The sequence below is a fragment of the Halodesulfovibrio aestuarii DSM 17919 = ATCC 29578 genome (assembly GCF_000384815.1).
In the GTDB taxonomy this organism is placed as follows: Bacteria; Desulfobacterota; Desulfovibrionia; order Desulfovibrionales; family Desulfovibrionaceae; genus Halodesulfovibrio; species Halodesulfovibrio aestuarii.
Window position 1 is genome coordinate 1 of sequence record NZ_ARQF01000017.1, and the last position, 57,671, is coordinate 57,671.

Consider the following 57,671-nt stretch of genomic DNA (forward strand, 5'->3'; position numbering starts at 1 on the left):
ATAGTCCGTGAGCCTTATTTTTCTACACTAAATCATTCTTTTCCTCCCTATTAGATTAATATTTCAGGGTTCGTCCTTTGACGTGGCAGCAAGGTAAATATTGCTCGCCTTTCCAAAGAACAGACTAACCCGCCATATTTTTCTTGGTGGCCATGGAGGTTGGGGTACACCCGATCCCATTCCGAACTCGGAAGTTAAGCCGACCATCGCCGATGATACTGCAGGGGAGCCTGTGGGAAAGTAGGTCGCTGCCAAGATTTATTTCTAGACCGCGTTTCGTTTGAAACGCGGTCTTTTTTTTGTCTGATAGAGCGCTAAGAAGGGCTCTTCTTTCAGATTTGGGAATAAGCATACAAGAAAGCCGGTTGTCATACGACAACCGGCTTTCTTTATATATTCAAACCTGTCTGTGATTATATTTTTGTGAATCCGTATGTTGCTGCATTGCTGGTGTGAATTTATGTAGCAGTGTAGGAGAGCCATTTTTCTGTGATCTAGTTATAAGAAGTATTGTATTAAGTATAAGGTTCCCATTCCGCTAAGAATTGTAAAGAAAATATTTCGTGTTTTATACGCGATAAGCAGAGCGATTATTCCAGCCAAGATGCGCTCCTTACCATGTAGCGCACTGACCATGCCTTCATGGTAAACAATGGCAGGTGCGACAAGAGCTGCAAGAACTGACGCTGGAATGAATTTGAGAATACCCGCGAATTTGGTATTCAACTTAAAGCGATCTGCAGTGAGTATGAACGATCCGCGCATAATGATGGTGGCAATGCCAATAACAGAGATTACAATCCAGAAGGTACTATTACTCATGGTAAAGTTCCTTTCTTTTGCTGGCAAAATACCCCGCAAAGATGCCAGCGAACGCTCCGATCATAAGCCCCATATTGTAAGGGAGTGAAACGGTAAGAATAGCAGTGAGTGCTGCGACTGTTGCGGCAAGCGCAGTCGGACGGTCTGTAATATTGGGGACAAGCAGGGCAAGAAAGGTCAGCGGTACTGCGAAGTCAAAAGACCATTGTGGAGGAATAAGCGAACCGAAGAATATACCACTGATTGTCGATGCCATCCATGTGACATAGAGAGAGGTGCATGCGCCGAAAAAGAAGGGCAGTTTTTGATATGGGCTGTCTTTCCGGGTAAATTCGACAATGGATACCGCGTAGGCTTGATCCGATAAGGTGTAAGACAGGTATAAGCGTTGCCATAGGTTTAATGAGCCGAGATATGGAGTAATGGAGGCGCTATACATAACAAAACGCAGGTTGATCATGATAGCTGTTGCAATGATGATTATCGCTGAACTGTTCTCTGTCATGAGCTGGGCAACAGAAACCTGTGCTGCTCCTGCGAACATGAAAAGTGTCATGAAAATGGCTTTAAGTGGAGATATACCGGCAGCGATAGTTACAACACCGGTAAGCATACCAAAGGGTACAATACCCGGCATTACTGGAATGATCGTGCTTGCACCCGTAAAAAATGATTCTTTAGTAGAACGGGAAGTTAACATTCTAAGAGGATACTATTGTAGCTTCTCACTGTCGAATTCTTTTCGTGACGTATTACCCAATGGTACTTGAAGTTACCCAGCTTGAGAAAGCGGATTTTGCGAATGTTGCATAGTGCTGACAAGATCCGGGAGTATCTGTGGAGAAACAGGACGAGAGAATAAGTACCCTTGAGAAAAATCACATCCGGCTTCAAGCAGCATTATATGTTGTTCCTCTTCCTCTACTCCCTCAGCAACAACGGTTAACCCCAAAGCATGCGCAAGCGCGACCACTGCTTTAACTATCTCATAGTTGGCGGGATTTTTTTCCATGTCTGCAACAAAACTTCTGTCAATTTTTAAGTTACCGATAGGGAACTGTTGCAAATACATAAGTGAAGAATAGCCTGTGCCGAAATCATCAATACATATCCCAACACCAAGTGCTTTTAATCTACGGAGAGTAATATCTGCGTAATCCGGATTTTCCATAAGCATGGTTTCGGTTACTTCCAGACGCAGGCATTCTGGCGGTAAATTGGTTTCTTCTAAAATGCGGGATACGGTGTCTGTTAATTCCAGATCGGAAAGCTGGCGTGCTGAGAGGTTGACGTTAACTTTTAGCCCGTTGAATAATGAATTGCTCTTGCGCCACTCTGCAAGGGTGGAGCACGCTTCAAATAGTACCCATTCTCCCAGTTGTAAAATAAGCCCCGTTTCTTCTGCTAATGGAATAAATTTAGTTGGTGAAATAATGTTTCCCTGACTGTTTTTCCATCTGATAAGCGCTTCAAATCCAGTGATTGAACGTGTTTTTGTATCAACTACTGGTTGGTATACAAGAAAAAATTCATTGTTGATAAGAGCATTGTGGAGATCCAGCTCCATGCTGATGAGTTTGAGAGCCTTGGAGAATATTTGCGAATCATATACGGCAACACCGTCTGTTCCATTGGAACGGCCGTGATTAAGTGCCACATGTGCGTTTTGCAGATAACGGTCGGCTGTATCCACTTCGGGATCTCCATGCATGACACCGAAGCTGGCAGACATATGGATTTGCTTGCCATTCCATAAGATGGGACGCTTGATATGTTGAATAAGGGTATCGATAGAGCGGTGAACTGATTGGTGATTGGATGTATCTTCGTATATCAGCACAAATTCATCGCCGCCTACTCGGAATACTGTTTCAAAACCATATATAGAAGAGCGGAGGCGGTCTGCCAGCTTACAAAGAATAGTATCTCCAGCTGCATGTCCGAGCGAATCGTTGATATTTTTGAAACGGTCAATGTCAATGAAGACTACTGAAAAGTTCCAACGACCTGCTTTCTGTGCACAGTGGATGACGTTTTTAATTTTTTCAATACATTTTGATCTATTGGGGAGTTTAGTGAGACTGTCGTGCCATGTGAAATGGGTAAGCTGCTGTACAACATTTCGGTGAGATGTAATGTCATGACAAAAAGCCCGTATCCCGCAATAGCAACCATGGCAGTCCATTGCACGGCTTGCTTCAAATTTCATCCAGCGTTTTTTGCTATCCGGCAAGCGGATTTGAAATTCTGCAGATGCATAAACCTCCCCTTCATTCAGCTTACGCCACAGGCCGTGCCACAGCGGAAGGTGCTCTTCAATGAGAATGGCTTCCATGAATCGTGAGTTACGGTAAAAGTGCTTTGCTTCATATCCACAGCAAAGTTCACAGACGTTGGAAACGACTTCAAGTGTTCCATCAGCGGAATACCAAAATTCCCATAGTGGTGAGTGGAGTACCATGTCGCGGGCGGAGGCGTTAGCAGAGAAAATTGGGCGGCTGTGCTGCCCGTCCTTTACTGCTGTGTTTGTTGGAACCGTAGCTCCTGCCATATCTAACTCCCTGTTGTATTTAGATTGCGCAGGACGAATCCCGTCGAAAAGCTTAAGAAAACATACACTTGTTTTCTTAAATGACGCTATTAGACAGATGATAAAAGTACAAGTATGGCGCGAAGTATTCTTTAAACTAGTTACATAAAAAAGTATAATTAGAAAACTGATTAAAAAATAAGGCACCCTGTACTGAATATTATTTCAGTACAGGGTGCCTTACAACTTTGTGGGAGGGATATTAAGCAGCTATGTGCGTTAATACTTCTTTGGTGGCCTTGTGGTCTGGGTCAAGGCGTAAAATTTTATTGAATTCTGCAATGGACTCTTCTTTGCGGTTTGTAGAGAAGAGGCAAGTTGCATAGGAGAAGCGCACGGCTGTATCGTTTTCGTCTTCTTCTAATGCGCGTGCAAAAGCAGGAAGAATTTCTTCTACGCGCTCGGTGCTGTACCCCTGTTGAAGCAGGCAGTTAAGAGCAACTTTATCCACTGGATCAATGGAAAGTGCTTTGAGGAAATGGGTAAAGCTTTCATCGTGCTTACCTTGCTCCGCCAGAACAAGACCGATACCGGCATGGGCACGGGAACTTTTTTCCATGGTTGCAGCTTTCATGTATAGTTTTAACGCGGAGTCGTAATCTCCTTCAAAGATACTCACTGCTGCAAGGCCGAGAAACGGCTCAGAAGATTCGTTGTTAAGCTCGATTGCACCCTCAAAACATTCAATTGCTTTCTGGGTATCGCCTAACGCGAGATGGTATTCGCCAAGTACTTTTAATGTCTGGTAGTCGCTCATACGGGTATCCTTATTGAGTTTAGCTACATCCCCACAAATTCATACGATTAGGCGTGTAGGAAAAATAGTTCTGCTTTTATGCTTCTGCTGAATGTCAAGCAACTATCATGCCAAGAATCGTCATCTTGATTCTTTCGTTCAGAGTGACAAATCTCCGTCACCTTCTCTTTTTTTTCTATGAATAAAAATGACATCTCTATAAAACATATAATAAAAATAATATGTTGCAACTGTGGAACGCCTTTTGCTTTATATTCAGTGCCGTTGGCTCCCTTCGTACAGGAGTCGGCCGGAAGGCTAACAAAAAGGAGGATACCTGCATGAAAGGTTTATTTGAAACCCATATGTTGCTTAGTGCAAAGGTTATGGACATGCAGTTGCAGCGTCAGAATGTTGTCATGAGCAACATGGCAAACCTCAAAACCCCGGGGTATCTCGCTCGTAGGGTTAAGTTTGAGGAAGATTTGCAAAAAGCGCTGAACATTGATGGTCGAGGTAAGATGACACGTACCTCCGGTAAACATGTTCCTGCTTCTTTTGATCCGAATAATTTCGGACCGGAATGGGAAAAGAAAATGCCGTTGCGTGTTGTTCACGGTGAAGATCGTGTTGATATGGATAAAGAAATGGCTGTGATGGCTAAAAATACTATGCGTTACAATACACTGGCAACAGTGGTTAAAAGTAATTTTGAAGGTATGAAAAGCATCATCGCAAGTGGAGCTAAATAATGGATTTCATGACAGCACTCGATATCGGAGCTTCTGCGCTCAGTACTGAGCGTACAAGCATGAACATTATTTCAATGAACCTCGCAAACGCCAAAACAACCCGTACTCCGGAAGGCGGGCCTTATCGTCGTAAGACCGTTGTTTTGCAAGCTACTGAAGTCGATCATCCCTTTAGCAAACAGATGCAGACTGCGATGGACAGAGACTTGCGCGGCGTCCGCGTAAAAGAAGTAGCGCAGGATAAACGTCCGCTGAAACAGGTTTACGAGCCTGGGCATCCAGATGCAAACGAAGAAGGATATGTTTTTTATCCGGATATTAACGTTGTTGAAGAAATGGCAAACCTCATGACTGTACAACGCAGTTACGAGGCAAACATTTCCTCAATGGATGCTGTAAAAACTATGTACAATAAAGCATTGGAGCTTGGCCGCGGTTAGGCGGGCAATGTTAGGGAGTAGATTATGGCTATTCAGAGTGTAGGTATGAAGGCGTATTCGGAGGCTTTAAACAGCTTCGCGTCCGGAAACAAAAAGGTGCAGCAGTCCACTGCATCTGAAGAGAAATCAACAACGTCCTTTTTGGATACTGTTGAAGCATCTGTGAAGAAAGTAAACGACATGCAGCAGGAAAAGGCTGTTATGGTTGAATCTTTTGCCTCAGGTGAACAGCAAAACGTGCACGAACTTATGATTACGTTGCAAAAAGCAAGTGTAGCTATGGATCTTACGTCTGCCGTACGTAATAAGGTTCTTAATGCTTACAACGAAATCAGCAAAATGCAGTTCTAGTCCATACTGTTTTATCGCCATTTATTAACTGTATTTTTCGGAGTAAATAATGTCCCCCATGTTAAACGATGCTGTCGATCGCACAAAAAATTTCTGGACGAGTATTACTCTTTCACAAAGAGTATTTATCGGCGGTCTTGCACTTACTGTACTCGGCGTGTTTTTCGCGTTGTTGTTCTGGCTGAATAAGCCGGACATGCAGTTGTTGTATTCTAATCTTGCTCTTGAGGATGCAAATAGAATCGTAAAAGTTCTTCAGGCTGAAAAGGTTCCTTACAGTCTGGAAAACAACGGTTCCACCATCCTTGTTTCCGCAGATAAAGTATACGATATGCGTATCAAGATTGCTGGTGAAGGTGGTTTAACTGGGCAGGGCATTGGCTTCGAGGTATTCGATGACGTAAAAGTCGGCCAGACAGAATTTGTACAAAAAATAAACTACCAGCGCGCTCTTCAGGGCGAATTGAGCCGTACCATTACGGAATTCCCTGCGGTTGATTCCGCCCGTGTGCATCTGGTACTTCCTCAGAAAAGCCTGTTTATTGAGGACGAAATGCCGCCTTCTGCTTCTGTTGTTTTGACCCTCGGTGAAGGTAAAAAAATGACAGACAAAGATGTGATGGCAATCGTCAACCTCATCACTATGTCTGTTGAAGGGCTGGAAAAAGGTCGTGTGTCCATTGCGGATACAAAAGGCACTGTGTTGTATCATCCTGAAGACGAAGATTCCATCGAAGGCATGACTGCAACTCAGTTTGATCACAAACAGACTATCCAGAGAAATCTGGAAATGCGTATCCAAGAGCTCTTGTATCCTATCATCGGTGCAGGCAAGGTCATTGCAAAAGTTAACGCTGACCTTGATTTCAACCAGCGTACTATCCGTAAAGAACTGTATGACCCTGCAAGTGCTGTTGTTCGTTCAGAACAGAAAAGCGAGGAAACAACCCGCGGTAGCGCAAACCTTGAAGCAGGCACCCCTGATGCAAACTTTAGAGGTGACGGCATCGGCGGTAGCGTAAGTCAGCAGAATGCCACACGCGAAACCTCTACTATCAACTACGAGATCAACAAAGAAGAACAGAATATCGTGACCCCAGTGGGGCAGGTTGATCGTCTCAGTATTGCGGTTGTAGTTGATGGTATGTATGCGGCAAATCCGGATACCGGCGAGATGGTCTTCACTCCGCGCTCCGAAGAAGAAATGGCTCGCATTAAGGAGTTGGTTTCCAATGCGGTAGGTTTTGAAACAGCCCGCGGCGATGCCATTGAAGTTTCCTGTATCGCTTTTGGTGAACTGAATGTAGAACGCGAACGCAGTCTTGCTGAAGTTATCGGGGACTATGCAATGCGCATGGGTAAACCGATTCTGAATGCAGTACTTGTGTTCCTCTTCCTCCTCTTGATCGTGCGTCCGGTTATCCTCGCGCTTATCCGGCCTAAAGTTGAGTCGGGCGAGGTTATGGAAGGGCTTGAAGGTCTTCCAATGGGCGAAGAGCGCATAGCGCTTATTGAAGGTGAAGAAGAGCTTGATGCATTGGATGCACTGAAGAAAATTGAAGACATTAAGGCGCATGCATTACAGATTTCCGAACAGAACATGGAACAGGCTGTAGGCATCTTGAAGTCTTGGCTTAAAGATACCGGAGGGCATAAAGTTGGCCACTCAGCTTAAGGGCGCGGAAAAAACCGCTGTATTACTTCTGGCGATGGGGGACAAGTTCACCGCCGAGACCTTCAAACGTCTCGACCGTGCAGACATTGCCCAAATTTCAAAAGCCATGATGGAACTGGATACAGTTCCTAAAGAAGATGTTGAAGATATTTTACGCGAGTTTCATCATTCAATGATCGCGGGCAAAGAGATGATTTCCGGTGGTGAGGATGCCACCCGTCGTATGCTCTTGAAAAACCTTGATAGTGAAACCGCTAAGTACATTATGGATGCGCTGGAACTGGATAACGGCCCGGCACCGTTCCGTGAACTTGAAAACGTCAGTCCTCGTATTCTCTCGCAGATTTTGCGTAATGAACATCCGCAGACACTGGCACTTATTCTTGGTCACCTGCATTCAGATCAGGCCGCAGAGCTTATTCAGATGCTTCCTGCTGGTATCAGACCGGAAGTGCTTATGCGTCTCGCCCGTCTTGAAGCAGTACCGGAAGACATGCTTATGGCAGTAGATAAAGTGTTGCAGAGCCAGCTTATCGCCATGGGCGGCAAGGAAGGCAAGAAAGTGGGCGGCGTTGCTGCTGTTGCGGAAATTCTCAACGCAGTGGACCGTGCTACCGAAGAAGAAGTACTCGCAGAGATCGAAGAAGAATCTGTACAGATGGCAGAAGACATTCGAAACCTCATGTTCGTATTCGAAGACGTGGCAACACTGGACGGCCGCGGCATCCGCGAACTCCTGAAAGAAGTATCCAACGAGGATATGACCATGGCGCTCAAAGGTGCTTCCGAAGATATGCAGGACGTATTCTTCAGCAACATGTCCGAGCGTGCGGCAACAATGATACGGGAAGATCTGGAGATCATGGGGCCTACAAAGCTTTCCGATGTAGAGGGCGCACAGCAGACAATTGTAAAGATTGTACGCCGTCTCGAAATGGAAGGACGAATAGCCATTGGCCGCGGAGGCAACGATGTCTTCATCTAATATTCTTTCAGGCGATATTTTATCCGACACAGCTGCACCGAAGGGTGTGGCTGCGTGGGGTACCATCTTCACAGGCCCGGGTGCTGCAAACGAGCACACTCTGGAGGGCGTGGAAGGGGCTCGTTCCTTACAGTGGGATGATGCCACAGAAGCCGCCTACATGGAACGGGTGCGTGAGCGTGCAGCAGAACGGGCATCTAAGATTCTCGCAAAAGCACGGGAAGAAGCAGAGTGGGTTAAAGAAAAAGCACGTCAGGAAGGCTACGAGCAGGGCTGTCAGCAGGCTCAGCAGGAGCTTGAAGCAATCCAACAGCAGCACGCGGATTCAGTATCCGGTGTCCTCGGCGCTATTCAGGGACAGTGTTCCAATATCTTTAATAACTGGCGCAGTGATCTTGTAACCGTTGTGCGTTCTGCAGTTGAGAAAGTTTGCGCAGTGGAGCTGTCAGAAAACCGTCAGGCTTCCATGGAAAAACTTTTTGCAGAAGCTGTGCAGGTTCTGGACGAGCGCAGACAGCTTGTTATTACCGTGCATCCGGATGATGAATCAATGGTTTCGGCTATTATTCAGAATGCCCAGCACCACTACAACGGCCTAGAAGCGTGGACAGTGAAATCTGATCCGGCAATCACTGCTGGTGGTATCATTGTTGAAAGTCGCGACGGCATGGTGGATAACACGATCACCAGCCGTAAGCAGGCTGTGGACGAAATTTTAGACCAGCTTGTCATTCCTGAGGATCAGATATGATCGACCCGCGTGGTGCCCTCGAGATGCTGAACAATCTGGAGCCGAACCAGTCTTTTGGTAAGGTGAACAAGGTTGTCGGTCTGATCGTCGAAGGGTGTGGAATTAAAGCGCCTCTCGGGTCTGTGTGTCAGCTTATCCCCGAGGAAGGTGCAGAGCAGATTCCGGCTGAAGTTGTAGGCTTTCGGGACGGCAATATCCTGTTTATGCCGTATGGCGATATGCGCGGTATTAAGCCGGGATCACTTATCCGAAACTCCAGTCTGCCGCCGACCTTTCCCGTGGGCAATGACATGCTCGGCAAAGCATTTGATGCATTTGGCAATGAACTTGGTTCAGCATCACCGATGCTTACAGCCGAAGGCTATAAACCGTTGTACGCAACGCCGCCTAACCCGCTTTCCCGAGCGCGTATTGTGGAGCCTCTGGATGTTGGAGTACGCTCTATCAACAGTTTGATTACCTTGGGTAAAGGGCAGCGCGTTGGTATTATGGCAGGTTCCGGTGTGGGGAAATCTACCCTGATGGGGATGATGGCTCGATACACTGAGGCGGATATCAACGTTATTGCGCTTATCGGCGAACGTGGTCGAGAGGTTCTGGAATTCATGGAAAAGGATCTGGGCCCTGAAGGAATGAAGCGTTCCGTGTTGCTTGTGGCGACATCTGACCAGTCTCCGCTTGTCCGTATGCGTGCTGCATATGCTGCAACTGCAGTGGCGGAATTTTACCGTGATCAGGGCAAAAACGTTCTGCTTATGATGGACTCAGTAACCCGGTTCGCAATGGCAGCCCGTGAGGTTGGCCTTGCAACAGGCGAACCGCCAACAACCAAAGGGTACACCCCTACTGTATTCACTCAGCTTCCAAAACTTCTGGAACGTGCAGGTAACAGCGAGACGGGCAGTATTACCGGAATTTACACTGTTCTTGTTGACGGTGACGATTTTAACGAACCGATTGCAGATGCTGTACGTTCAATTCTCGACGGACACATTGTTTTAACGCGTGATCTTGCAGATAACGGACATTATCCTGCAATCGACGTTTTACGGTCTGTATCCCGCCTACGTAGCGATATTTGTACACGTGAAGTTATCGAGGAAGGTCAGTCTGTAACCAAGTTGCTGGCTGCGTATAAGAAAGTGGAAGATATGGTAAACATTGGCGCCTATTCCCATGGGTCAAACCCTGTGGTTGATAAAGCGATCTCGATGGTTCCGAAAGTAAACGAATTTTTGCAGCAGAGGGTAGAAGATCCTTGTACAATTGAGGAAGCCTATTCCCAGCTGCATACTTTGGTACAACAATAAATCAGGGTAGCCGAAAGCAACGGGAAGGGACGCCCGTACTCCAGCGCACTGTAACGGCGATATGACAGTACGCATCGCTGAAAGGTTGCTTTGTTTAATGCAGTACACATGAAAAAGGGTCGTGACATTATGTCACGACCCTTTTTTATTTAATTAGAAGTGGTAACGCTCTTTGCAGCAGACAGTTTGTTGCTTTTGAGCATGAACCATATGAAGCAGAATGCTGCGAAGGCTGCGCCAACGATAACAGATGTTTCGTACGGCATGTTGAAGCCGATTTTTGCATTACACAGATAGGTTGCGGATACGGCAGTCATAAAGGTTGCCGGAACAGTCGCAATCCAGTGTGCTTTTGCGTGGCGGGCAAGGTATACACCGGCAGTCCAGAGAACGATAGTTGCGAGAGCCTGGTTGGTGAGACCGAAGTAGCGCCAGATTACGGAGAATTCGGTTTTGGTGATTGCAAAGCCAATAAGGAAGAGCGGAACAGCAATCATCAGACGTTTGGAGTTCTCTTTCTGAGAGAATTTGAAGAAGTCTGCGATGATGAGGCGTGCAGAACGGAATGCGGTGTCACCGGAGGTGATTGGAAGTGCAATAACACCGATAACGGCAAGGAAACCACCAATAGGGCCCATGAGGGTTGTAGAAATCTGGTCAACAACAGCAGCAGGGCCACCATTTGCCAGAGCTGCCTGAAGTGCTTCAGGAGTCTGGTAGAAGCTCATACCAAGAGTTACCCACACGAGTGCGATAAGTCCTTCGCCGATCATTGCACCGTAGAATACCGGACGGCCATTGCTTTCTTTAGTAATGCAGCGAGCCATGAGTGGAGACTGGGTTGCGTGGAAGCCGGATACTGCACCACATGCGATGGTGATGAAGATGAGCGGCCACATTGGCAGGTCTTTTGGATGAGTGTTATGTAAATCGAGGCCGTTCGGGTAGAAGTCGTAACCTTTTACCATAAGCATGGTGATAAGGCCGAACGCCATGATGAGCAGTGCAACACCGAAGAGCGGGTAAATACGTCCGATGATTTTATCAACAGGAAGGATGGTAGCAATGAAGTAGTAAACGAAGATGAAAGAGGTCCAGACGTATTTTGCAATAACAGGGTCGAGGCCAAAGTTGATTTTTTTAGCAAGAAGTGCAGCAGGGCCGAGAACAAATACCACACCTACGAGCAGCAGCAGGACGATGGAAATAATGTTCATAAGCTGTTTAGCCGTTAGGCCGAGGTTTGCACCTACGATTTCCGGAATAGATTTGCCGTTTTCACGAACGGAAAGCATGCCGGAGAAATAGTCGTGAACGCCACCTGCAAAGATACAGCCGATAACAACCCATACAAGGGCGACTGGACCGTACAGGGCACCGAGGATTGGGCCAAAGATTGGACCAAGGCCAGCAATGTTGAGCAGTTGAATGAGGTTAATGTTCCACATTTTGATGGGAACAAAGTCGACACCGTCTTCAAGACGGATAGCAGGAGTCGGGATACTGTCATCAACACCAAAGATATTTTCTACAAGCTTACCGTAGGTAAAATACCCGAGGATAAGGATTGCAGCAGCAATAAAAAAGTAAACCATGCTTGTTCCTTTTGCGCTAAGGCGCATGAATATGAGATTTTTTGCTTTCAAAAAAGCAGGTTATTGCAGGAGACAGGTAACTGCATATCGTGAAAGCTGTTGTTACATACAAAAATCATCATTCAGAGCCAAAGAGAAGATTGTAAAAAAAAGTAAAAATACTGTTTTTTCAAAAGGTTCAGCGTTTTAACTTCCTAAAATAATGGCAGATACAGTTTTTTTTAGCTGCGATACGCTTAAGTTGTTAATGAACACTTGTTTTCTACTGTTAGAGTCTAGAAAAGGTAGATATATTCTTGACATTCAATGTTTTTTTGAGCTGTACGATTTTTGTATAACCAGTATCGGATGAGTGATGTGACGTCGCTATAAACCTGTAACAAATGTTACAGGTAGCGGGCAGGTCAAAAGCTAAGTTTGAAAAAAAGTGTTACCGGTCCTTGATAGCAAACTCTCGCCGATAAATTACGATTCCCCTTGATGCTGTTTGCCACAAGTATGGGGTATACCTTCCTAGATGTTTACTTGCAGTCTCCTGAAGTACCTTTTTAAGGAACCTCAAAGAATGTAGTAAAGAGCATATCATCTGTGTATGTCACGTTGACGGTGAATCCTGCACAAACATTTCAGTTTTCAGCATCTTATAAAACCGAACAAACAAAAAAAGGAACCCCATGTTATACAAGGGGTTCCTTTACAATATCTTTCAATAAGATTGTTCAGCGTGGTGGGCTATACAGGAGTCGAACCTGTGGCCTCTGCCTCCGGAGGGCAGCGCTCTATCCAGCTGAGCTAATAGCCCGTGCGCGATTAAGTAGACTTGAGCGTCAATGATGTCAAGTTATATAACGCGTTGGCATGCCCTGTCAGCATAAAATGGTGTAAAGTTGCAAAACGGGAAGCAGGTAAAATATAACGGGGCTGAACATTGGTGGCATGCTTGAAGGTATGCTATGATGTCTCGAGGTGTCTCGAGAAATACTATGATTCGGCATTTAATCACATATTTGTTATTTTGACTAACATGAGCTACATATATTTTAAGCTTGGCACAACAAATTTAAAAAAAATAAGCAAAAAATAGCAAAATTGTATAAAAAAGCAGAAAAAATCCACTTAATAAGTTATTTCGCTAGCACTCGTATCATTAGTTTGTTAAAGCCGCTTGCATGGCAAGAACGCAAAGAGAAATGTCTTTGCTGTTAGTTTGCCTTTCCCGCGTTTATTAATGTTACAACGGAACAGCAATGTTCCGATAGTAAGTGAGAGTCATGAAAAAGATTGTTGTAGCAGTGACAGGTGCTAGCGGTATGCCGCTGACTGTTTTGTTGCTCAAAGAACTCGCCGCCACTTCTCAGGCTGAGATACACCTGATTGTATCTGATGCAGCCAAGACAGTCCTTGAGCTTGAGTCAGGGCTGGGTCTCGATCACCTCACCTCCTACGCAAACTTTGTTTATACGCAACATGAAGTCGGGGCAGCACCGGCAAGTGGCTCCTGGTTGCACGATGGCATGATTATTTGTCCGTGTTCTATGGCTTCTCTTGGTGCAATTGCTAACGGCATAGGTTCTAACCTTATACATAGAGCTGCTGACGTGACTTTGAAAGAACGCAGGAAACTCATTCTTGTTCCTCGCGAAACGCCGCTGAATCGTATACACTTGCAGAATATGCTCGCTGCTGATGAAGCCGGTGCGCTTATTATGCCGCCTACTCCGGGCTTTTATTCAAAGCCTGAGACAATAGAAGATATTTGTACTCATCTGGTAGGTAGAATGCTCGATCATTTAGGCATTGAGCATGCTTTAGTTAAACGCTGGAACGGCATGTAGCCGTTGCAACTTTAGCCGGAGGACACCCCATGCAGGAATTGCAATGGAATGGACACGCTAATTTTCAACTGAAAACTCCTTCTGCGACAATATTAATTGATCCATTTTTTGAAGGAAATCCCTCTGCCGCCAGTACATGGCAAAGGGCATCAAAGCCGGATGCTGTGTTTGTTACCCACGATCATGGTGATCATACCGGTTCAGCAGTAGAAATTTGTAAAGCCACAGGCGCAATGCTTGGTGCTATAGTAGGTACAGCTCAAAAATTTGTTGAGGCTGGTGTTCCGCAGGAACAGGTTATTAATGGATCCGGTTTTAATATTGGTGGTACCATTGTTGTGGAAGGTGTGAGTGTGACTATGACGCAAGCATACCACTCCACAGAGTCCGGTGCTCCCGTCGGATATATTTTCCGATTGGACGACGGATACACGGTGTACCATGCCGGTGACACAGGAATTTTTTCTGGAATGGAATTATGGGGGCGGTTATATGACATTGATCTCGCCCTGCTGCCGATAGGCGGCGTGTATACCATGGATGCAAAACAGGCAGCGCTTGCATGCCGCCTGCTAAAGTGCAAAAGCGTTGTGCCGATGCATTGGGGCACCTTCCCCGTCCTTGAACAGAATACAAAAGATTTTGCTTACCAGTTACAGAACTATGCTCCGAATTGCCGTCTGTATGACTTGAAACCGGGCGATAGTTTGAAGCTTGAAAATACAACCGCTGCAACTTGCAAATGTTAGCAACGGTTAGATATGGTTGCATTGACTGGTATCGTGCAAGATAAAACGATGTCGATGAAAAATAGTTGGGTAGTCTATCTTGTGCAATGTGCAGACGGTTCGCTCTACTGCGGCATAACAACCGATATGGACAGACGCCTTGGTGAACATAACTCGGGAAAAGGAGCAAAGTATACTCGCTCCAGACGCCCGGTGTCCCTGATCGCCAGCGCCTTTGTTCCGGATCGGAGCACAGCTTCTAAGATAGAATGTAACATAAAAAGACAGCCCTCCGGCAAGAAAGTCGATACTCTGAACAGGTGCGTCAGGGAACTCGCTTCTTCTGCAGCGCAGTCATAAGATGCCAGTTAGTGCATAAGGAATTTTATTATGGAACGATGTATTTTTTCTGAACTCCCTCTCTCTCCGGAGTTATTAAAGTCTATTGAAGACATGGGATTTGAAGAAGCATCTCCAATTCAGGCTATGGCCATTCCTCCTCTTCTCGAAGGCAAGGACGTAATTGGTCAGGCTCAAACCGGTACGGGTAAAACCGCAGCGTTCGGTATTCCAGTTTTGGAAAAGGTCGACGTGCGTTTAAAATCTCCACAGGCAATCATTCTTTGCCCTACTCGTGAGCTCGCTATTCAGGTTGCAACAGAAATCAGCCAACTTGCAAAACGTAAGCGCGGCGTTTTTGTTCTGCCAATCTACGGTGGCCAGCCAATCGAGCGTCAGATTAAAGCTCTGCGCCGCGGCGTTCAGGTTATTGTAGGTACCCCGGGCCGTATGATGGACCACATGAAACGTGGTACTATTTCTCTTCAGGAAATTAGCATGGCTGTTCTTGATGAAGCGGACGAAATGCTCGATATGGGCTTCCGCGATGACATTGAGTTCATCCTTGAGCAAGTACCTGAGAAAAGCCAGACTGTATTCTTCTCCGCTACTATGCGTGATGAGATTTTGCAGCTTGCAAAACGCTTCCTCAACGCTCCAGAATTCCTCAAAGTTACTCAGAAAGTACTTACTGTTCCTAATATCGAACAGATTTACTATGAAGTTCGTCCGTTCCAGAAAATGGATGCGCTTTGTCGTGTACTCGATGTATATAATCCAAAGCTTACCATCGTATTCTGCTCCACCAAACGCGGTGTTGACGAACTTACAGCGAATCTTCAGGGTCGTGGTTATCAGGCAGACGGGCTGCATGGTAACTTGAACCAGACCCAGCGTGATCGCGTTATGAACCGTTTCCGTAAAGGTACTATTGAAGTGCTCGTTGCAACAGACGTAGCAGCTCGTGGTATTGACGTAGATGACGTTGAAGCTGTTGTTAACTACGATATTCCAAACGATGTTGAGTACTACGTTCACCGTATTGGCCGTACCGGTCGTGCAGGACGTATGGGGCGTGCATTCACCTTTGTTTCCGGTAAAGAATTCTGGAAACTTCGCGATATCAAACGCTTCACCAAAGCTCGCATCGTTCAGCATCAGGTTCCAACCATTGCGGACGTTGAAAATGCGAAATCAAGCAAACTGCTCGACGAAATTCGCGACAACATCCACAAGCATGAACTTGACCGTTACCTTACAATCGTTGACGATTTCATTCAGAACGAATTTGATGGTGACCTCACTACTGCTGAGATGGCAGCTGCTCTGCTTAAAATTCTTATGCACCGTGACCTCGGTGACGCAATGCCTGAGCAGAAGAAATCATTCGGTGACACCGGCGCACAGGCAGGCATGGTTCGTCTGTTTATCAACATTGGTCGTAAGAACCGCATCGGCGCTCGCGATATCGTAGGCGCTATTGCTGGCGAATCCGGACTTCCTGGTAAAATGATCGGTGCAATTGATATTTATGACCGTTTCACCTTCGTTGAAGTTCCGGAAGACTACGCACAGGAAGTTCTTAATGTAATGAACGGCAACCAGATTCGTGGCAACAAATTGTTTGTTGAACCTGCTTCCCGTCGATAAGACTTCTGAAGTATAGAAATGAGAAAGGCTGCCTGATGGGCAGCCTTTTTTTATGGCTCGGGGAAGATGTTGCATACTGTTGTGATGCAAATCGAGTTAACTGCCTGACAGTGGTATAAAAGACAGCGTAAGACTTGTTTTAATGGCCCCCTGTTGCGTAACAGTTTGCGCGAGCAGTATTGCTATTAATTTTGTTGTTGCAATGGGGCAATATTCATATCTTCAAGGTAGTTTTTTGCATCGTTAGAACTGGAGAAATGAACAAGCGGTGCGATAATTTTATTTTTATCGGGCATGCGGAACAGACCATAAATTGAGTCATTGGTAAGCATACCCATAGTGCCACCCGTATCCTCGCCTAGTTCGATAAGGTAGGATTGGAGACATGTTCCTTTAAAGTCCGGCGCCAGTGACTGGCATATCTCTGAGGGAATTTCCGCAAGCAATGTATATTCTTCACGTAGTGTGTATATGTCCTTTTCTTGTTCAAAGCGAACCGTCTTTTCTTTCGTTTTAACGTGGTTGAACGCAGGAGTAGGTGTTGCCGGATTTATAAGGGAGGGCGTGAGGTCTTCTCTGCGTGCAGAAATTTTCGCGAGGGGGAGGCTGCTAAGGTATTTCCCTGTGTTTCGCAGGAAATCTTCTTTAGGGGTAATGGAGAATTGTTTAGCGATGTACTCATAGTATTCATTAGATATGCCCGGACGGCTGAGTCTGTCTGGGGTCAGCATTTTTCCATCGATAACCCATCCTGTCGGAAGATCGGCTGCATAGAATTTTTCCGGTACATATTTCCAAACGCTTCGAATAGTAAATTCATTTGAAGACAAGGGTGTTATCCAGATTTCCCCCCTCCCCATTGCAACTCCGCGCCAGCTGTGCACGTAGCAGGTCGGGCCATATTCCAGAATGGTGTCGCGGAAATCGTCAGTAAAGACTTCAGAAAAAGTTTTTCCGTCCATGTATCGATTACGAAGCCCTCTGGACAGCTCACTTTTAATGTGTGTGCGGAAGGCTGCTAAATCCTTATTCTCAACAGCATCAACAATGCCTTGGGTAAACCGGTAGAGGGCTTCTGAGTCAACCTTCCAGAATAAACCATTCCTTAGCGCGGTATCAGAACAATTTCTGCTAATGGCTTTATGACATGCCGCAAGAATAGCCTTCATGGAGTCAAAAAGCTCTTTTGGCTCATTTTTAGGATACTGTTCGACCATGAGCTCTCCAAGTTCCAAGCACTTTTCATACTTCTCTGCATGAAAGCGTGAGAGCATCAGATGGTGCATGAACCAGTTGTGAATGTTCTGCTCTTTCTGTTGCTCGGTCGTTCTGTTCGCGCCTTTGTATTCAAAGGTTTTTGCAAGAATAGGACATTGAGCATATTTCTCTTCAAGAATCAGATTGGCAATTCCGTATTGTCCTATTTCATCTTTTTCCGAAAATTGCTTTTGAGCTTTGACAAGAGCTTCAGGGGAACATGGACCTATCTGCTGTCCTCCATATGTTGTTTGGAAAGAGAACAGGATAAGGATGAGTGGCAATAATTTTCGCATAAGAGCATCCTGAAAACGTAGAAAAATTAGCGGAATGATTTTGGTAAAGAATATAAAACATTCTTTACCTCGTCGATATGATTGTAATATTTTTTAGTCTGTCATCTGAACGGGATGCTCAGGGATAGCATCGAATGAACTGGAAGAAGAAAATACGGGCACGCGCTAGTTTTTGCGCGTGCCCGTACTGTGGATGGCGGGTTTTATACCTGTAAAAAATGCTTACTTATCGGGTTATGAATGCCGCGACGGTACTAATGTGGCTTTATGCAGTAACTTTTTTTATCTTTTTTTTAGATGGCGACGTTTGCGTAAGAATAACGCCGCCAAGCACTAAGCCGGATGCTACAAACTGCATGGGAGAGAGTCTGTCGCCAAGAAAAAGGAAACCCATGAACATGGTGAATACCGGTATAAGGTTGGTGAAGCCTGATGCTTGTCCTGCGGATAATTTACTTAATCCGTAGTTGTACATGCCATATGCACCCATGGTTATAACACTCGCGAGATACAGTACTGCGATGGTGGCGTCATACGGGAGTTCTGTCGGGAAGGCTCCGGGAGTGAGCGCAATAAGCGGCAGGAAAAAGATTGCGCCGACCCATGCCTGCAATGCTGTAATAAACAACGGAGAGTAGCGGTTAGAAAGCGTTTTTGCGGTGACCATGTACCCTGATGCGGATATCATTGCTAGTATTTCCAATGTGTTGCCAAAAAGCGGGTTCGGGGCATTGTCTGTTGTTTCTGCTCCCCATGAGAGCATTACAACCCCGAAGGCTGCAAGAAAGAATCCCGCCCATACCCTAAGCGCAAGTTTTTCTTTAAGAACAAAGAACGCTACAATGGCAACAAACACCGGCAGGGTCGCAACAATCATTCCAGCCTGTGTAGCAGAGGTATATTTGAGTGCATATGCCTCAAAAAGGAAGTAGAGGCATGGTTCGCAGAGTGCCATAAAAATAAGATGCTTCCAGTCTTCTCGCCGAACCTTAAGACCGCGAAAATTCTTCCAGAGAGCAATGAATAGTAAGGATGCGATAAGCATGCGCCCGAACACAACGGTAACAGGCGAAAAGCCTGTTACAGCAATTTTCATGGCAATAAATGAACTTGCCCACAGAACCATTGCACCGAAAAGTGACATGGTAGGAAGAAGGTAGTCTTTAGTTAACATTGTTTTGAAATCCTGAAAGTAGAATCTGAAAGGAGTGGCTGCTGAGCAAGGAGTGATAAACGTATAGTCAGTAGGTGACGAGAGTTTGGGGATGATAGAACTGTAACCCTTGTGGAATTCCGTCACAGTCCTCTGCCTGAAACAGCTTCTGAAAAGAAAAAATAGTAGCAGCTTAAAGGACTACTACAATATGAACTCCTTGTGAGTAGCCACTTTCGTCTGCGTTGTAAATCAGATAGTGACAGATTTTTATTGCTCTTTCGGCACAGGGACTAGCGGGGATTCGGCAGAGATATTTTCCGTCGTATTTGGCTTGGTTCTGCGTTGGCTCATCCATACTCCGGAAAGAACGAGAATACAGGCTGCGTACTGAAGAACGGTGAGTGACTCTGAAAGAATTACGTGGCTGAGGCCAAGGGCAATAACAGGGATAAGGTTGCCGTACGCAGAAGCCTGCGCGGCAGGAACATGGCGCAGACCATAGTTATAAAAAAGGTAGGCTCCAAAACTTACTGCGGTTCCAAGGTACAGGATTGCCATAACAGCTTCGGGCTGTACATTTACCGGAATTGTCTCACCGGAGAGCAATAGAATCGGAAAGAAAAAGATGGTTCCAATCCATGCCTGTAGAGCCGTCAACGTGAAGGCTGAATAAGATGCGCAAAGGCGTTTTGCTGTCAAAATATAGCCGGTGGCTGAAAGCATAGCCATCATTTCAAAGAAATTACCTAATAGGGGATTGGGAGCGGCATCTGTCACGATGCTCTTTATAGAGAGAAGTGTCACGCCCCCGATGGCTGTAATAAAACCTGCCCAGACTATTCTGGGCTGTTTTTCTTTGTAGAGCAGAAAGGAGCCGACAGCGACGAATATTGGTACAATAGAGCAGATCATTCCCGCCTGTGATGCGGATGTGTACTTAAGTGCATGCGCTTCAAACATAAACAAAAGACATGGCTCGCAGACCACCAGAAATGCAAATATTTTCCAGTGTTCTCGAGGGATTTTTTTAAGTTCTATCCGACGCCATTGGGTAAGCAGAACAAGTGAGGCAATAGCCATACGACAAAACACAACGAGCATTGGTGAAAATGCCACAATGGCAAATTTCATAGCGACAAAGGAACTTGCCCACAGGGTCATGGCGACACAAAGTGAGATTTGCGGAAGAATTAAAGCTTTTTTAATAATCATGATTGTATCGTATTGGAGGCTGAAGGCGGGACGTATTTTTTAATACAGTCCTGCCCGTTTATAAAAGCGGCGTACGGAAAGTTCCACAAGAACAAACAATACGATCGGAACAATAAGGAATATGAGTGTAAGCGCGCTTGCCATAGCTCTATCTGGTCCTGTGATTAATGGAAACAGATATCCGGTGAAGGATGGCACAACACCGCCTCCAATCAAAAAGACAAGATAATAATCCGAAAATGCTACAAGAAAGACTACTGAACTACCCGCAATAATACTCGGAAGCAGCAGCGGAAAGGTTACATAGCGTAGGCGCATCCACAATGACGCACCAAGGTTTTTAGCACAAAGCTCGTATTCTTCACTGTACGCCTCAAATCCTGAAATCAGGGCGCGCAGCATGTACGGGTAGCTGAAAATAGTCAAGATGAGCACCACCCCGGGAAAAGTGTCAGCTAGTGACAATCTAATAAATACGTGATGAATTCCCATGGAGAACGTCATTGCCGGAACCAGTGCAGGTGCCAGCAAAATGCTTTGGAGAATATTTTTTCCGGTAAAGTTTACCCGCGCAAAGTGATAGGCTGGCAATAAACAAAGCGCAAGAGCGCAGAGTGTTGTTGTCAGCGAGTATAGTACGGAAACTCCAAGATTCAGCATAATAGAGTTGCTATGCTGCCATACGGATTGCAATGCTTTGGTGGAATAATGGGCAGGAACAATATCCGGCCATGTCCAGCCGGGGGCGAACAGGGAGACAACAAGCACTGCGGTAGGGCCGGCAAAAAAGAGTACAAAAAATAAAAACAGCAAGGGATGGCGCAGCTTGTTGTTAGCCATGTGCTTCCTCTGGATTGGCTTTGGCCACTGATCGCAGGTAAATTGTAAGAAATACAATAGAGAACAGGAAAATACAGATCAGGATAGCCATAGCTTGAGGTCGATGGTGCAGCTCTTTTCTAAAATACATATTGTATGCTTCAATGCTGAGCATGGCAGGTTGAGATCCGCCGAGCAGGAACGGGATTTCAAATGCGCCGAATCCGAACAGGAAAAGGATGCAGAATGTTGAGTGCAGAGCGCCGCTAATATGTGGATATGTGACGGTACGAAACGTGCGAAAGCGGCCTGCTCCTAACATGTATGCTGTTTCTAGCAGGCGTATATCCAGCCGCTTGAGTGATGCGTAGACCATGAGCAGGGCAAACGGGATCTGCTTATAGGTATAGGCAATAATCATCCCCCAACCGTCTCCGCCGAACAGGATAGATGGAAAGTCCTGTGGCGTGGAGGTAAGGCCTGCATGGAACATGGCAGATGATATAAGCCCTGATTTTGCCCAGAAAAAGAAGATGATAAACCCTACTGCAATGTGTGGCAGAATGAGGGGGATTTTGTAGATAACGCCTGCCTGTTGTAACATTGGCGGCATTCTCCATAATCCCATAGCGAGAACAGCTCCTATGACTACAGAAAAGAAGGCAGCTACGGCACCTACTTTAATGGACAGAAGAAACGAACGCAGCATATACGGTGTCAGCAGTTCTTTATAGCTGTCGAGTAATCCTCCTTCATAGGGGAAAGGCAGTCCGAGTCCAAGAGATTGGAGAACAGCCAGCACTATTCCTCCGACAAAAAAGAGGAAAAAAGGAATGAGTAACGGTGATAAATAGCGTAAATGGAACAAAAGAGAATGCTTAGTCATATATTTCCGTTTCGTAGGTCATAGTAAGAATACCTCGGTACCTTGCAGTAATCTTTGTGTACCGTACAATTTGAATAGAAACTCAGCAAATACTATATTATATCAGATAGTTTTATACAAAAGATACAGGGCTATATGGATTCTCAATCAAACTCATGGATGAGTATATCTCTTTCCGCCGCAGTTGTTTCTGCGGGCAGCTTTATTTCCCGAATTGTGGGATTGTTACGTGATGTTCTGATTGCATCTCTGCTCGGTGCGGGGCCGTTGGCTGATGCGCTTATTGTGGCGTTCCGTATCCCGAATCTATTTAGAAAATTATTTGCAGAAGGTTCTCTTTCTTCTGCTGTGACAGCATCGATAACATATGTCCGTGAGACGGAAGGTGAGAATAGAGCGTTCTCGCTTATACGTACCTGTCTCTTGTGGACTGTCGGGATTTTTTCGTTATTGCTGGTTATTGCTGAATATGGAAGCGAAGTTATTACTTCGGTATTAGCGCCGGGGCTATCCATGTCTCCTGCTGTTTTTGCACATGCCAATACGTTGCTGAAGATAACCCTGCCGTATCTTGTGTGTATTGGTCTGGTTGCGTTTTTATCGGGCGTGCTGCATAGCCGCAAGCATTTCCATGCGCCTGCGCTTGCACCGCTGGTGTTGAATATTACACTGGTGCTTGGTGCCGCTATTGCGTGGGGGTGCTCCCTACCAGTTGCCGAAACGCTTTGTGTCGCGTTGGTCATTGGCGGCGTTTTGCAGGTTTTTTTACAACTCATGTTTTTTCATGGAAAAAGCCTCTGGCGGGGGGCTTGGAGGGTGCGGGATGCTCATGCCTGTACCTTGGCTAAGACATTGGTACCCACAGTATTAAGTGGTGCCGTATTTCAACTTAGCGTTGTTCTTGTAACTATCCTCGCGTCATTTCAGAAAGAAGGAACAATATCAAAACTTTATTTTGCGGACAGGCTAGTGCAGTTTCCATTGGGATTAATCGGCGTTGCCATTGGTGTTGCTGTACTGCCGGCGTTATCTTCACTTGCTGTTTCTAATGACAGACAAAAGTATGGCGAGGTTCTTTCTTCTGCTGTTCAGTTCACGCTCTTTTTGTCACTTCCTGCCGCCGCCGGACTTTATGTGTTGGCACACCCTGTTTTACAGCTTTTTTTTGAGCGCGGGGCATTTTCAGCTCTTGATGCTGCTATAGCTTCCAACATGTTACAGGCATTTACTGTGGGACTGCCTGCCTTTGCAGTCACGCGTCCTTTGTTGAGCGGGTACTACGCCAAGCAGAACAGTCGGATTCCGCTACTGGCAGGAGGATGTAATCTAGTGGTGACAGTGCTGTTGGGTGTGCTTTTTATGCAGTTTTGGGGTGGCGTAGGGCTTGCCGTTGCGGTTTCCTGTGGCGGCTGGATAAATTGTATTTTACTGTATGCCTTTTTACGAAGACAGGGGCTTTGTTTGACTCAGTTAAGCAGGTGGAATCTTGTGTATGGATTTATGAGTATTGCTGTAGGCGCAGGATGCTGGTGGGCAGCACCGTTTGGGCTTGCCAGCTTGTTGTGCATCCCCGTGTTGGCTGTGTGTTACGTGGGGTGTTTGTACCTAGGGCGTAGTCCCGATGCACAGCAGCTTGTTTCGCTGGTTAAGAAGAAAAATACAACAACCAGTGATTGTTAAATCATTTATTACTTTGAGTTTTTTGCTACGGTATGCTGAAAGAGAGTTAGGTTTTGCTTTTTTGCATGGATAGAAGCTTATCATAGGCGGTATTGCAATGCTGAAGCGGATAGTCAAACTGCAATTTTTTCCAGACAGCTATACAAAAAATTTTATTACTGTAAGTATTCTTTTAACCGCCATATTTCTTATTATTTTTAATATGCTGTATTATCTGTTTGCTATTGATCAGCGTATAGATAATTTCATTAAGATTCATGCAAAACATGTTCAGGTACTGGCGACGCATTTGGCTCCCCCTTTAGGGGAGGGACGGGTAGAGCAGGCAGCCCGGTTTATTCATGAAGAGTTGGCGTATAAAAGTACCGCAGGGCTTTTTTTGTATGACGCAAAGGGAATATTGATATGCGGTTCATACAGGGGGAGAGAGGCAAAGAAGGTTCCTTCTCCTGACTCGTCTGAATATCTTATCAAACAGCCAATCTACTATGCTGGTTCTCATGTCGGAACAGTTACCTCAATCGCAACATTTGATCCTGCTCATCATCACTTTCTCAGTCTCTTTATTCCTGCTGTTTTTGCAAACCTCATAGCAAGTTCGATGGTTGTGCTCATCGTAATCGGGCTTATCGTCAAGACACTGTTACGTCCGTTGCGTGAGCTGTCTGAAACTGCCCGCAGAGTTCGTGTGAAGCAGACCTACTCGTTACGCGCAAAGCGTGAAGGCAGAGGAGAGCTGGCAGAGCTTACAGACTCATTCAACAGCATGCTTGATCATATTGAAGCACACGATATGTTTCTGCATTCGGAAAGCCGTAATCTTGAAAGAGAGGTTCTTGAACGAACGTTGGATCTTGAGCAGGCCACAAAAGAGGCGGAAAGAGCGAACAGTGCAAAAAGCGAATTTATTGCCAGCGTGAGCCATGAATTACGTACACCTATGAATGCAATTCTTGGTATGACAACCATGCTGCAAACTACAGATATGACGCGCAGACAGCGGGAATATGCAGAGATTATTGCTGCATCATCACAAAGTTTGCTGCATCTGATTAACGGTGTACTAGATCTTTCTAAGCTTGAAGCGAAAAAGTTGGAAATAGAAGAAACAAATTTCATCTTGCGCGATGTGTTGGATGAACTTGCCATTATATTCACTGAAAAAGTTGCTGTAAAAGAAATGGATTTGGTAGTTATTGTGGATGAAGGAGTGCCGCCTGTTCTGCGTGGTGATTCGTTCCGGTTAAAGCAGATCCTTTTAAATCTTGTAGGTAACGCGTTTAAGTTTACGGACCGTGGCGTTGTGGAGCTGCGTGTGGCTCTGAAAGGTTCTGTTACGAAGCCTATCCAGATTCCACATGTCCGTGAGAACGATGAGGTTGTGCAGCTGGCTTTTTCTGTAAAGGATACAGGCATCGGCATTGCTAAAGAGGCACAGGCTAAACTGTTTGAAACTTTTGTGCAGGCAGATGGATCAACTTCCCGTCAATATGGCGGAACCGGTCTGGGACTTTCTATTGTGGCAGAACTGGTTTCTCTTATGAAGGGTTCTATTTCAGTAGATAGTGTTGTCGGTAAAGGCAGCACGTTTACCGCTGCGTTGCCGTTTGCTGTTGCAGAGAATGAGCGGGAGATTATTCTTCCGGTTTTTTCCGGGTGGCGAGTGCTTGTTTTTGAGCCTTCTATTGCTGCGCGTGCCATGTGGCGTAGTCTGTTTGCTGAGCTTGGTATGCTTGTTGTTGTGCTTGGCTCAGAACGGCAGGTGTTATTGCAGCTGGAACATCAAGCTCCGGGAGCAGAGTATGATCTTGTTGTGCTCGGAAGCAAAGAATTGCTTGATATGACAGGCTCTGTTGTAAACTATTTGTGTCAACATCCTGAGCTAAAGGTTCTGGTTGCTGCAAGGCTTGGAGATGAAGCTCTACCGGATCGTGAATGTTCATTTTCTATGACAGATTTTTTGCGGCGTCCTGTGACATTTGCACAGCTTAAGATCAACATTTTACGGGCACTTGATTTTGACCAGCGGGTACGTTCTGAATTGGCTGCTGAAACTGAAAGTCTGGAAGGGATGACAGTCCTTGTTGTGGAGGATAATCCTATAAATCAGCAAGTGATGCGGGAGATTCTGGAATATCTAGGCGTGAAGGTTACCATCGCAAAGGATGGTAATAGTGCGATAGAATTGCTTTCTATTTGTACATATGACTTGGTGTTGATGGACATTCAGTTGCCGGGAATGGACGGTTTTACCACAACGATCCGGTTGCGTGAAGAACTGGAGCTAGCTGAATTACCGGTGATAGCCATGACAGCGCATACGTTGCAGGAAGACAGGGACAGGGCAACACGGGCAGGGATGGACGGATATTTGACAAAGCCTGTCGAATTAGATGCTTTGGTAGAATTGTTAAAAAAATATGTTTCAAGAAAGAGAAGTCCTTCAGCGTATGCCAATGGTGCAGAGGAATGTGTTCCTTCTGAAAAAGCCATAGGTCGAATGCAGCAATTTGATGTAGTGGAAAATCCAGATTTTCCGGCAAGCCTGCCGGGCCTGTCCGTTGCGGAAGGCGTTGAAAGAGTAGGCGGTAAAAGTCGTATTTACCTGTCAGTGGCGAAAACTTTTGTTGAAACCTACATGGATGCAGCTACGGATGTACGTGTGTTATTTGACGCAGAGGATTGGGATGGGTTGGCAAGCAAGGCACACACTCTTGCAGGGGCCAGTGGTAATATTTCTGCAAACGATGTTTTTGCATGTTCGGCGATGATCGAGCGCGAGGCGCGAACAGGAAGTGTTAACGTTGCAGCAATTGATGCACTTGAGAAAGCATTGCAGACAGCTTGCAACTCAATAAAAAGTCTTCAGTAGGCTGAACTTGGATAAAAAATCATAAAAAAAGCCCCGTACAAAGTACGGGGCGTTCTTACTTGGATGGGGCGAATGAAGAGGATTGAACTCTCGACAACACGGGCCACAACCGTGTGCTCTACCAACTGAGCTACATCCGCCACAAGCAGGAATGTGTACTATAGCCTTAGTCCTTTCCGGTCAAGTAGAAAGTTCATTTTTTTTAAATTTATTGCTTCCTAGGGTAAGTCGGCTTATACGACTTTACATGAGAGGGACTGATATTCGCTGTATAATCTAGAATGTTGTTTTTAATTTTAATCCCGAGCTTGCATCTGGTCAACCCGGTACATTGCATTGTCAGCAATAATAATAAGTTTGATGCAGCAAGACTGCAATGCTTCTCATATATTGCTTTTGTTTTGTATCGTACAATGATCGGGAAAATTTTTGGGGTTTACGTTAGCAACACATTCTTCGATATTCGATACCCATTCAAGGGAGACATATGGAAAAATTAGTTATTCAAGGTGGAGTTCCATTAAATGGAACAATTCGTGTCAGCGGCGCAAAAAATGCTGCGTTACCGATTCTGATGGGCTCAATTCTTCTTGCAGAGCCTGCACGTTTTACCAACGTGCCTAATTTGCGTGATATTCGCACTACCATCAGTCTGTTGGAGATTCTCGGATGTCCGGGGCGGTTTGCTGACGGAGTTGTTGAAACAGAAGGTTGCAACCCGAAACCGGAAGCGCCGTATGATCTTGTAAAAACCATGCGTGCCTCTGTGTTATGTCTGGGACCTCTGCTTGCTCGCCTTGGTGAAGCTAAAGTTGCATATCCGGGTGGGTGCGCCATTGGTGCGCGACCTGTTGATTTGCACCTCTCTGCACTTGAAAAAATGGGCGCAGTCTTTGAAGTGGATTCCGGTTACATTATGGGGAAATGTGACGGACGGCTGAAGGGCGCGCATATTGTTTTTGAAAAAGTAACCGTAGGCGGAACGGAAAATCTGCTTATGGCTGCCAGTCTTGCAGAAGGCGAAACTATTTTAGAAAATGCTGCTCGCGAGCCGGAAATTATAGATCTTGCAAATTTCCTTATCGCTTGTGGTGCCAAGATCGAAGGTCACGGTTCAAGTGTTATCCGCATTCAGGGTGTTGAACGCCTGAAAGGAAGCGATTACGCTATTATGCCGGACCGTATTGAAGCAGGTACTTTTATGATTGCAGCTGCAATTACAAAAGGGGATCTGTTACTTGAAAACTGCCCGAATGATTCTCTTGATGCTGTTATCAGCAAACTTAAAGAAATGGGCGTGCGCGTGACAAAAGAAGAGAAAGGAACCCGCGTTACTTACATTGGCGAACTCTCTCCTGTTGAAATTACCACTCAGCCGTATCCCGGTTTCCCTACTGATATGCAGGCGCAGTTTATGGCGTTGATGTGCTACGTGGATGGCACCTCAATGGTGGAAGAAACTATTTTTGAAAACCGCTTCATGCATGCACCGGAACTCGCCCGCATGGGTGCGGATATCCGCCCTGTGGGGAGAACCGCCCGTATTAAAGGCGGTTCTGTATTACGTGGTGCACCTGTTATGGCGTCCGATCTTCGTGCAAGTGCATCGCTTGTTCTAGCGGGGCTTGCAGCAGAAGGTGAAACTCATGTGCAGCGTATCTATCATCTTGATCGTGGCTATGAGCATATTGAAGAAAAACTTATTCCTGTAGGCGCACGGATTCAACGTGTAAACGAAGAGTAAGCATAAAAAAGCCTGCAGTTAGTTATGACTGCAGGCTATATTTTTCCGGAACATTAAGGGCATAAACCATATCTCTTAGTGTTCTTGTTCTCCTTGTGCAGCGTTGCAACGGGGAACAGAATGGAAAAGGGGGAACCTGGCCGGCTCCCCCTTTTTTTTGAATAAAGCAAATTCATGCAGCATGATGTAATGTACGATTTGCATTATTTTGAGTGTCACCTTCCCGATATCGGGACAAGGCGCGGTATATTTCTTTACAGAAATTAGCAGTGTTTTTTTCTACGCCTTACTTCTGTCTTTAAGGCCTTTTTGGGTAGTTCGCAGTCTACATGCATCCTTTTCCCGTGTCAGAGGCGGCACAGAGTAGAGGCGTGTCTTCAGTGTTACCAACTTCGTTTGTACAGCTCCATGTATGATGCTGCCATCCTCATGTCAGTAAAGTCCTGAACGCGTTTGTTTCCGCCTTCTACAAGGCTTGCACGCAGTTTTTCATCCAGCATGAGGTCGTGAAGAAGCTGTGCAAGCTTTTCGTGATCATGGTTCGGAAATGTTAGTCCGCTTTTCTGATCTTCAACCAGTTCTAAGTTGGACGGGAGATCGGAAGCCACAACTGGAAGTTGTCCAACCCAGCCCTCTTTGATGACGCCGGAAGAACCTTCACCATTTACAGAAGGTACGGCAAGGATATCAAAATATGGCAGTTGCTCGCGGGCATCCTGACGTCCAAGCAGGGCGAGATGGCTGCTGATTTCAAGCTCTTCAGCTAATTCTTTTATTTCACCGAATAATGGGCCGTCACCCACAACGCGCGCTTCCCAGACAGGGATATCCTTGCATTTTGCAAGCTCACCAAGAGCCTTAACAAGGACAACGTGTCCTTTCTGCTCAGTTAGCGCGCCAATCATGCCGATGATCATTCGGCTGTCTTTACGGTCTTTTTTAGCCTGATAGCGGGAGGCATCAATTCCTGAATGAATTGTAGAAACTTTGCTGCGGTCAAGTAGCGGAGCAGACTCCATCATCGTATCAGAGATTTCCTGACTGACTCCGACAACAGCATCCGCGAGTAAATATTTTTTGCTACTCCATCCATTTTTAAGAGGATAGGACACTCGGCGGGTGTGTATAAGCCGGAAGGCATCGCCACACATTTTTTTTATAATTCCGCCAAGAGATGCGCTTTTTGCGCAGTTTGTGTGGATTACCTGAGCACCATGTTTTGTTACAGCGCGGCGGAGTTTATATATGTTAAGAGGGTTCCAGTCTCCGGAACCGAAAAGAGGGAGAAGGGTAACACCTTCTACTTCTGCTGCATGTGTGAGTAAAGGAGCCTTGGCAGGAGCTGCTATGGTCACTGTAAATTCTTGAGAACGGGCTAATGCTCGCGCAAGGTAGAAGACTTGCCATTGTCCACCGCGCATTTCTTTTCCGAGATCAAGCAACAAAATGTGCATACATATTTTCCTGAATATTCAGTGCGAACCCCGTTCCCCAATGAGTACGTACTGCGAAGTTGTGATGTCTTGTGAGGTAAGTGTGTCGTAGGTGTAAAAAGCCGGTGCCGTAAATTAACGGCACCGGATTTTTAGTATTTTATACGTAAGCAGAGCCAGAGCCGATAGTCATTATGCGCCGCAAGACGGACTATCGGCTGGTAGTCAGAGAAAGCTGACTAAAGTGGCAGTCCGTTTACTTCAAGATCTTCTTTGAGAACTTGTCTGATCTCTTTGGCAACAGGGCCTGGACGTACATCACTTATCGGCTGTCCTTCAAAACGTACGATGGAGACACAGTCGGATGATGTTCCGAAGATAATGACTTCTTTCGCTCTATAAAGGTCGTCCTCACGCACTGCGGCAAACTCGATTTTGATTTTGTCTTTCATTAGTTCAATAGCACGCATGATAGTTGTTCCTACAAGCGCGTTGGAGAACTCAGGAATGACAAGTGTTCCCTGTTGATTAACAAGAGCAACGTTTTCTGTTGCACCTTCTGCGATAAAATCATCAGCATCAAAGCTGAATGGAACATCGTAGCCGCGTTCATCAGCTTCACGTTTCATAAGCACGTTAGAGATGTAGTTTGCACTCTTAACACGCGCCATGTGTGCCGGCTTCGCCGGAATGGATGAACGGAAGGCAGTTGCGCCTTTTTCGTACCATTCTTCCGGTTTTGGATTGAACTTGTAAGCGACAATGTAAAGGCTGCTCACCGGACATTCTTTCGGGTCTATACTGAACCCGCCCGGGCCGCGTCCTATAATGATACGCAGAAGGCCGTTTTCTGTTGCCGCAGCTTTTGCGACCTCAACAACAAGCTCTGCAAGTTTGTCCCAAGTACAGGGGGGCGACAGGTGCAGTCCTTTGACAGAACTTTTCAAACGCTCAATATGTGCATCAAGCTGATACAGTTTTCCGTTTACCCATTTAATGCTTTCAAAAACGCCATCACCCCTGTGGGCAAGATGATCGTCCATAGGCAGCAGCATCAGTCTCGGGTTTTTGCAAATACATCCGATACGGTGCTCATAAAAGGCAAGCACATCGCGCTCTCCGGCTCGACGGCTATTCAGGATTTTAGAAATGTATTCTTCTGTATCACATATTGTCGCCACGGCTGTTTTCTCCTAGTCGAAGATAGTTGTGTCTTTTACACCCAGAAGATCGCGTTTAATAAGCTCTTCCGCAATCTGTACAGTGTTGAGCGCAGCGCCTTTGCGGATGTTGTCAGCAACGATCCACATGTTCAGGCCATTTTCAATGGTTTCGTCTTCGCGGATACGCCCAACATAAGTGTCATCTTGACCTGCGGCATCAATTGCCATCGGGTAGATTTTTTCACTTGGGTTATCAAGCACAGTAACACCCGGTGCCTGTGTTAGGATAACGCGTGCTTCAGCCGGAGTGATTTTCTGTACAGTTTCAATGTTTACAGATTCACTATGGCCGTAGAATACAGGAATGCGTACACAGGTAGCAGTTACTTTTATAGAAGGGTCATTGAAGATTTTAACGGTTTCATGAACCATCTTCATTTCTTCCTTGGTGTAGTCATTGTCCATGAATACATCGATCTGCGGAAGTGCGTTAAACGCAATCTGGTATGGATATACTTCTGCAACCGGTGTCTGCATATTGAAAAGTTGACGAATCTGTGTTTCGAGCTCGGTAATTGCTTTCTGACCGGAACCGGATACTGCCTGATAGGTGGAAACAACAATGCGTTTGATCTGAGCGTTGTCGTGCAGCGGTTTAAGTGCAACCATCATCTGGATAGTGGAACAGTTCGGGTTAGCAATAATACCGTTGTGTGCTTCGAGTGCTTCCGGGTTTACTTCCGGGACAACAAGCGGGCACCGGTCATCCATACGCCATGCGCTGGAGTTATCTACAACAACACAGCCTGCTTTAGCTGCGATTGGAGAAAATTTTTCAGATGTAGATCCACCGGCGGAAAAGAGCGCAATATCAACACCTTCAAAAGAGTTTTCAGTCAGTTCTTTGACTGTAAGTTCACCACCCGCAAACGGTACTGTGGTGCCTGCGGATCGTGCAGATGCGAGGGCAATAACCTCGGTAGCTGGAAAATTGCGGCCTTCCAATACGGAAAGCATTTCCCGCCCTACGGCACCGGTGGCACCGACAACGGCAACCACTAAACGATCTTTACTCATTTCAACTCTCCTTGAGCACATAGAAATTTGGTAACAGTCGGCGCATGATACAACAGAAACCGCCATTTCTGTTTATGCAGCACCTTTATTTTTTAAAAACTCAGCCATCTTCCGATCTATTCCGTTGATATGCTTAAACCACCAGTCTGTAAGGTAGTCTAAGAGCTCAGGAGTAATGTCTGCTTTGTCATTGAGATAATCCAGCAGAAATCCAATTGCATTGGAAAAAAACTCTCTGTGTTGTTCCATGTGCGCTTCAAAGTCTGGAATTTCATCTTTGTACGCCTTCATTAACTCTGCTTCTGTAGCAAAATGCATGTGGGCATAGTCATTCACTTTATGAATGAGCGGGCTTAGAACGGAATGTTCTTCTCCGTTCATATATGCATAGTACAGAGAATTGATGATCTGCGTTAGCTCGGCATGCTGTTTGTCAATTACAGCAACGCCGGTGTTCATTGAAGAATTCCATTCAAATTTCGCCATGTATATCTCCTGAATAATATCCCTTGTGGAAAGGGCTAGGTGTTCCTTTTCAGTATACATTCACGGCGAGACAATAGGACAACAATGCTCGTAATTCAATCAGTAATATATCACAGTGGCATTAATAGCGATTCACAAGGTATGCTCCGCTAATAAGCAGGACTACTCCCAGAGCGCGCATGAGTGTTACGGGGCGGATGGTGTATCCGATGAAGCCGAAGTGATCGAAGATGACGGAGCCTATCAGTTGGCCGCAGATAATGAGCGAAATCATTGCAAGAGCGCCGATACGGGGTGCAAGGAAGGTGAGAGTCGTAACACCGATAGCGCCAAGGAGGCCGCCAAACCATGCATACCATGGAACAGTAGATGTCGAGAGGGCAGGAATTGGAATTTTAGTTACGACAACGAAGATGCTTAACGCAATGGTGCCGACAAAAAAAGAAATGAGCGAGGCAATGGGGGCACTATGGCTCCAGTGTTGACTGATCATGGCATTTAACCCCATTTGCAGGGGCATAAAGGTTCCGACGAATAGTGCAAGGAACAACAGTGCCATGTGCATAATCGTACCCCTTTAGCGCGGCACTCTTGTCTCACTAGAGTTTGCAGTCGGGAGGCTTCCGCTTCACAACCTGATGCGGGTTCGCAACTGTTTGGTCGCGCTATGCTAATGTGGTTAACTCCTGCACTATGGGGATGTCTGCTTCAAGAAAAGTAAGTTCACAGGCTTGGCTCGGCATAACCCATCGTACAGTATGTCCTTCTTGAGGGATAAGTGTACCTTCAAATGCGGTTATGTGGAAGAAAAGAAGCGTAACAATAAGCTCCTCGTATTCATGCGTGACAGTCTGCCAATACTTCCATTCTGTCGGAGTAATATCCAGTTCTTCCTGAAATTCACGCACAAGCGCTGCTTCCGGTGTTTCCTCCGGTTCAATTTTTCCGCCGGGAAATTCCCAGAAGCCGCCGAATGGTGCGGTATCCGGTCGTCGGGCGGCGAGGTAGCGCTCACCGTCCCATACAATACCGGCAACAACTGTAATGGCTTTTTTCATAATTAGCCTGCGAGTGATTCGCGCTGTTGTTCCAATTCGTTAATCTCCATTTCCAGTTCACCCATTTTTTCCATCAGGGTTTCGCTGTCGTTCTGGAGCTGGCCGAATCGTTTAAGTGCTTCCTGCATTTTTGGGGAATTAGCAAAGAATTCCGGATCGGCCATTTGCGTTTCCAGTTCGCCTTGTTCTTCCAGCATGAGCATGAGATTTTCTTCCATTTTCTCATATGCCTGTTGCTTAGGCTTCAGTTCTTTGTAGATACGGTTACGCAGTTCTGCCTGTTCTCGTTTGAGGCGTTTTTGCTCTTCGCGGCTCAGTCCACCAGTGGTAGTGGTTTCTTTGGACTTTCCGCCGGCAAGAGCATTCTGCTCCCTGCGGTATTTGTCGTATTCTTCAAAGCCCTGTTCGTGCACAGTAAGACCTTCGGGAGACAGGCTCCACAGCTGGTCTGCCACTTCTTTTAAAAGATAGCGGTCATGCGCTACCATCAAGATAGTACCTTCAAACGATGCCAGTGCTTCGATGAGTGCTTCGCGGGATTCAAGATCGAGATGGTTAGTCGGTTCGTCAAGTACAAGGAAATTGCAACGGGAAAGGAAAAGAATCGCCATCATCAGGCGACTTTTTTCACCACCGGAAAGTTCGCTGACAACGCGTTCAAAATAGCTTTGCCCGAGCATGAAGAGACCGAGAACTGACATAAGCTCTTCTTCCGTCGTTTTGGGATCGGAAAGACGGCGGATTTCGCTGAGAACAGTATTTTGCGCGTTCAGGGTGTCCAGTTGATGCTGAGAGAAGTATCCCATTTTTGCCTTGGATGCCATCATGATAGAACCGTTGTTCTTTTCCAGACGTCCGGCAATAAGTTTGAGCAGGGTGGATTTGCCACAGCCGTTAGGGCCTACAAGGGCAATCTTTTGACCTCGGTAAAGCTGAAATTCTAAGTCTGACCACAGGGTGACACCATCTGGATAGGTGAAGCGCAGGTCGGAGACGCTGAGAATAAGTTTTTCCGCAGGAGCAGGTTCGGGCCATGCAAAGGCAAGGTTTTTGCGTTTGGTTTCAAATTTGATGGAATCAAGCTCTTTTTGCATGCGCTGAGCCATCTTTTGCTTGGAACTGGCCTGCCGTGCTTTCGTCGCTTTAGCTTTAAAGCGACGTACAAAGTCCATGTTGCGGGCAATGTCTTCTTGCAGCTTGGCCGCTTCGCGGCCCTTTTGTGCTTCAATTTCTTCTTGAATCACAAGGAACTGGGTGAAGTTGCCTTTGCGGAATGTCGGCTTGTTGCCCCCAAGGTAGAGCACATGACTGCCAACTTTATCCATGAAGATTCTATCGTGCGCAACAAAGATGAGGACCCCTTGGTATTCCAGCAGGAAATTTTCCAGCCATTCGACAGCGTCGAGGTCAAGGTGGTTAGTCGGTTCGTCAAGAAGAAGAACATCTGCACCGGCGGTGAGCACTCTGGCAAGCTTAGCGCGCTCTCGCCATCCACCGGAAAGTTCCCGCATGGATTTGAGCCACTTCTCTTCGCTGAAGCCAAGACCTGTCAGTACCGTTTTTGCACGGTGCTCAGGGTTATGCCCGTAGATCTGTTCAAGCTCTGCCTGACGGATACCGAGACGCTTGAGGGCTGCTTCATCTTGTGCCTGGCTTGCAGCTTCCCACTCTTCCCAGAAATTATTCCAGTCGGGCAGGACTTCCAGCACCCAGCTAAGCAGGGGCAGGTCAAGAAGTGACTCGTCCAGCTCCTGCTGAACAAAGCCAAGACGGCAGCCTTTAGGCAGCAGCACGCGTCCGGAATCAACGGACACAATACCGGCTACCATTTTAAGAAGCGTTGATTTGCCGCACCCGTTAGCGCCGCAAACGCATAGGCGAGTGCCATCCGCAATGTCTAAAGAGAATTGAGGGATGATTTCTTCGCCACCGTAGAATTTGGAAATATTGTCTAGTGTAATGCTCATAATTTTCTCGCGAGAAGCCTCGAATACCAGATGCTGTATGGAAACACCAGTGCGGTAATTTTTACTCCCATTTTAGGACTTGGCGCATGTTTTGCAAATATCATCCTGACAGAAATTCCACATGGGAGGAAGAGTCATGCAAAGCAGTGTGTATAGCGCCTTGTTCGGTGCTCTTACAAACGAACATCGTCTTAACAATATCAGTAATAATTTGGCTAACATAAATACAACAGGCTACAAGCGTGACAACCTTGCCTTTAAGGATACCTTTGTCAAGTTTGCCCATGATCAGATCATGGAGCCTGTAGCAAATGTTCGCTCTGAAAAGCTCTTTCCAGAGCCAAAACTTATGGCAAGACCGCGTATTGCCCTTGCCCAGACGGACTTTACTCCGGGGCCTGTAAAAGTCACCGGAGACCGGCTGGACTTGGCTATCCACGGAGAAGGGTTTTTTAAAATCCAAACTCCTGACGGTGATTTTTTGACTCGTAACGGAAAATTCCGTCAAAGCAATGACGGAACTTTGGTTACAGACAGAGGCTATCCTGTGCTGGGAGATGGCGGCCCAGTTACCCTGCCGCGTAATGCGAATATTGTTATTGGTCAGCAGGGTGAACTGTACGCAAACAACGTGCAGGTTGGAAAACTTCAGTTAGTTACCTTTGAAGATTTGCGTGGACTGGAAAAGCTTGGGCAGAATATGTTCAGAGTTCGCGAGGGCTCGGATATTGTGGAACAGCCCGCAGATCAGGCTGCTATTCAGCAGGGGGCATTGGAGTCTGCCAACGTGGAGGTAGTTTCTGAAATGGTAAACATGATTGAAGCACACCGTCAGTTTGAGGCCTACACCAAGATTATGAAAACCAGTAGTGAACTGGATAAAAATTCAACACAACGTCTGGGTAAATCCAGCGCTTAGTCCTGTGGAGGATAGTAATTATGATGCGTTCCCTTTGGACTGCTGCTTCCGGCATGTATGCCCAGCAGCTCAATATTGATACCATTTCCAACAACCTTGCGAACGTAAACACCATTGGCTTTAAAAAAAGCCGCGCAGAGTTTGAAGACCTTATGTATCAGTCCATGAAAATTGCCGGTTCTCCAACCGCTGAGGGTGGACAGGTTCCGACTCCGGTTCAGGTTGGTATGGGTGTTCGCCCTGCCAGTGCACATAAGTTTTTCTCGCAGGGTGATTTTCAGAATACAACCAACCCGCTCGATTTTGCCATCGAAGGTGACGGGTTCTTTCAGGTAGAGGTAAACGGCGAGCTTCGTTACACCCGCGCGGGTGCGTTTAAGCTGGATAGCGAAGGTACTGTCGTCACCTCAAATGGCTACAAACTCCAACCTGAATTTGTTGTTCCTCAGGAAACAAAAAGTATTACGCTTTCTGCCAATGGTCGCCTTGCAGCACTGGATTCTCAGGGGAACGAATTAGCAACAGCAGACGTTCCTTTGTATTCATTCATTAACCCGGCTGGTCTCGATCCTCTTGGTCGTAACATCTACTCCGAGACAGAAGCATCCGGTGAAGCTGTAGAAGGTGTTCCGGGTGAAGATGGTACAGGCACTCTTGCTCAAGGGTTTCTTGAAATGTCCAACGTTGAGATCGTAGATGAAATGGTAAATATGATCGTCGGTCAGCGTGCTTACGAGATGAACTCAAAAGCAATTCAGACTTCTGACTCTATGTTGCAGCTCGCAGCACAGCTCAAAAGCTAACGTATAACCTTCGGAATATGCGTATGTGTAACTTATTCGTCATTTCAAGGCAGTGGGCAGTACTATGCTGTATGACTGTGTGTATGCTTGCAACAGCCGGTAGTGCTGTTGCCGCGGAAGCAAAGTGGCATTTTACCGTTCTTCCTGCCGCCGTTGTGACAGGAGACGTTGTATTGCTGGGTGATATAGCAAAACCGTCCGGCGACATTGCATATAAGTCATGGCAGGACTTTGCCCAAATTAAGCTGTGGCCTGCACCCCGAAAGTATGGACGCCCTATGGCGATTACCCGCCCTAAGCTTCGTAACGCGTTACAGCAGTATCTTGGGGGAATGGCAAGCAAAGCAATCCTTCCCGGCTCTATTGCTATTCAGCGTGGCGGCAAAGTCGTACAGAAAAATACACTTTCACAAATGGTTACACGCACTATCAGTAATGCAACGCAACAGCTGGAAGGTGAAGCCGTATTGCGTGACATGTCTATTCCGAATTTTATTTTCCTTCGCGATTCAAAAAATCGGCTTGATATTGAACCGTTACGCACGGTGCAGGCAGGACGTATCGGTATCAGGTTCAGAGAAGTTGATCCTAACGGCGAGGTTGTCCGTCGTGTGACCGGAGGAGCATTTCTGGATTTATGGGTAACTGTACCGTGTACTGCCGCTCCTATGAATCGAAATGATCTTCTGACACCGGATCAGATTACGTATGAACGCAAGAACTTGGCATACCTTCAGGGGGAACCCTGGGATGGCAAAGGCGGTCCGTATCGTGTGACGCGCACTCTGGGTGCCGGAACCCCCATTTTCGAAGGGGCGTTAGAAGCCATTCCTGTTGTAGCAAAAGGCTCACGCATTGACCTTGTGTATAAAGGCTCCGCAATCCGTCTGTCTGTAATTGCCAAGGCGATGGAGGATGGAAGGATTGGAGAAGTGATTCCGGTTCGTAATTTGCAAAGTAAAAGACAAGTTTATGCTACCGTGTTGAATGACAGCACTGTGATTATTGAAAGAAATCGCTAAGACCCTTTAAATTAGCCGATATAACAAAGTTTTTTGAGTACGAGGTATTCCATGAATGTTCGTTTTTACACTGTCATCATTCTGGCAGCATTAATGCTGACAGGGTGTCAGGCTGCAAAGGAAAGACCGGTTCCATCTATGCCGGTTGCAGTGCCACCGCAAATGCTCACTCCGGAAATGGCGCGGGCAAATCCTGGTTCACTCTTTCAGCCTACCAATGCCGACTTTTTGTTTGCAGATAACCGCGCCCGTCGAGTTGGTGACATCGTTATGGTGAACATTGTGGAAAATGCCAGTGCTAAAAACAAGGCTGAGACCACAAGCGATAAAGATTCTTCAATCAATCTTGGTGTGGATGCTTTTTTGGGTAAGTCATCTATTCCGATGTTAGGCAGTATCTCCAACCCAATGGTGAAAGCAAGCGGGACGACTTCGTTTGATGGCGAAGGCGAAACGAAACGCGAGAACAAATTTACTGCAACTGTTGCCTGCCGCGTGTTGCGTGTCAGTCCCGGAGGTCTGCTTCAGATTGAAGGCGTTCGTGAAACACAGGTAAATAACGAAACGCAGTACTTGATGCTCACCGGTTTAATCCGTGCTCGTGATATTGCAGATAACAACAGCATTATTTCCAGTCAGGTGGCGAATGCCCGTATAAAATACTTTGGCGAAGGTGTTGTTGCAGACAAACAGAAGCCGGGCTGGATTACACGTCTTATGGACACCGTGTGGCCGTTCTAGGATAGGAAGAAATAGTATGAAACGTATTCAACAGATAGCAGTATTTTTGGTCTTTGCATTCGTTGTGGCTGTCACTCTTCCACAGTCTGGCAGTGCCGCACGTATCAAAGATATAGCTGACTTCGGCGGTGTCCGCGATAACCAGCTTGTAGGGTATGGTCTTATTTCCGGGTTGAGCGGTACAGGTGACAGTACCTCTTCAACTTTTACCGTACGTGCAGTTGTTAACATGCTGGAAAAAATGGGCGTCAGTGTAAGTCCGGACGACATTAAGTCTAAAAACGTCGCGGCAGTAATGGTAACGGCAAAGCTTCCTGTTTCCGCAAAACCGGGTTCACGACTTGATGTTACTGTCTCCAGTCTTGGTGATGCCAAAAGTCTGCTTGGTGGCGTGCTCCTTATGACACCGTTAAAAGGTATCGACGGGCAGGTTTACGGCCTTGCTCAGGGCCCTGTCGCCATTGGCGGTTTTTCCGCGGAAGGCAAAGCTGCCAAGGTTCAAAAAAACATTACGACTGTGGGACGTATCCCGAACGGTATGAACGTGGAACGTGCGGTACCGTTTGAATTCAACAGTCAGAACTCTCTGACACTGAACATGCACAACGGTGATTTTTCCACAACAAATCAGGTTGTAGAAAGCTTGAACAGGGCAATTGGCGGAAACTTCGCCTTTGCCAGAGATATTTCCACCATCACTCTGGATGTGCCTCCGCAGTACAGGAATAATATTGTACCGCTGATGGCAGCTATTGAGAATATTGAAGTGACACCTGACCAGAAGGCGCGTGTTGTTGTTGACGAGAACACAGGTACTGTTGTTGTCGGTAGCAATGTCCGCCTGTCTCCAGTCGCGATTGCACATGGTTCCTTGCAGATTGTTGTTAAAGAAGATGAAAAAGTTTCACAGCCTAATCCGTTCTCGGACGGTAAAACTGTCACAACTCCGCAGACTGATGTGAAAGTTAAAGAAGAAAACAAGCGTCTGGTTTTGATTGAAGGCGCAACCCTGCAGGAACTGACTGAGGGATTGAACGCTATCGGCGCAACACCTCGAGACCTCATTTCTATCTTAAATGCTTTGAAGGCAGCCGGTGCGCTGCATGCGGAACTGGAGGTAATCTAACATGGTAGCTCCTATTGATTCTGAATTGCTGAATGCCTCGATCGGGGCGCAGCAGCTTAAAGCAAAAACAAACCAGCTTTCCGCCCTGAAAAAGGGCGGCAAGGCTGGAGATGCAAAGCTCCGCAAAGCGGTGGAAGGGTTTGAAGCCATTTTTATTCAGAAAATGTGGCAGCAGATGCGGAACACTATCCCGAAAAGCGGCATGTTCAAGAGTCGTGAGGAGAAAATGTGGCAGGGGATGTTTGATCAGGAACTGTCTGTAAAAATGTCCCAGTCCGGTGGTATCGGCTTATCTGACATGCTCTACAAGCAACTTGCAGAAAAGTTGGGTGACGCCAGCCGCGATACCAGCAGTAAGGGCGGCGATGCCGCACCTGTTCGTGACCTGTCTTCACCAGATGTGTTTACCAAAGTGAAAGCACTTTCTCCTCGTGTTGCAGCAGCTGTTCCGCCTCCTGAAGATCTGTATTCTCCAATGGAGGAACAGGAACTGGAAACGGACACCACGGCTACCCGTGTCATCAACACCAATTTGCAAGTGATGACAGACAAAGATGTTGTGGAGAATGTGAACGAGCTTGAGCGTCAGCTTGAAATGAAATTTATCGCTGATCCTCAGCAAATCCTCAAAGAGCAGGCGACAAGCGGATCTGTTGATCAGGCAATGGCGGAGCCAGTGCAAAAAGCACAGAAAGTCGCCGTTGAAGAAGAATTAGTAAGTCCGGAGACCATTGATGCTTCAACTGAAGCATCAGAGATTATCGGCATGGGTGGGCCAATCGCGCCTTCCCCTGATATGGCGACAATTAATTGGCCGCTTCCGGGGTCCATCTCCTCTAAGTTTGGATGGAGAAAAGACCCGTTTACCGGAAAAAAAGCATGGCACAGTGGCGTTGATATTGCCGGTAAAACAGGCGAATCCGTTGCTGCCGCATGGGATGGAAAAGTCATCTATTCCGGTGAAAAGAAAGGATATGGCAAATTGGTAGTTCTGGAACACCCTAACGGATGGCGCAGTTACTACGGTCACAACAGCAAATTGAATGTTGAAGTTGGCGAAACAATCGCGGCTGGCAAGAAAATTGCTGAGGTAGGTAGTACAGGGCGTTCCACAGGGCCGCATTTGCACTTTGAAGTGCGACAAGGTGAGCTTGCATGGAACCCTCAACAGATCAGATCACGTCTGATGGCGGGACTTCCCATCGGTCGGGTAACGTAAAGGATAAGCCATGTATACAGAAACATACCAGAATTTACATCGTCAGGAAAAAGCACTTGAGGTGCTTGAGACATTACTTACGGAAGAGTTTGCCGAGTTACGGGAGCGTAAACCGGAATCTATTACCGGACTTGAATTTTCTATTCATGAGCTTATGCGCCAGATTGCAAACGAACGTACCTCGCTAAAAAGCTCATTAGGTGGGCAGCGCCTTGGTGATGTTCTTCAGATTTTAGCAGAGAATGAACAGGCGGAACTTAACGGATTGCTTGGCCGCATAGAGGTCTTAGAAAAACGTTGTTCCCGTCAGGCTTCAATGAACGCAGAACTGGCGCTCGCTCTGCACGATCAGAGTCAAGCATTGCTTAATCATCTGCAGAGTCAAATTCAACCTCGCAACAACGCTACATACGGAAGAACCGGAGCATACACGCAAAGTCGTCCGGAGGCCGTACTTATACACGGGAGACTGTAAATGACTATAACCTCGTTACTTAATTTAGGCGGTAACACCGTCTACACTCCTCCTAAGGATATTAAGCCTACTGATAGCAACATTCCAGTACGCAATACAGGGACAGTTGCGCCTTCAGACCAGCCTGGTCAGAGCTCCGGTATTTACTACTTACCGGGTCTTATGAATATCAGTACGACTGGTAACGAGGTGATATCCCGTTTTGTGGAACAGGTAGCACGGCAGACTGTTGTCCGCACCTCAGATTTTGCACGCTGGGACAGTCAACGGGAAATGCTGCTTAACGTGGATTCTATGTTTGCTTCAGAAGACGCTCTTGGGGCTCAGGATAATATCAGCGTGTTTTTTGATAACTGGAATACCCTGAGCCAGAAGCCGCAGGATGAAACAGCCAGACAGGAAGTTCTTGCAAGTTCAGACTCAATGGTTCAGATGCTCCGCGGACAACGCGGCATGCTTGCTGCTACATCAAAGGCGCTTTCAGAAACGGTTCATGAGTCGTTAGTCGAATTGAACGATAAATTACAGGCGTTGGTGGAAATAAATGCGCAGCTTGCCGCACCGGAAAACGTGGGAGCCCGCAGTGAGTTGATTCATGAACGCAATACAATTGTACATGCAATTTCTGAAAAGCTGGATATTGATACCAATATAACTGCTCGTGAGCAGATGCATGTTTCAACTCGTTCCGGTTTTACGCTGGTAGATGGAACCTCTGCTTATACACTGCAACTCAGTGAGCCGTCTTTAACTTCGCGTCTTACTCCGGCCTCTACTTTTGACGGTACAGTGAGTTTTTCCGGCACGTCCTCACGTGAGGTAGTTCTGGAAGTAACCCAAGGTGGAGCTGTAGGAACTGGTGATGTGCGCTTCAGAGCATCATTGGATGGTAAACGTTCATGGCTTTCGGATGCGGAAGGAAATGATACGCAGTTTGCTGTTGCATCAAATGGTACTGCACCGTCCGTACAGAATCTGGATGTAACCTTTAATTCCAATGCAGGAATGCTTGCAGCAGGGGATACGTTCACCATTATTCCTAAGCAGCATGTAACTGGTTTTACTCCTCAGGGGCGTGTAAATCTTACCCCGCAGAGCTTCTTTGACGGTAGTGATAACGAATTACGGATTACTGGTGGGCAGATTGCCGGCCTTATGCAGCTGCGTGACAATAAGCTTGGAAACTACACAGAAAAGCTGGATGGCCTTGCTTCCACTATTATTACAGAAGTAAATAAAGTGTATGCACAGGGTGCTTCAACCGTTCCTCAATTAGAAATTACCGCTACAAATTCAGTGGTGAATGTAGATACACCGCTTGCCAGCAATGGTTCCGGCCTTGTTACCAGTGATACAATAACATCCGGTAAAATGACGTTGTTTGCCTCTGATTCCGAAACAGGTAAACCTTCGCCGACTACAGCCTACGGAATAATAGATTTTTCCGGCGTTGCGCCGTATATCCGTGATTTTGATCCGGCAGTTCATTCTTTGAACAATGTGTGTGATGCCATTAACAGTTCCCTAGGACAGTTCGGGACTGCAACAATTGAAAACAACGCATTGAAGATAACTGCTGCCGAGAACCATACACTTTCCTTTGGCGAAGACAGTTCAGGTTTGTTTGCAGCATTAGGCATGAATACGTTTTTTGCGGGAACATCTGCAGAAGATATGGAAGTGCATGAACGTGTCCGTGAGGATGCTGCAGCGATTAATGCCGGAGTTGTGAACAATGCGGGCTCTGTCGTAGCTGAAAGCAGCGATACTGCAAAATCAATTGCAGCACTTAAAGACGCATCATTTTCTTTCAATACGCCCGGTGAAGCAACTAAAACCGTGAGTGCACGGGACTATTACGCTGCTTTGAGTGCTCAGGCAAAAGATGATGCAACAACGGCATTATACAAAACACAATTTAATGAAGCACTGCTACTTGACCTTTCTCGTCAGAATGCCACAATACATGGCAACAACTTGGATGCCGATATTTCCGAAATGACGAAGTTTCAGCATTCATACAAGGCAGCAGCGAAGCTTATTACATCTGCGGAAGATATGATGCAGGTTATCGCGGGGATGCCGAATTAATAAAAAAACACTGTGAAATGGCGGATGCCGCTTGTCGCAGTTGTTCCTGCGACAGCAGGTTATTGTCATAAACCTCAGCAAGAGTAGTGACGCCTATGCTTATACTGACCCGACGCGCGGGGGAGAGCTTGTGCATAGGGGACAACATAAAGGTCACAGTCCTCAGTGTACAAGGAAAGCAGGTAAAAATTGGGTTGGATATACCGGATGGAATGCCTGTATACCGCGAAGAAGTTTATTTGCGAATAAAAGAACAGAACCGTCAGGCAAGTGAAACGCTCGACACAGACCTTTTAATGGCTACAGAATTATGGAAAAGCAAAAAGAAATAGTAATCGAAACCCGTATAGGAACACAGAGTGTCTCTATGGATAAAGTCATTGAGTTTCCACGTGGCCTGTTGGGATTCGAGGATCATCACAACTTTACGTTGCTTCAGCTTCGCGACGCCTCTCCATTTCTTGTTCTGCAAAGTATGGATGCTCCGAATCTGGGTTTTCTTGTGGCGGACCCATACAGCTTTATTGATGACTATCCAGTTGTCATTAACTCGGCGGATGAAGAGACCTTACAGGTTGAAGATCCAGCTGATGTAGCCGTGTTGGTAACCGTGACCATTCCGCACGGAAGACCGGAAAATACAGCATTAAACCTTACAGGCCCGATTCTGGTGAACAGAAAAAGTCGTCGTGGTGTGCAGACGCCATTGACTGATAAGAACGTGCCACCCCAGCTCTATTTGAATATAGAGAGCAAATAATTTTCGCTGTTGCGAAAATAGGATGCAAATAAAAAAGGGTGAGTTGATGGAAATCAACTCACCCTTTTGCGTGTTTTAATAACTCAGATTGAGGCAGACCTGATCTGATGTTAGATAACTTTATTCAGCGCGTATTCAATAATACCTTCTGCGCCTTCAGCTTTCAGGCGCGGGATCAGGTCACGAACGAGACCTTGATCTACAACAATCTCAACGGAGTGCCATGTTGTATCTGTGAGCTCTGCAATGGTCGGGGAGTTCAAACAAGGAATTTCGTTGAGAATCTCCGGTAATTTGTTGCTCGGTACGTTCATTTTTAGACCAACAAGGGATTCTGCACGCAGCGCTCCCTGAAGGAGAAGGTCAATTTGTTCGATCTTACGGCGTTTTTCAGGGTCAGCCCATGCAGCTTCGCTGGTTACAAGCTGGGTGTTGGTAACAAGAACCTCTGCAATAATACGCAGGCCGTGAGCGCGGATAGTCGTACCAGTCTCGGTTACTTCAACAATTGCATCAGCAAGTCCTTCAACGACCTTTGCTTCAGTCGCACCCCATGAGTACTGCACATCAACGTCGATACCAGCGTCTTTAAAGTATTTCTGCGTTACGCCAAGCAACTCGGTAGCTATGCGTTTACCTGCGAGATCCTCCGGTCGTTTGTACGGGGAATCACCGGCAACAGCCAGCACCCAGCGGGCAGGGCGGTTGGAAACTTTGGAGTAGATAAGGTCTGATACAACTTTTACATCAGCACCGGTTTCAAGCAGCCAGTCTTTACCGGTAAGGCCGACATCAAGGATACCGTCTTCAATGTATGAAGGGATTTCCTGTACACGGCAGAGGCGCGCGGTGATTTCCGGATCGTTGATTTCCGGAAAGTAGTTTCTGTGGTGCTGGTGAATTTTCCAACCTGAACGCTCAAAAAGGCTGAGGGTTGGTTTTTCAAGAGAGCCTTTAGGCAGACCAAGTTTGATAATCGGATTGGTAGAAGACATTATGAGTAGACCTCCTTAGGGTCGAAAACTAACGGCGAACAGATTGTAATGTCGCCTTCTTTGTTGCGTTCACGATAAAAACAGCTTTTATACCCTTTATGGCAGGCCGCGCCGCCTTTTTGCTCTACGATCAGCAGAATAGTATCGCTGTCGCAGTCAAGGCGCACGGCCTTGATATGCTGGGTATGTCCTGACGTTTTGCCTTTATGCCAAAGCGCACTGCGGCTTCGGCTAAAGTAATGGGCTTCGCCCGTCTCAAGAGTCTTGTTCCAAGCTTCTTCGTTCATATAGGCCATCATGAGCACTTCGCCAGTCGCTGCGTCTTGAGCGATAGCGGGAACAAGACCACCTGTTTTCGCAAAGTCAGGGGTAAAGTCTGTCATTTAAATCCCTTTGGTAGTCTTTGTTATAATGTTTCGGGAAAGATTTCCAAATTTGTAAACTGTATGCCTAACTAATAATTTAATGAGTTGCAACACTCTAAAGGCACAAAACATGCGGCCTGTGGCGCTTTTTGTATATTTTGAGCCTTCGACGTTTTTTTGTTGCCTTCGGCGACTATCCGAGGGGCAGGATCCGCCTTGCATCCGCAAGGGGGCTGCTTTTTGTTGTCCCCATTTCATTAAAGCTTTAATTAAGATGCTAACGAACTACATCTACGTGGATAGAGGCCAGATGCTCCAGTTCTTCGCTAAGAGAAAGTGCGTGCCCTAAGGTGTCTGCCCAACATACGAGTCCGTGTTTTTCCATGTACACAGCATCGTGCGTTATGGCGGCTTTTCCTGTTGCCTGTGCAAGTTCCACAGTACCCGGTGCAAAAGCAGGAGCAGTAGTCATACGGGAGCCTATTAAATCTGTTTCAAAAATTGGGAGCTTCAGCATCTTAGCTGGTTCTACAAGTACACCAAGGGCAAGAATCTTTGGTGGATGAGTGTGTAGAATAGCATGTGCGTTAGGCTGGTTTCGATAAATTTCCAAATGCATTTCGCCCTCAGAAGAGGGTTTGCTTCCAGCTAAGATTTTGCCACTGGCAATATCGACCAGCACAAAATCTTTTGGTTCAAGGCATCCTTTTGCAGAGCCTGTTGCTGTCATAAGACAAGCGTCACCCAGACGGACAGATGCATTGCCGTTGAATCCTGAAAAAAGTCGTCGACTCCATGCACTGCGGCATACCTGTGTGATTTCGTCTATATCCTGATGACGAATATCCACCGGAGTAATTAGATTAGCGGGGGTAGGTGTCTTTTTGATGTCAATAAGTGGAGTTTTATCTAACGCCTCAAGTGGTTCCACACGGACTTTGTTCTCTGTAATTTCAAGAATGGTTACAGTATGAACACCAATCGGGTTTGGACGGGCTGGAGAACGGGTAGAAAAAACACCACGTTCCGGACGGGACCGATCTCCACGGGGATGAACCTTCATCGTCGTCCTATCCGCTTTATGAAACCATGTGAGCAGATCAATACTTTGTCCAACAGTTAGTCCGGCTAAGGCATTAACAAACTCCGGAGCAACTTCGACCCATGCTTCTTTACCGCCTTCGTTGCCTTGTTTCGGGCATTTTTCCAGATCATCAAATTGAGTTCGAACTCTACCGATAAATTGAACTTCTGCTGTCATGGTACATTCCTATTAGCCGAAAGAAGTATGTCATGGGGTGATAGTAATGTCCGTGTAGTCTGAACACATGACATTGGTTACGGGCGATACTTTTCCGCTAAGCTGGTGGGGGGAGAGGAGCAAATCCCTTCCCCCCGAAGGTAAAAAAAATCAAAAGAAAAAGAGTCGCAGCTCCATCGGAAGCATAGCTTTTAGCTATGCAAAATGGTCAAATCCATGTTCTGTAACTGGTTGCCCATTCATGATAATTTTCCCATTGTTGGTAACGATGCCGAGTTTCTGTATTTGAGGAAGTTTTACACTTAGTTCCGCAAAGATGGAAGCAGGGCAGGTCCCAAGAAGCGCATAATCCTCACCGCCTTTGAAGGCTTCGAGTACAGGGTCGAGATTCTTTTCCAACGCGTAGGATAGTTGCTCAGCGTGCAGCATATCTGTTGTAATATTGATGCTTGCGCCTTTTGCGGACGGTTTATCTGCCGATGCTGTGGTTTTTTCACCGAGCAACCGCGGAAGATCACGTGCAAGTCCGTCGGATAAATCCATGAGTGTTATGCCGCTATACGCGGAAAGAAGTTGCCCGGCTTCAAGCTGCGGTACAGGGCGCAGATGTGCGCCGGTTGCTGCAGGGTACTCATCCACAGCGTTACGACCAATGCTTTCGAGCGCGTAAAGTCCAGTGCGTGCAAGTCCAAGTGTCCCTACAAGGAAAATGATGTCCCCTTCGGAACAGCCAGTGCGGCTGAGGAAAACTGGTGTTCCGCCTGCGGTACGGGTTGGTGCTCCCCATATGGTTACTGATGTACCTAAAATGGGCGACTTGGAAAGATCACCACCCGCAAGCGGTACATTGTATTTTTGTGCAAGGCTTGCCATTCCGCCGAAGAAGTCATCCCAGTAAGCCGGATTCCGTCCTTCCGGAATCATAAGGTCGAGCGAGAATCCGAGCGGCGTTGCACCAGATGCTGCAATGTCACTAAGGCTGACAGCGAGAGCTTTGTAGCCGATGTCCTCGGGGGAAAAGTATTGTTCGCGAAAATGGATATCTTCGAGAAACAGATCTGATGATAAGCAGATGCGTTCCGGACATGCGAGAACCGCGCAGTCGTCACCGCGCCCGATGATGAGGTGGGCGTGGCTGTTTGGAAAATGTCGGTCAATACAATCTAAGAAAGCAACTTCGGAAGATAATTTATGCGTCATGGAATAGCTCCTGAGTGTTGGCGTCTGGCAAAATCTCGCGGTGCCTAAGAATACCGTGTTTGCCAGAGTTCGTCATGGATATTGGGTTAGTCTTCCATAACTAAGTAAGCTTCCATAATGACTTTAAGTCCGAAGCCTGGGAAATTAACACGGTATTTGTCTGGTGGCAGATGCTGGATGATTTTTCCGCGACCGAAAATCTTGTGTGTGCAGTGACCGAGCTTGCCGCCGCTCACTGAACTGGTAGCCGCCCCGCTTGTTGATGGAGCCGACGTCTTTGCACCGTTCTTTTGTGGGGTGCGGTGAGGCGGAGTGCTTGTGGGGCGCGCTGTCTGTGTAACTGTGCCTGAGTAGTTTTCGCGCCATTCTTCGTAAAGAGAACCCGGGATATCGCGTACAAACGGGCTTGGGATTGCCGGTTCGTTACCGCCTGTTCCGCGTGCATAGAGTGATGAAGGAACAAAGAGTCCTAGGTACTTACGCGCACGGGTACATGCAACGTACATAAGGCGTCGCTCTTCTTCGAATTCATCTGCCTTTTGAACTGCATGGCGTGACGGGAAGCGGTCTTCCACTAAGTCTATGATGAGTACTGCATCCCATTCCAACCCTTTTGCAGAGTGGATTGTGGAAAGAGTTATGAGATCCTGTTCCTCTTCTTCCTGTCTCTGGGTCGGGTCTTCTAATGAAAGGTCAGATAAGAATAGTTCGATGTCAGAATAGCCTGACGCAATCTGTACAAGTTGCTCAAGACCGTGTTCTCGACGCGGGTAGTCGTCGGGGTAGATGGTTTTGAGTTTTGGCTTGTAATGCGCAAGAACTTCTTCAAGTAATTCCACTGGCTCAAGGCGCTGACGGCGTAATGAGTCAATAAGATCAAGGTCTTCTCGTAACTCAGGGTAACGCACCAGCGCTTTTTTCAGCTTGTTCGGATCTTCTGCCTGTGTGGCTTCGTAAATGCGAATAGAAGTTTTTGGGCCTACACCTTTAATGTTGGCGGTGAGGCGGTGGAATGCCGGCAAGTCGAGCGGGTTCATGAGCAGACGTACGTAGCTCATAACGTCTTTAACATGCGCAGCGTCTGAGTATTTCAGCCCACCGTATTTACGGAATTTCAAGCCCAGTTTGTTAAGCTGCATTTCTACATGGTAGGACTGGTAGCCTGCACGGAACAGAACTGCAATTTCTTTGTTCTTGTATTTTTTGCGTAGCTTACCGATTTTATCTACGACCATTTTTGCCTGTGTCAGGTCAGAGAGAGGAATGAGTACTTCCGGCTTTCTTCCGTCTTTCTTGTTGGAAAACAGGTTTTTTTGAAACGCCTGCGGCGCTTCTGCAAGAATGGAGTTGGTTAAGTCGAGAATAGGCTGGATGGAACGATAGTTTTCTTCCAGTTTAACCATTTTGCAACCTGCGAACAGCTTAGGAAAATCAAGAATGTTCTGCACGTTCGCGCCACGGAATGCGTAAATGGACTGTGCATCGTCGCCTACAGCCATAACATTGCCATGACCACCAGCGAGAAGGCGGACGATACGAGCCTGAACGAGGTTGGTATCCTGATATTCGTCCACCATAATGTACTTGAAGCGCTGCTGATAGTATTCGCGTACTTCTTTGTTCACAGTGAGAAGTTGTTCAAGTTTAAAGAGCAGGTCATCATAATCAAGCAGACCGTGTTGCGCTTTGTACTGTTCATATTCTGAACCGATGTTGGCAATGTCATCGCGGTATGCGGCAAGGTGGAATGCTTCACGGCGAAGTATGTCATGCAGATCCATTTCTTTGTTACGGCTTTTGGAGAGCATTCCCATAACAGTCTGGATCTTAGGAAATGACTTGTCTCCCTTGCCGATAGCAAGCGTGTCCTTGCAGTACTTGAGTGCACCGTTAGCATCCGCAGAGTCCATAATGGAAAGAGAGCCTTCGTACTCTGCCGGAGGATTCTGGCGTAGAACTGAATAGGCAAATGCGTGGAATGTTCCGCCGGTAATGTTGCCGACAGATTGTCCGAGCAGTTCGGCGGCACGTTGGAGCATTTCCTGCGAGGCTTTGCGGGTAAATGTGAGTAACAGGATCTCGTGCGGCGAGACGCCTTGTTCAATCATATTTGCAAGACGGTATACAAGCGTACGGGTTTTGCCGGAACCGGCACCCGCAATAACAAGCATAGGGCCTTCAAGAGTCGTTGCCGCATCGTACTGGGCAGGGTTCAATTCATTTTTGTAGTCGATCATGGTGTTATCTTGGTTTGCCTCCGGCGGGCAGAGGGGGAACCCCGTTTTTTCGAAAAAACGGGGTTCCCCCTCTGCACTCCCCCTCCTGAAAAAATAGTTAGGGGATGGAGGACGTATATATTGCGAGTTAACCAAAAGGTAGTAGTGTATAAGCCGCGAGGCTACAGATAACGACAGTGAACAGGTTCTTTGGCCGACGGAGGCAAGCTCTGCAGGTTCGCAGACGGTATCCTGCAAATAAGCATCGCCGGAGACAAAAGAAGTACCACCGGTTATTACCTTTCAGTAACGTGAAAATGTTGTAAAATTTCAGTGCCTACATCCCGCACGCGTTGTGGCTGTGCGTTTTGGCTATCATAAAAAAAGGTGTCCTGCACCGTGTGTGTTCCGGTACGTCCAAAAAATCCGAACGCTTCGCGTCGGTTAAATTTTGCCTTGAGATCAAATCCGGCGACGGGTTCGCAGACGAGATTCGGCGCAAATTGCGTCATTTCTCCGGTATAAAGTTCCCGCCCTTTATGGATTTTTTTGAACACAGGCTGACCGTTGAACGTTACGGCCATAAGACGTTCTATGATGTGTTGTTCTAGCGAAAGAACATCTGTATCAGCAACGCAGCCGCGCCCAAAGCGACTGGTAGCGTGGATGTAAATACGCCCCGGGTCAAGTGCAAATGCTTTGCAGTTCGTAGATATCTGTTGCGAATCAAGCTCGCTGCATGCCTCTGGTGGCAGATGCGTTTTGAACAGCTCCATTTGGCGTAGTAATGCGTTTACGTCAACTTCTGTAATGAGCCGTGTAAAGCCATGGTCTGCCAAGGAGATAAGTCGCTTCGGCTCTGGCAGTGCATCGAAGGCATCGAGAAATTCTCCTATTAGAACATCCCATTCTTCCAGCAGGTTCAGACATTCTTTGTGCCACGGGTGGTCTGTTTCTTCTACTGCATCATAGAGAAAATGGAAGAGACGGTCTGTTTCAGTGAGTACAAATATGAATAAATCCCACGCGCCGTCTTTCCATAAGAGCGAAAAAGCTCGTTTTCTTGCTGCCAGTGTTTTACGCAGCTGGTCGAGCAGAAAAGCCGGATCAGTAGAGCCCGTGGTGGTATCTGCTTCGAGCAGGTAATCCGCGCCGAGCATGTTAAGGAGAAATTTTGGGTAGACGGCTTGCGACAGTTCTTCCGCAACAAATCCAGAAATAAGCATCCCGTTGATAGGGCGGGCTGGGTATGTGTTCGGTAAATTGATGCTGCGTGAACGGATATCGTGTTCGGCAAGTCTGTCAAAGATGGTTGGGTGCTGTGGTTGCTCGAAGTTGCAGAGTCCCATGGAGTAATTGTGGCTATGAATTCGTGTGAAACCGTATACGCCGTGCTCTCCAGGGTCAGCAGCCGTGTAAAAGCTTGTCCAGTTTACGGGCGATAATTCCGGAAGCTCTGCCTGCATTTCTGTAGCGCTTGCCGTGAGGCGCGCTAAGGAAGGAAAGCGTCCTGTGGCTGCGAGACGTTTGGCCAAAGAAAGAGGAAGGCCGTCTAACCCGAGAACAACGAGTTTGCCGGTAGTGTTGGTGTTTTTTTCTATCGATGCCATGTGTACGTGTTTATCAGATGCCTATGCACAGGGCTAGAAGATAACGATTATGAAGTAGTATTTGTAGTGGTGATGTTATGATTTTTTACGAATGCAGTATCAAGTTGTATATTTGCGGTAATGAAAAAAAATTTGATTTATAAAAAATTAAAGAAGTGTGCATAATCGCACACTAATATCATACAAATTGTTGATGTAGTACTATTTTGATGTATCGTAAGTTAAAAAATTAATTTTAAAAAATTATTACGCCAATACTTGTGACTAATGTTCCTGCATATCTTTCATATAACTCGGGGGAAACATGAATTTATTATCAAATATTTCAATGAAACCAAAATTAATTGGATATTTTCTTGCAGTGGGTCTTCTTCCACTCTTTGTTATAGGATGGATATCGAGTAACAGTGCATCTGATGCATTAATGCAACAAGCCTATGGACAGTTAGAAACAATAAAAGAATCAAAAAAACTTGATGTGCTTGAAGTTCAAGAAAACTGGAAAAGTTCATTGCGTGGCCTTGTCGGAACAGTAGGTCATCTTGAAGAATCTGCTTTTGACAGAATGCATCTTATTGAGAGTCGAAAGAAAAAAGAGATTGAAACATATTTCATAGAGCAGAACTCTAAACTTGCTATGCTTGGACGTGATACTGACCTTAACAGAATTACGTATGAATTTGAGCAGCTTTTTAAGGCCGGTGCTAAGGATTCTGAACAATGGAATAGGTTGGATTCCTCTTCTGGTTGGAGAATGCGCAACATTTGTAGCAAAAACGGCTGGGAAGACCTCCTGCTGATTAGTTCTGAAGGTGAGATTGTCTATTCTTCTAAGAAAAATAGTGACCTTGGACAAAGTCTTGTAAGCGGAAGACTGAAGTCCTCTGCATTGGCGGAGGCGTTTAAAGAAATCAGTACTAAATCACAACGTAGCAGCCTTGCTGATTTTCAAATTTATACGCCAATAGGCGAGCGACCTGTTGCCTTCATGCTTACCCGCCTCATTGATGCCCGCAGTAATTTAAGTGGGTATATTGCTGCTGCTATCCCGGAAGCTGCAATGAACTTGATCGCGCAGAACCGGACAGGGCTTGGAACATCAGGAGAGGCGTATTTTATTTCGCTTGAAGGGGGAAAACCTTCTTTACGTAGTACCCTTGTTACCATAGGTGATGGTAATTTTGGTATTGGCACCCTTATTTCAACTGACTATCTGAAAATTGCAAAAGAAACCGGCAAGCCGGTCGAAGGGCTGTTTGTGGATAGCTTCGGCACCTTATGCATGGTGCTTGTTCAGCCATTACGTATTGCGGGTGTAAAATGGGCGGTGGTTGTTAAAATTAACCTTGAAGAGGTGTTGGCAAACGAAGGTGACGATGGCTCTAGCCTGTTTAAAGATTTTGCAGCCGAAAGCGGTTTTACGGATTTATTTCTTATCCAGAAAGATGGGTATATATTTTACAGTGTGTTGCGTGAGGCAGATTACCATACAAATATTAAAACTGGTGAATATTCAAATACACTGTTTGGCGATGTGTTTAAAAAAGTACTGGAAACCGGAAAACCTGCTATTAGTGACTTTACTCCGTATGCGCCAAGCAAAGGGATTCCCTATGCTTTCCTTGCTCAGCCTGTGATGAAAGATGGCGAAGTGCAGTTTATTGTCGCACTTCAGATGTCTCTTGATTCTATAAACAAAATTATGAAGCAACGAGCAGGTATGGGGAAAACTGGCCAATGCTACCTAGTTGGCAGTGATAATAGAATGCGTTCCCAAACGTTCCTTGATCCTGAAGTGCGAAATGTAGCAGCTTCCTTCGCAGGTTCCGTTAAAGAAAACGGTGTGGATACAGAAGCGACCAGATTCGCGTTGTCAGGTAAGAGCGGCACAAAAGAGATTATTAGTTACAAAGGTTCAACAGTTCTTTCTGCGTTTACTCCTGTCACATTTGGTTCTTCCACATGGGCATTAATCGCGGAAATTGATCAGGCAGAAGTAACAACGCCTGTTGCGTTATTGAAAAAGAATGTCTGGATTGTTTCATTAGGTATTGGATTACTTGTTGCTATCTTCGCGTATTTGATCGCAATCAGCATCACACGTCCGTTGGGACGGGTTGTGGATTTCTCCAAGGAGATTGCTCACGGTAATTTTGACGCCTTACTCAATATTCATCAAAATGATGAGCTGGGACAGCTTGCTGCAGCAGTTCGGGCGATCCCGCAGAAATTGCGGGAGGTGACTGGAACAGTCAAAGCTATAAGCGCGGCTGTCAGTCATGGTAATCTTCGAGAGCGTGGAGATGCCGAACAATTTTATGGCGGCTATGAAGAACTGATTCATAATACCAATGCATTATGCGATGTGTTTGTAGAGTTTTTGGACGTAATGCCTGTGGTGCTTATGTCCGTTGATAAGAATTCGAATATACTGTTTATGAATAAATTCGGTACGCATGTCGGCTCGGATGTTGTGCCAGAGCATGCCGCCGGTACTAAATGTTTCGACATGCTTAATTCTACGGATTGCCGAACAGATCGTTGTGTTTGCGACCGTACCATTGAAAGCGGTGTTAAAGAGGCCTCAGAGGCGGATCTTGTGATTGATGGTGAAGGTTCCCATGCGAGCTTCTCCGCTATTCCTATCCGTGTTGAAAATGAAGTTGTCGGTGCGCTTAAAATTATAGTGGATCAGACTGACATAACAAAAGCGCAACGCAAAATGCGTAACCTTGCAAATAGTGCTGTTGATATTAGCAGCCAGCTTTCTTCCGCTGCGGAAGAGCTTTCAGCACAAATTGAACAATCCAGCAAGGGGGCGGATGTCCAGCGTGAACGAGCCGCTGAAACAGCTACTTCGATGGAGCAAATGAATGCAACAGTGCTGGAAGTTGCTCAAAATGCTTCCGATGCTGCAGAGAATTCGGAACATACCCGTACAACAACGCAAAATGGTGCTGAGGCCGTACAGGATGTTCTTGAAACCATCGGCGCAGTCGATACGATTTCTCATCAGCTCACTGTAAGTATGGAAGCATTGACGGCTCAAGTGACTTCTATTGGTGAAGTTATGAACGTTATTAACGATATTGCGGATCAGACCAACCTGCTCGCATTAAATGCTGCCATTGAAGCTGCCCGTGCTGGAGATGCCGGGCGTGGATTTGCAGTTGTCGCGGATGAAGTACGAAAACTTGCAGAAAATACCATGGCTGCAACGGATCAGGTCGGTTCGGCTATTACATCTATTCAGCAGGTCACTGAGCAGAATATGGAAGAAGCACGACGCACAGTAGAAGCTGTTGAAAAAAGCACCTCACAGGCTCAACATTCCGGTGAATTATTGGCCAGCATTCTATCCTATGCAAATGATTCTGCCGATCAGGTTCGCGTAATCGCCACTGCAGCAGAAGAACAGTCTGCAGCAGCAGAAGAGGTTTCCCGTGCAACCGAAGAGATAAATAGAATATCCTTTGAAACGTCTCAGGCAATGACTCAGTCTGCAAGCGCAGTAACAGAACTTGCCAGCCTTGCAGAACGGCTGAATAGTTTGATTAGTGAAATGCGCTAATAGTAATATGAATACGAAAAGCCCTTTTCCCGTTGTAGAAAAGGGCTTTTTTAATGCAGACGATAGTGCTTTGTTTGAAGTAACTATACTGTGCTATAGTAAAAATTGGCAGAAGGTTGACAGAACGTGTCTGTGATGGCTTGTATAGAGTTGCATTACATAACGCAGGAGTCATTGATGGCAAAGTTTGATTGCGAAGTTTTAGGCTATGTAGAATACAACCCGGAACTGAGTTATGCAGAATTGATAGAGTGTGAAGATGAGCTTAAAGAAAAGCTTGCGGAGACTCTGGATGCATACGGAGCAGATCATATAGACTTTTTTGGTCTTGATGATGGGTTGCGGATTCAATTTGTTCTAAGTGACTATGATGAAGGGCTGTTGCATACTATTTGTGATGCTGTGGTTCCATTCTTCCCTATTCAGACGATAGCTCGTTTCTATGCTATCCAGAAAAATCTCGAAATGTCTCATCTTTACCAATTTGCAAACGGGACGTGGAAAGAATCTGGAATTGATATTTCTTCCGGAACATGCGCATAGCAGACGAAAAAATAAAAAAAAATGTATAATGAGGTTGACGGCATCCCGCTTAGCGGTATAGAAGTCTTCACCTTTTCTGTGCCCGGGTGGTGGAATAGGTAGACACAAGAGACTTAAAATCTCTCGGCCTCACGGCCGTGCCGGTTCAATTCCGGCCCCGGGTACCAGAAATAAAAAAAGCCTTTATGACGATTCTAACGGATTGTTGTGAAGGCTTTTTTGTGCCCTTTGTCAGTTTCTCCCCACATTGTCCCCATTTTATACGTTAGCTTTATTTATATACTCATAACCTGCATACCAGTCTTTTGTGCCGGTAGTTATGTAAGCAGTTCGGTCTAACTAATCGCTAAAGATAGAATTGCATGTTATCCCAGCTAAATAACAATCTGGCCTGTATGATAGAGAAAGCACAAGCAGTTGCGCGTCAACACTCTTCAGGCAAATCCGTTAACTCAATTTGCTGGACACAAAAAACAAGTCTAAGTTGAAAACAATTTTCATTATCAAAAAACTTGTCTTTTCCTTTTTCATAAGATATCGATTTTACAACTAACGTGCTACCTCCCTCTGTCGAGAATAATTTCGGCATATAAAATTTGAAAGTCCGTCTATACCACTGCATGGTGCAATGGTGTACTTTTTTGTGTCTCACCTTTTGAGCTCACCGGAGACGGACGAATGTTTCAATATTTTTATCGAGTCTTCAGTTTCATAATTGGAGGACTCCTACTCCTTTCCCCTTTTGCCTATGCCAATCCGGAACAGGCAACACAGCTTATTTCAGCTACTATTTCTACTGAACAAAAAGCCCAAAAAGAAATCCAGAAATGGCAGCAGGAAAAACAAAGTGTAATTGCCCAAATCGATAATAAACAATTCGAATTGGACTGGCTCACCTACCAAAACAAAAAGTATGCTCGATACATAGAAAAAATCAAAGCTAACATTGATGAAATGAAGCGGCAGCAGCAAGAATTAAACGTCATTGCCAATACTATTGACCCCCTGCTTGGTTCTACTGTCACTCGCTTAAAAAACTTTATTGCACAGGATCAGCCCTTTCTCTCCGTAGAACGTCATGAACGCATT

At 46.2% G+C, this 57,671-nt stretch carries 50 protein-coding genes, 3 tRNA genes and 1 rRNA gene (1 of these 54 running past the window's edge); 29 read left to right on the forward strand and 25 right to left on the reverse strand.

Going from position 1 to position 57,671, the window contains the following annotated elements; all coding sequences use genetic code 11:
* The first annotated feature begins 142 nt into the window (after positions 1-142).
* Positions 143-257, forward strand: a 5S ribosomal RNA gene (gene rrf, locus F461_RS0102135).
* A gap of 241 nt (positions 258-498) precedes the next feature.
* On the opposite strand, the gene F461_RS0102140 is transcribed toward rrf, so the two are convergent.
* From F461_RS0102140 to F461_RS0102155, 4 genes are all read right to left on the reverse strand, one after another.
* Positions 499-822: an AzlD domain-containing protein gene (locus tag F461_RS0102140; protein ID WP_019999508.1), complete on the reverse strand. Its 324-nt coding sequence runs from the start codon at positions 820-822 to the stop codon at positions 499-501.
* The gene (locus tag F461_RS0102145) at positions 815-1,522 is read right to left on the reverse strand and encodes an AzlC family ABC transporter permease (protein ID WP_019999509.1); all 708 of its coding nucleotides are present in this window, start codon (positions 1,520-1,522) and stop codon (positions 815-817) included. Before F461_RS0102145 ends, F461_RS0102140 begins: the two co-directional genes overlap by 8 nt.
* A gap of 72 nt (positions 1,523-1,594) precedes the next feature.
* A complete protein-coding gene (locus F461_RS16830) occupies positions 1,595-3,373 on the reverse strand; it encodes a putative bifunctional diguanylate cyclase/phosphodiesterase (RefSeq protein WP_019999510.1) in 1,779 nt (592 codons plus the stop codon).
* Between the two features lie 241 nt (positions 3,374-3,614).
* Positions 3,615-4,169 carry a tetratricopeptide repeat protein gene (locus F461_RS0102155; protein ID WP_019999511.1) on the reverse strand — a complete coding sequence of 185 codons (555 nt, stop codon included), beginning with the start codon at positions 4,167-4,169 and terminating at the stop codon, positions 3,615-3,617.
* 320 nt (positions 4,170-4,489) lie between these two features.
* Here F461_RS0102155 and flgB point away from each other — a divergent pair, with 320 nt between their 5' ends.
* Genes flgB through F461_RS0102190 form a run of 7 tightly spaced genes read left to right on the forward strand, consistent with a single transcriptional unit; the run spans position 4,490 to position 10,412 of the window.
* The gene (gene flgB / locus F461_RS0102160) at positions 4,490-4,900 is read left to right on the forward strand and encodes a flagellar basal body rod protein FlgB (protein WP_019999512.1); all 411 of its coding nucleotides are present in this window, start codon (positions 4,490-4,492) and stop codon (positions 4,898-4,900) included.
* Entirely contained in the window at positions 4,900-5,340 is a 441-nt protein-coding gene (gene flgC / locus F461_RS0102165; RefSeq protein ID WP_019999513.1) for a flagellar basal body rod protein FlgC, read from the forward strand. The genes flgB and flgC overlap by 1 nt, the downstream gene beginning before the upstream one ends.
* Before the next feature lie 24 nt (positions 5,341-5,364).
* The gene (gene fliE / locus F461_RS0102170; RefSeq protein ID WP_019999514.1) at positions 5,365-5,691 is read left to right on the forward strand and encodes a flagellar hook-basal body complex protein FliE; all 327 of its coding nucleotides are present in this window, start codon (positions 5,365-5,367) and stop codon (positions 5,689-5,691) included.
* 49 nt (positions 5,692-5,740) lie between these two features.
* Entirely contained in the window at positions 5,741-7,366 is a 1,626-nt protein-coding gene (gene fliF, locus F461_RS0102175) for a flagellar basal-body MS-ring/collar protein FliF (protein WP_019999515.1), read from the forward strand.
* Between the two features lie 34 nt (positions 7,367-7,400).
* Positions 7,401-8,351 carry a flagellar motor switch protein FliG gene (fliG, locus tag F461_RS0102180; RefSeq protein ID WP_051089187.1) on the forward strand — a complete coding sequence of 317 codons (951 nt, stop codon included), beginning with the start codon at positions 7,401-7,403 and terminating at the stop codon, positions 8,349-8,351.
* Positions 8,338-9,102 (forward strand): FliH/SctL family protein, encoded by a 765-nt coding sequence (locus F461_RS0102185; RefSeq protein ID WP_019999517.1) that lies wholly within the window; start codon positions 8,338-8,340, stop codon positions 9,100-9,102. Before fliG ends, F461_RS0102185 begins: the two co-directional genes overlap by 14 nt.
* A complete protein-coding gene (locus F461_RS0102190; protein WP_019999518.1) occupies positions 9,099-10,412 on the forward strand; it encodes a FliI/YscN family ATPase in 1,314 nt (437 codons plus the stop codon). Before F461_RS0102185 ends, F461_RS0102190 begins: the two co-directional genes overlap by 4 nt.
* Before the next feature lie 149 nt (positions 10,413-10,561).
* Here F461_RS0102190 and F461_RS0102195 read toward each other — a convergent pair whose 3' ends face one another.
* Entirely contained in the window at positions 10,562-12,007 is a 1,446-nt protein-coding gene (locus tag F461_RS0102195; RefSeq protein WP_019999519.1) for a carbon starvation CstA family protein, read from the reverse strand.
* 725 nt (positions 12,008-12,732) lie between these two features.
* A tRNA-Arg gene (locus F461_RS0102205) sits at positions 12,733-12,809 on the reverse strand.
* A 469-nt stretch (positions 12,810-13,278) separates the two neighbouring features.
* Between F461_RS0102205 and F461_RS0102210 the strand changes: the two genes are divergently transcribed.
* The 4 genes from F461_RS0102210 to F461_RS0102225 are packed head-to-tail and all read left to right on the forward strand — an operon-like array spanning position 13,279 to position 16,559.
* On the forward strand, positions 13,279-13,842 hold the full coding sequence (locus F461_RS0102210; protein ID WP_019999521.1) for a UbiX family flavin prenyltransferase: 564 nt from the start codon (positions 13,279-13,281) through the stop codon (positions 13,840-13,842).
* A gap of 29 nt (positions 13,843-13,871) precedes the next feature.
* Positions 13,872-14,591, forward strand: coding sequence for a metal-dependent hydrolase (locus F461_RS0102215; RefSeq protein WP_019999522.1), 720 nt, complete (start codon positions 13,872-13,874; stop codon positions 14,589-14,591).
* 48 nt (positions 14,592-14,639) lie between these two features.
* Complete coding sequence (locus tag F461_RS0102220) at positions 14,640-14,930, forward strand: GIY-YIG nuclease family protein (protein ID WP_178337382.1); 291 nt, start codon at positions 14,640-14,642, stop codon at positions 14,928-14,930.
* Positions 14,931-14,960: 30 nt separating this feature from the next.
* On the forward strand, positions 14,961-16,559 hold the full coding sequence (locus F461_RS0102225) for a DEAD/DEAH box helicase (RefSeq protein WP_019999524.1): 1,599 nt from the start codon (positions 14,961-14,963) through the stop codon (positions 16,557-16,559).
* A gap of 185 nt (positions 16,560-16,744) precedes the next feature.
* Here the strand turns inward: F461_RS0102225 and F461_RS0102230 are convergent, their stop codons facing one another.
* The 5 genes from F461_RS0102230 to F461_RS0102250 form a co-directional block, all read right to left on the reverse strand.
* On the reverse strand, positions 16,745-18,112 hold the full coding sequence (locus F461_RS0102230) for a hypothetical protein (RefSeq protein ID WP_019999525.1): 1,368 nt from the start codon (positions 18,110-18,112) through the stop codon (positions 16,745-16,747).
* Positions 18,113-18,377: 265 nt separating this feature from the next.
* Positions 18,378-19,286: a DMT family transporter gene (locus F461_RS0102235; protein WP_019999526.1), complete on the reverse strand. Its 909-nt coding sequence runs from the start codon at positions 19,284-19,286 to the stop codon at positions 18,378-18,380.
* A gap of 249 nt (positions 19,287-19,535) precedes the next feature.
* On the reverse strand, positions 19,536-20,480 hold the full coding sequence (locus tag F461_RS0102240) for a DMT family transporter (protein WP_019999527.1): 945 nt from the start codon (positions 20,478-20,480) through the stop codon (positions 19,536-19,538).
* Positions 20,481-20,519: 39 nt separating this feature from the next.
* Positions 20,520-21,320, reverse strand: a complete 801-nt coding sequence (locus F461_RS0102245) for an ABC transporter permease (RefSeq protein ID WP_019999528.1) — start codon at positions 21,318-21,320, stop codon at positions 20,520-20,522.
* Entirely contained in the window at positions 21,313-22,185 is an 873-nt protein-coding gene (locus tag F461_RS0102250; protein WP_051089186.1) for an ABC transporter permease, read from the reverse strand. The genes F461_RS0102245 and F461_RS0102250 overlap by 8 nt, the downstream gene beginning before the upstream one ends.
* 135 nt (positions 22,186-22,320) lie before the next feature.
* Here F461_RS0102250 and murJ point away from each other — a divergent pair, with 135 nt between their 5' ends.
* Complete coding sequence (gene murJ, locus F461_RS0102255; protein WP_019999530.1) at positions 22,321-23,865, forward strand: murein biosynthesis integral membrane protein MurJ; 1,545 nt, start codon at positions 22,321-22,323, stop codon at positions 23,863-23,865.
* A 97-nt stretch (positions 23,866-23,962) separates the two neighbouring features.
* Positions 23,963-26,737 carry a hybrid sensor histidine kinase/response regulator gene (locus F461_RS0102260; protein WP_019999531.1) on the forward strand — a complete coding sequence of 925 codons (2,775 nt, stop codon included), beginning with the start codon at positions 23,963-23,965 and terminating at the stop codon, positions 26,735-26,737.
* Between the two features lie 64 nt (positions 26,738-26,801).
* Here F461_RS0102260 and F461_RS0102265 read toward each other — a convergent pair.
* A tRNA-His gene (locus tag F461_RS0102265) sits at positions 26,802-26,877 on the reverse strand.
* Between the two features lie 347 nt (positions 26,878-27,224).
* On the opposite strand from F461_RS0102265, the gene murA reads away from it, so the two are divergent.
* Complete coding sequence (murA, locus tag F461_RS0102270; protein ID WP_019999532.1) at positions 27,225-28,481, forward strand: UDP-N-acetylglucosamine 1-carboxyvinyltransferase; 1,257 nt, start codon at positions 27,225-27,227, stop codon at positions 28,479-28,481.
* Between the two features lie 383 nt (positions 28,482-28,864).
* On the opposite strand, the gene F461_RS0102275 is transcribed toward murA, so the two are convergent.
* From F461_RS0102275 to F461_RS0102305, 7 genes are all read right to left on the reverse strand, one after another.
* Positions 28,865-29,935, reverse strand: coding sequence for a glycosyltransferase family 4 protein (locus F461_RS0102275; protein WP_019999533.1), 1,071 nt, complete (start codon positions 29,933-29,935; stop codon positions 28,865-28,867).
* Between the two features lie 218 nt (positions 29,936-30,153).
* Positions 30,154-31,095 (reverse strand): aminotransferase class IV, encoded by a 942-nt coding sequence (locus F461_RS0102280; RefSeq protein WP_019999534.1) that lies wholly within the window; start codon positions 31,093-31,095, stop codon positions 30,154-30,156.
* A gap of 12 nt (positions 31,096-31,107) precedes the next feature.
* Complete coding sequence (locus F461_RS0102285; protein WP_019999535.1) at positions 31,108-32,154, reverse strand: aspartate-semialdehyde dehydrogenase; 1,047 nt, start codon at positions 32,152-32,154, stop codon at positions 31,108-31,110.
* A 72-nt stretch (positions 32,155-32,226) separates the two neighbouring features.
* A complete protein-coding gene (locus tag F461_RS0102290; protein ID WP_019999536.1) occupies positions 32,227-32,640 on the reverse strand; it encodes a bacteriohemerythrin in 414 nt (137 codons plus the stop codon).
* A 121-nt stretch (positions 32,641-32,761) separates the two neighbouring features.
* On the reverse strand, positions 32,762-33,205 hold the full coding sequence (locus F461_RS0102295) for a DMT family transporter (protein ID WP_019999537.1): 444 nt from the start codon (positions 33,203-33,205) through the stop codon (positions 32,762-32,764).
* 100 nt (positions 33,206-33,305) lie between these two features.
* Positions 33,306-33,698, reverse strand: coding sequence for a (deoxy)nucleoside triphosphate pyrophosphohydrolase (locus F461_RS0102300; protein ID WP_019999538.1), 393 nt, complete (start codon positions 33,696-33,698; stop codon positions 33,306-33,308).
* 2 nt (positions 33,699-33,700) lie between these two features.
* Positions 33,701-35,665: an ABC-F family ATP-binding cassette domain-containing protein gene (locus F461_RS0102305; protein WP_019999539.1), complete on the reverse strand. Its 1,965-nt coding sequence runs from the start codon at positions 35,663-35,665 to the stop codon at positions 33,701-33,703.
* 136 nt (positions 35,666-35,801) lie between these two features.
* On the opposite strand from F461_RS0102305, the gene flgF reads away from it, so the two are divergent.
* The 10 genes from flgF to fliW all read left to right on the forward strand — a co-directional run bounded on the left by flgF (position 35,802) and on the right by fliW (position 44,821).
* Complete coding sequence (flgF, locus tag F461_RS0102310) at positions 35,802-36,584, forward strand: flagellar basal-body rod protein FlgF (RefSeq protein WP_019999540.1); 783 nt, start codon at positions 35,802-35,804, stop codon at positions 36,582-36,584.
* A 20-nt stretch (positions 36,585-36,604) separates the two neighbouring features.
* Positions 36,605-37,387 carry a flagellar basal-body rod protein FlgG gene (gene flgG / locus F461_RS0102315; protein WP_019999541.1) on the forward strand — a complete coding sequence of 261 codons (783 nt, stop codon included), beginning with the start codon at positions 36,605-36,607 and terminating at the stop codon, positions 37,385-37,387.
* A gap of 71 nt (positions 37,388-37,458) precedes the next feature.
* Positions 37,459-38,409 (forward strand): flagellar basal body P-ring formation chaperone FlgA, encoded by a 951-nt coding sequence (gene flgA, locus F461_RS0102320; RefSeq protein ID WP_019999542.1) that lies wholly within the window; start codon positions 37,459-37,461, stop codon positions 38,407-38,409.
* A 51-nt stretch (positions 38,410-38,460) separates the two neighbouring features.
* Positions 38,461-39,150: a flagellar basal body L-ring protein FlgH gene (locus tag F461_RS0102325; protein ID WP_019999543.1), complete on the forward strand. Its 690-nt coding sequence runs from the start codon at positions 38,461-38,463 to the stop codon at positions 39,148-39,150.
* A gap of 16 nt (positions 39,151-39,166) precedes the next feature.
* Positions 39,167-40,276, forward strand: coding sequence for a flagellar basal body P-ring protein FlgI (locus F461_RS0102330; RefSeq protein WP_019999544.1), 1,110 nt, complete (start codon positions 39,167-39,169; stop codon positions 40,274-40,276).
* A 1-nt stretch (position 40,277) separates the two neighbouring features.
* Positions 40,278-41,495: a peptidoglycan DD-metalloendopeptidase family protein gene (locus tag F461_RS18425; RefSeq protein ID WP_019999545.1), complete on the forward strand. Its 1,218-nt coding sequence runs from the start codon at positions 40,278-40,280 to the stop codon at positions 41,493-41,495.
* A gap of 10 nt (positions 41,496-41,505) precedes the next feature.
* Positions 41,506-41,970 carry a flagellar protein FlgN gene (locus F461_RS0102340; RefSeq protein WP_019999546.1) on the forward strand — a complete coding sequence of 155 codons (465 nt, stop codon included), beginning with the start codon at positions 41,506-41,508 and terminating at the stop codon, positions 41,968-41,970.
* Positions 41,971-44,061, forward strand: coding sequence for a FlgK family flagellar hook-associated protein (locus tag F461_RS0102345; protein ID WP_019999547.1), 2,091 nt, complete (start codon positions 41,971-41,973; stop codon positions 44,059-44,061). It abuts the gene before it with no gap.
* A 95-nt stretch (positions 44,062-44,156) separates the two neighbouring features.
* Complete coding sequence (gene csrA, locus F461_RS0102350; protein WP_019999548.1) at positions 44,157-44,393, forward strand: carbon storage regulator CsrA; 237 nt, start codon at positions 44,157-44,159, stop codon at positions 44,391-44,393.
* Positions 44,372-44,821: a flagellar assembly protein FliW gene (gene fliW / locus F461_RS0102355; protein WP_019999549.1), complete on the forward strand. Its 450-nt coding sequence runs from the start codon at positions 44,372-44,374 to the stop codon at positions 44,819-44,821. The genes csrA and fliW overlap by 22 nt, the downstream gene beginning before the upstream one ends.
* A gap of 110 nt (positions 44,822-44,931) precedes the next feature.
* Here the strand turns inward: fliW and hisG are convergent, their stop codons facing one another.
* From hisG to F461_RS0102385, 6 genes are all read right to left on the reverse strand, one after another.
* Entirely contained in the window at positions 44,932-45,816 is an 885-nt protein-coding gene (gene hisG, locus F461_RS0102360) for an ATP phosphoribosyltransferase (protein WP_019999550.1), read from the reverse strand.
* Complete coding sequence (gene hisI / locus F461_RS0102365; RefSeq protein ID WP_019999551.1) at positions 45,816-46,199, reverse strand: phosphoribosyl-AMP cyclohydrolase; 384 nt, start codon at positions 46,197-46,199, stop codon at positions 45,816-45,818. Before hisI ends, hisG begins: the two co-directional genes overlap by 1 nt.
* A 259-nt stretch (positions 46,200-46,458) precedes the next feature.
* Complete coding sequence (tsaA, locus tag F461_RS0102370; RefSeq protein ID WP_026364574.1) at positions 46,459-47,442, reverse strand: tRNA (N6-threonylcarbamoyladenosine(37)-N6)-methyltransferase TrmO; 984 nt, start codon at positions 47,440-47,442, stop codon at positions 46,459-46,461.
* A gap of 195 nt (positions 47,443-47,637) precedes the next feature.
* Entirely contained in the window at positions 47,638-48,642 is a 1,005-nt protein-coding gene (gene thiL, locus F461_RS0102375) for a thiamine-phosphate kinase (RefSeq protein ID WP_019999552.1), read from the reverse strand.
* An 86-nt stretch (positions 48,643-48,728) separates the two neighbouring features.
* Positions 48,729-50,879 (reverse strand): ATP-dependent helicase, encoded by a 2,151-nt coding sequence (locus F461_RS0102380; RefSeq protein ID WP_019999553.1) that lies wholly within the window; start codon positions 50,877-50,879, stop codon positions 48,729-48,731.
* Between the two features lie 275 nt (positions 50,880-51,154).
* Positions 51,155-52,468 (reverse strand): alkaline phosphatase family protein, encoded by a 1,314-nt coding sequence (locus F461_RS0102385; protein ID WP_019999554.1) that lies wholly within the window; start codon positions 52,466-52,468, stop codon positions 51,155-51,157.
* 304 nt (positions 52,469-52,772) lie between these two features.
* On the opposite strand from F461_RS0102385, the gene F461_RS18430 reads away from it, so the two are divergent.
* From F461_RS18430 to F461_RS0102405, 4 genes are all read left to right on the forward strand, one after another.
* Positions 52,773-56,039 carry a methyl-accepting chemotaxis protein gene (locus F461_RS18430; protein ID WP_019999555.1) on the forward strand — a complete coding sequence of 1,089 codons (3,267 nt, stop codon included), beginning with the start codon at positions 52,773-52,775 and terminating at the stop codon, positions 56,037-56,039.
* Between the two features lie 177 nt (positions 56,040-56,216).
* A complete protein-coding gene (locus F461_RS16845; protein WP_019999556.1) occupies positions 56,217-56,582 on the forward strand; it encodes a hypothetical protein in 366 nt (121 codons plus the stop codon).
* Between the two features lie 80 nt (positions 56,583-56,662).
* Positions 56,663-56,749, forward strand: a tRNA-Leu gene (locus F461_RS0102400).
* Between the two features lie 511 nt (positions 56,750-57,260).
* Positions 57,261-57,671, forward strand: the 5' end (the start) of a protein-coding gene (locus F461_RS0102405) for a DUF3450 domain-containing protein (RefSeq protein ID WP_019999557.1). The gene runs 417 nt beyond the window's last position; the window shows 411 of its 828 coding nt (coding positions 1-411); it begins with the start codon at positions 57,261-57,263; its stop codon lies beyond the right edge, outside the window.

Bases quoted from the DNA above. Each gene is read 5' to 3' on its own strand.
- F461_RS0102140 (WP_019999508.1), bottom strand. From the start codon at position 822: ATGAGTAATAGTACCTTCTGGATTGTAATCTCTGTTATTGGCATTGCC.
- flgG (WP_019999541.1), top strand. From the start codon at position 36,605: ATGATGCGTTCCCTTTGGACTGCTGCTTCCGGCATGTATGCCCAGCAG.
- F461_RS0102385 (WP_019999554.1), bottom strand. From the start codon at position 52,468: ATGGCATCGATAGAAAAAAACACCAACACTACCGGCAAACTCGTTGTT.
- F461_RS0102155 (WP_019999511.1), bottom strand. From the start codon at position 4,169: ATGAGCGACTACCAGACATTAAAAGTACTTGGCGAATACCATCTCGCG.
- F461_RS0102220 (WP_178337382.1), top strand. From the start codon at position 14,640: ATGTCGATGAAAAATAGTTGGGTAGTCTATCTTGTGCAATGTGCAGAC.
- F461_RS0102290 (WP_019999536.1), bottom strand. From the start codon at position 32,640: ATGGCGAAATTTGAATGGAATTCTTCAATGAACACCGGCGTTGCTGTA.
- hisG (WP_019999550.1), bottom strand. From the start codon at position 45,816: ATGTCTTCTACCAATCCGATTATCAAACTTGGTCTGCCTAAAGGCTCT.
- fliW (WP_019999549.1), top strand. From the start codon at position 44,372: ATGGAAAAGCAAAAAGAAATAGTAATCGAAACCCGTATAGGAACACAG.
- F461_RS16845 (WP_019999556.1), top strand. From the start codon at position 56,217: ATGGCAAAGTTTGATTGCGAAGTTTTAGGCTATGTAGAATACAACCCG.
- F461_RS0102235 (WP_019999526.1), bottom strand. From the start codon at position 19,286: ATGTTAACTAAAGACTACCTTCTTCCTACCATGTCACTTTTCGGTGCA.
- F461_RS0102380 (WP_019999553.1), bottom strand. From the start codon at position 50,879: ATGATCGACTACAAAAATGAATTGAACCCTGCCCAGTACGATGCGGCA.
- F461_RS18430 (WP_019999555.1), top strand. From the start codon at position 52,773: ATGAATTTATTATCAAATATTTCAATGAAACCAAAATTAATTGGATAT.
- F461_RS0102210 (WP_019999521.1), top strand. From the start codon at position 13,279: ATGAAAAAGATTGTTGTAGCAGTGACAGGTGCTAGCGGTATGCCGCTG.
- F461_RS0102305 (WP_019999539.1), bottom strand. From the start codon at position 35,665: ATGAGCATTACACTAGACAATATTTCCAAATTCTACGGTGGCGAAGAA.
- F461_RS0102145 (WP_019999509.1), bottom strand. From the start codon at position 1,522: ATGTTAACTTCCCGTTCTACTAAAGAATCATTTTTTACGGGTGCAAGC.
- F461_RS16830 (WP_019999510.1), bottom strand. From the start codon at position 3,373: ATGGCAGGAGCTACGGTTCCAACAAACACAGCAGTAAAGGACGGGCAG.
- flgB (WP_019999512.1), top strand. From the start codon at position 4,490: ATGAAAGGTTTATTTGAAACCCATATGTTGCTTAGTGCAAAGGTTATG.
- F461_RS0102240 (WP_019999527.1), bottom strand. From the start codon at position 20,480: ATGATTATTAAAAAAGCTTTAATTCTTCCGCAAATCTCACTTTGTGTC.
- murA (WP_019999532.1), top strand. From the start codon at position 27,225: ATGGAAAAATTAGTTATTCAAGGTGGAGTTCCATTAAATGGAACAATT.
- hisI (WP_019999551.1), bottom strand. From the start codon at position 46,199: ATGACAGACTTTACCCCTGACTTTGCGAAAACAGGTGGTCTTGTTCCC.
- F461_RS0102190 (WP_019999518.1), top strand. From the start codon at position 9,099: ATGATCGACCCGCGTGGTGCCCTCGAGATGCTGAACAATCTGGAGCCG.
- flgF (WP_019999540.1), top strand. From the start codon at position 35,802: ATGCAAAGCAGTGTGTATAGCGCCTTGTTCGGTGCTCTTACAAACGAA.
- tsaA (WP_026364574.1), bottom strand. From the start codon at position 47,442: ATGACAGCAGAAGTTCAATTTATCGGTAGAGTTCGAACTCAATTTGAT.
- F461_RS0102185 (WP_019999517.1), top strand. From the start codon at position 8,338: ATGTCTTCATCTAATATTCTTTCAGGCGATATTTTATCCGACACAGCT.
- F461_RS0102295 (WP_019999537.1), bottom strand. From the start codon at position 33,205: ATGCACATGGCACTGTTGTTCCTTGCACTATTCGTCGGAACCTTTATG.
- F461_RS0102230 (WP_019999525.1), bottom strand. From the start codon at position 18,112: ATGCGAAAATTATTGCCACTCATCCTTATCCTGTTCTCTTTCCAAACA.
- flgA (WP_019999542.1), top strand. From the start codon at position 37,459: ATGACTGTGTGTATGCTTGCAACAGCCGGTAGTGCTGTTGCCGCGGAA.
- F461_RS0102225 (WP_019999524.1), top strand. From the start codon at position 14,961: ATGGAACGATGTATTTTTTCTGAACTCCCTCTCTCTCCGGAGTTATTA.
- F461_RS0102260 (WP_019999531.1), top strand. From the start codon at position 23,963: ATGCTGAAGCGGATAGTCAAACTGCAATTTTTTCCAGACAGCTATACA.
- F461_RS0102300 (WP_019999538.1), bottom strand. From the start codon at position 33,698: ATGAAAAAAGCCATTACAGTTGTTGCCGGTATTGTATGGGACGGTGAG.
- flgC (WP_019999513.1), top strand. From the start codon at position 4,900: ATGGATTTCATGACAGCACTCGATATCGGAGCTTCTGCGCTCAGTACT.
- F461_RS0102215 (WP_019999522.1), top strand. From the start codon at position 13,872: ATGCAGGAATTGCAATGGAATGGACACGCTAATTTTCAACTGAAAACT.
- murJ (WP_019999530.1), top strand. From the start codon at position 22,321: ATGGATTCTCAATCAAACTCATGGATGAGTATATCTCTTTCCGCCGCA.
- fliG (WP_051089187.1), top strand. From the start codon at position 7,401: ATGGGGGACAAGTTCACCGCCGAGACCTTCAAACGTCTCGACCGTGCA.
- F461_RS0102275 (WP_019999533.1), bottom strand. From the start codon at position 29,935: ATGCACATTTTGTTGCTTGATCTCGGAAAAGAAATGCGCGGTGGACAA.
- F461_RS0102195 (WP_019999519.1), bottom strand. From the start codon at position 12,007: ATGGTTTACTTTTTTATTGCTGCTGCAATCCTTATCCTCGGGTATTTT.
- F461_RS0102345 (WP_019999547.1), top strand. From the start codon at position 41,971: ATGACTATAACCTCGTTACTTAATTTAGGCGGTAACACCGTCTACACT.
- csrA (WP_019999548.1), top strand. From the start codon at position 44,157: ATGCTTATACTGACCCGACGCGCGGGGGAGAGCTTGTGCATAGGGGAC.
- F461_RS0102285 (WP_019999535.1), bottom strand. From the start codon at position 32,154: ATGAGTAAAGATCGTTTAGTGGTTGCCGTTGTCGGTGCCACCGGTGCC.
- fliE (WP_019999514.1), top strand. From the start codon at position 5,365: ATGGCTATTCAGAGTGTAGGTATGAAGGCGTATTCGGAGGCTTTAAAC.
- F461_RS18425 (WP_019999545.1), top strand. From the start codon at position 40,278: ATGGTAGCTCCTATTGATTCTGAATTGCTGAATGCCTCGATCGGGGCG.
- F461_RS0102325 (WP_019999543.1), top strand. From the start codon at position 38,461: ATGAATGTTCGTTTTTACACTGTCATCATTCTGGCAGCATTAATGCTG.
- thiL (WP_019999552.1), bottom strand. From the start codon at position 48,642: ATGACGCATAAATTATCTTCCGAAGTTGCTTTCTTAGATTGTATTGAC.
- F461_RS0102250 (WP_051089186.1), bottom strand. From the start codon at position 22,185: ATGACTAAGCATTCTCTTTTGTTCCATTTACGCTATTTATCACCGTTA.
- F461_RS0102340 (WP_019999546.1), top strand. From the start codon at position 41,506: ATGTATACAGAAACATACCAGAATTTACATCGTCAGGAAAAAGCACTT.
- F461_RS0102330 (WP_019999544.1), top strand. From the start codon at position 39,167: ATGAAACGTATTCAACAGATAGCAGTATTTTTGGTCTTTGCATTCGTT.
- fliF (WP_019999515.1), top strand. From the start codon at position 5,741: ATGTCCCCCATGTTAAACGATGCTGTCGATCGCACAAAAAATTTCTGG.
- F461_RS0102245 (WP_019999528.1), bottom strand. From the start codon at position 21,320: ATGGCTAACAACAAGCTGCGCCATCCCTTGCTGTTTTTATTTTTTGTA.